Consider the following 56,600-nt stretch of genomic DNA (forward strand, 5'->3'; position numbering starts at 1 on the left):
TCCAGCAGGTCGAGGATGCCGCGCCGGACCACCTCGTGGTCGTCCAGCAGGAAGACCCGGATCGGCCTCTCCCGCGAGAACTCCACTCCTTGATCCACGCCGACTCCCGTTTCACCGTCGCAGTGACGCGTCCTTCGATCATGACTCGTCCGGCACCCGAGGACCATGGGCCGAACGGCCCCATGGGATGCCCGGCGGCGCACCGGTCGGCGGGGCCGGCCCGCGCCGCTCGATACGGGTCGGCCCCCCCTTGCCCCCGTGTCCGGCTCCCCACAGCCGCGCCCTCCAGCTTGCCGACCCCGGGCACCGCGGTCACAGTGCCGAAGAGGGCACCCCTGGGGCCGTTCGGCCCCTGCCGGGGGAGACTGCGGCGGGTCCCCGGGGCCCGACGCCGGGACCCGGCAAGGGACCTGCGGGCCCCGCCCGGGTCCGAGGGCCCATGGCCCCCGGTGCCGGCCGGTGGCACGGTTCGGCTGAGGGCCCCGGCGGTCCGAGGGAGCAGGCGGTCCGAGAGAGGTGGTGAGGCCGTGGACCTGCCGCTGGTGGTCGGTGTCGACGGATCGGAGTCGAGCCTGGCGGCGCTGGACTGGGCGGTCGACGAGGCGGCCCGCCACGGGCTGCCCCTGCGGCTGGTGCAGGCTTCGCTGTGGGAGCGCTACGAGGGCCTGACCTCCGGCCCTCCCGAGCCGTCCGAGCAGGAGATGGCCGAGCGCGTCGTCTCCTGCGCCGTGGAGCGGGCGCGGCTGCGCAATGCGGAGGTCGAGGTCTTCGGGGAGGTCCTGGCCGAGGACCCCGCCGAGGCCCTGGTCCACGAGAGCAGGCACGCCTTCGCGGTCGTCGTGGGCTCCCTCGGCCACGGGCGGCTGGCGGGGATGCTCCTGGGATCGGTGGGCCTCGCGGTCGCGGGCAGGGGCCACTGCCCGGTCGTGGTGGTCCGCGGTCCGCGGATCAACAGGGAGGGCCGGTTCCGGCGGGTGGTCCTCGGGGCCGCCGACGACACCCCGCCCTCCTCCCCGGCGGTCGCCTTCGCCGTGCGCGAGGCGAGGGCGCGCGGCGGTGAACTGCTCGCCCTGCACATCCGCCGCCCCTTCGGGAACGAGCCCGGGCTCAACGACCTCGAACGCGCCCTCGGTGAACGGCTCGGCGACGACACGGCGGCCCACGCGCGCCTGGAGACCGCCGAGGGCTGCGCGCGCAAGGTGCTGCTCGACACGGCGAGCACCGCCGACCTCCTCGTCGTGGGTGCCCGCAGGCGCCATGGCTCCGCCGGGCTCCAGCTCGGCCGCGTCAACCACGCCGTCCTGCACCACGCACCGTGCCCGGTGGCCGTGGTGCCCGAGGAGTGACAGCAGTCACATCCCGCGGACGACGGGCCACGGGGGAGGCTGGGCAGGAGACGGTCGCCGCCCTTCAGCGGTGCGGCGACGCAACGACGGGGAGGTGCGCACGATGGTGCGACCGGTCATCGCGGGTGTCGACGGCTCGCCCGAGAGCCTGGCCGCCGCCGAATGGGCGGGAAGGGAGGCGGCGCGGGACGGTCTGCCGCTGCGCCTGCTGTGCGCGGGGGAGCCCCCGGAGGCGGAAGCCCCGTCCCCCCGCGGCGCCGAGGCCCGGCGGCGCTGGGCCGAGGACCGCCTGCTCGCCGTGCGTGAGCACCTGGCCGAGCACCACCCCGGCCTCGAGACGGAGGTCGAGCAGGTCCGCGACCTCCCCGCCCCGGCGCTCCTGAACGCCGCACGGGACGCGCGGATGGTGGTCCTCGGGTCGCGCGGGCTGAGCGGGTTCACCGGCTTCCTGCTCGGCTCCGTGGGCCTCGCGGTCGTCGCCGGCTCCCCGGCGCCCGTCGTCCTCGTGCGCGCCGGCGAGGACGCCCACGTGGTCGAGCGGGGCATCGTCGTCCTCGGCCTCGACCTGCGGCACGACGGCGGTGCCCGGATCGACTTCGCCTTCCGGGCGGCGGCCGCCAGGGGAGCCGTGCTGCGCGTGGTGCACGGATGGAATCCGCGGCTCGCGTACGGATACGCCGCGGAGCCGCTGCCCCGCGAGCTCGAGGCCGAGCTGGAGGCGCGGGAGGTGCGCTCCGTCGCCGAGGCGGTGCGGCCGGGGCGGGCCGCGTTCCCCGACGTCCCGGTGGTCGAGCAGGTGGCGCCCGACAACCCGGCGCAGCTCCTGGTAGCCGCGGCCGCCGCGGCCGACCTGCTGGTGGTCGGGCGGCGGGAGCACCGCTCCGCGCTCGGACCCCGGATGGGCCATGTCACCCACGCCGTCCTGCACCACGCGGCCTGCCCCGTGGCCGTCGTCCCGCACGACTGACGCCGAGCACGCGCGCGCAGAGCACGCCCGCACAGCACGCCCGCAGAGCACGCGCGCAGAGCACGCGCGCCGGGCGCACTCGCCGATGCCCCTGCCACCGAAGGGTTCTGACTAGGCTCCAGCCATGGCGCGAACCCGGCTCTACCGCGACGGCACCCTGGTCCTGGAGGACTTCCCGGTCGCCGACATCTCCGACCACCTCGCCGACCCCTCGTCCGTCGTGTGGCTGGACCTCTGCATGCCCGGGCCCGAGGACTTCGCCATGGTCGGCGAGGAGTTCGGGCTCCACGAGCTGGCCCTGGAGAGCGCCCGGAACCAGGGCCAGCGGTCCAAACTCGACCACTACCGCACCCATGAGTTCCTCAGCGCCTACGCCCTCTTCGTCGACCCGAGGAGCGGAAGGCTGTCCACCAGCGAGATCGCGGCCTTCATCACCCCCCGGGCGCTGATCACCGTCCGGAAGGACGACAGATTCGACCTCGAGGCACTGGTCGCCCGATGGGACGAGTCACCCGACCTGACCCGGTACGGAGTCGGCTTCCTGCTGTACGGCCTCCTGGACCACCTCGTCGACGGGCACTTCGAGGCGGTGCACGCCATGGACGACTCCATCGAGCAACTGGAGGACCTGCTCTTCCAGGAGGGGCGCCGCCAGATCCACGCCGTGCAGCGCCGCTCGTTCGTGCTGCGCAAGTCACTGGTCGGGCTGCGCCGCGTCGTCCTGCCCATGCGCGAAGTGGTCAACTCCCTGATGCGCCCCGGGACGCACCTGGTCCCCGAGCCTCTTCTGCCCTACTTCCAGGACGTCTACGACCAGGTTCTGCGCGCCACCGAGTGGACCGAGTCCCTGCGGGACCTGGTGACGTCGGTCATGGAGACCAATCTGTCGGTCCAGGCCAACCGCATGAACCTGATCATGAAGAAGGTGACGAGCTGGGCGGCCATCATCGCCGTCCCCACCGCGATCACCGGCTTCTACGGGCAGAACGTGCCCTACCCCGGCTTCGGCAAGGAGCCGGGGTTCATCGCCTCCAGCGCCGTGATCGCGGTGTCGTCCGTCCTGCTCTACCTCGCCTTCAAGCGCAAGGACTGGGTCTGAGCGCCCGTGTCCGGGCGGCGGTGTGAGCGACGGGGTGTGAGCACGGGGCTCACTCCGTCACCCGCACCGGCCGCATCATCTCGTTGTCCTCGTGCTCGAGGATGTGGCAGTGCCACACGAACAGACCCGGCTTGTCGAACCGGAGGCTGATCCGCGTGGCCTCGAGCGGATGGGCGATGACGGTGTCCTTCAGACCCGTCTCCCATGCCTCGGGCGGCCTCAGGTCGCCGCCGCTGAGGCGTCGGCGGCCCAGGACCTCGAACTGCGCCTGATGGATGTGGACCGGGTGCGCGTCCTCGGTGAAGTTGCGCAGTTCCCACACCTCGACCGTGCCCCGGACCGGGGTCTCCGTGATCGTGTGGTGCCACTCCAGGGGCCCACCGGAGCCGTCGGCGTTCACGGCGCCGAGCAGGGCGGCTCTCGGCCCGACGCCGCTGAGGACGGCGGAGTCGGCCTGGTACATCGCCAGTGTGCGGGTCACCGTGGCCGTACCGGGCTTGGCCGGAGAGGGCAGCTTCAGCTGATCGGGCGGGGTGCTGATGTCCTCGTCGACGAGGGGCACGACCCGGAACCGCATGACCTGGCCGGTGGTCGCGACGTCGGCGGGGGTGAAGTCGGTGCCGGGAGTGCCGCCGCCGTAGGCTCCGTCCGGGCCCTCGTTGACCAGGTGGAGCAGGGTGCCGGGCGTCATGCCGGTGAAGTCGACCAGCACGTCCGCCCGCTCCGAGGGCGCCATCAGCAACTGGTCCAGCCGGGCCGGCGCCGGGAGGAAGCCCCCGTCGGCGCCGATCTGCCAGAACGGCAGCGCGGGGGAGACGGGCCTGGGGGCGGTCGCGTCCGCGGCCAGTTTCAGGACGAGGAAGCGGGCGTTGGCCGCGTTGAGGAACCTGAACCGGTAGCGGCGCGGCTCGACCTCGAGCTCCGGCCAGGTGCGGCCGTTGACCACCATCGTGTTGCCGTAGAACTCCGGATTGGCGATCGGGGAGATGTCGCTGGAGGGGATGTACGGGCCCCCGAAACCGTCGAAGAAGTTCCGGCCGGACGGGTAGAACAGCGACCCGTCCGCGTTGAAGGACCGGTCCTGGATCATGACCGGGACCTCGCGGTAGCGGACCCCCGGAGGGTCGCCCTCGCGCGGCGCGGGCGTGGGCAGCACGTCCGTCGGGAGGTCGTGGGCTCCGCTGCGCAGGTTGTAGAAGCCGGCCAGTCCCGCGTACACGTTGAGCCGGGTCATCCCGATGGTGTGGTCGTGGAACCACAAGGTGGCGGCCGGCTGGTCGTTGCCGTACTGGCAGACGGCGGTGCCCGGCGCCCAGTTCTGCTGGAACTTCTCCTCGAAGGTGGTCCTGAACCCCTCGTGGTACGTCCCCGCGGCGGCGCACCCGGCGGGGATGTCGTTCGCGGCGGGCAGGTACCACGCCTCGGGGTATCCGTCGCTCTCCTGTTCGGTGTGCCCGCCGTGCAGATGGGTGACCAGGGGAACGGGGCCCCGGTACGCCTGCGGTGTCTGCGCGAACGCGGGGCGGCTGTCCCGGCCCTGGTCTCCGCCGGCCGGGTTGGCCCAGTGCAGGGTGGGGTCGACCGGCAGCAGGTGCGGAAGGAACCCGCCCCGGCTGTCCACCAGGTCGTTGACCCAGGTGATCCGCACCGGCCGCATCACCTGCGCCTCGATGGTGGGCCCCGGGTAGGCGAAGGTGTCCGGCGACGAGGGGGAGCCGTATCCCCACACGGTGGTCTCAGGCAGGCCCGCGGGCAGGATCTGCTGGGTGAACTGCCGCACCGCGACCGTGTAGTGGTCGACCGTGCCGCTGCCCGGAGCGGAGGGCACGGGGCCGCGCGGCATGACCCGAGGGATCAGGAGCGGTGAGGTGTATTTCGGGATCGTCGTCGGATCGAGTGTTCCGCCCGGCAGTGGGGCGGCGGCGGCCGCCCGGCTGCTCGGGGCGAGCACGAGGGACGTCGGCAGCATCGCGGACAGCCCTGCGGCGGAGCCGAGCAGCAGGAGGGTCCTTCGGTTGAGTTCGGGCATCGCTTCCCCTCGCCGGTGAACGGATCGACCCAGGTGATGGCACCACCGACGCAGTCCGGGAGCGAACACATCCAGGCGCCCCTCGGCTTTTGGGGGCCAACAATCCCCCCGACAGCGCAATGGACGAGCTCCGGCGAGGAGTGTCACAAGCGTTGACGCCGACCGTGCCGGGTCAGCAGAATCCCCCTATGAGAGCGCTCTCATAACCGCCCCGTGTGCTCCGAACCGCCCGTGTGCCCCGAACCGAAGGGAAGCTCCGCCATGACCAGCGAGGCCCGACATGAGAGTGATCCGCGTGCCGTCCGACGCCAGTGCCCGCCCATGAGCCGCCGAAGACTCGTCGGCACCGCTGCCGCCGTGACGGTCGCCGCCACGCTGGGCACGCTCCCGGTGCCCGCGTTCGCGGCGGGCGACCGGCGGACGACGACCCCGCCGCCCGAGCGGCGCGGCTACGCCTTCCTCGGCGCGGCCATGGACGGCTACCCGGACAAGGGCCCGATCACCCTGGCCCAGAGCTACACCGACCAGGCCGGCCTGTTCAGCACCGCGTTCACCTACGACAACGCGATAGCGGTCCTCGCCCTGCTCGCCGACGGCGGCGAGGCCTCGCGCAGAAGGGCCGTGGCCCTCGGCGACGCGCTCTTGCACGCCCAGGCGCACGACCCGGACCACGACGACGGGCGTCTGCGCCAGGCCTACAACGTCGGGCCGTACACCTTCTACGACGGCTCCGCCCAGCCCGACGGGTTCGTCCGACCGGACGGCACCGTGAACGTCGGCACCCAGTTCGGCTTCACCGGTACGGCGGTCGGCGACATGGCCTGGGCGGCCATTTCGCTGGCGGCGCTGACCCGGCGGACCGGGGCGCGCCGCTTCCTCGCCGGAGCGATCCGGATAGCGGAGTGGGTGGAGCGCAACGCCCGCACCGACGAGCCGCTCGGCGGCTACAAGTTCGGCGTCGACGGGGCGAACGCCAAGCTGCCGTTCACCTCGACCGAGCACAACATCGACCTGGTGGGACTGTTCGGGCAGCTCGCCCGGCTGACCGGTGACCCGGTGTGGCGCGGCAGGCGGCGGCGCGCCGAGGCCTTCGTCGAGCGGATGTGGGAGCCGTCCGGCGGGTTCTTCTACACCGGGACCAACGACGGGGTCACGATCAACACGTCCCCCGTCCCGGAGGACACCCAGACCTGGAGCCACCTGGCGCTCGGCTCGCGCTCCCACGCCCGTTCGCTCGACTGGGCAGCAACGCATCTGCACGTCCTGGACAACGCCGACCGCAGGAACAGCACCGTCCCCGCGGGGCAGTCGTACGAGGGGGTCACCTTCAGCTCGGCCGCGCTGGTCGCCAACGAGGACGCGCCCATCGCGCCGTTCCAGCCCAAGCCCGACCGCAACGGGGTCTGGTTCGAGGGCACCGCCCATCTCGCGCTGGCGCTGCGCAAGCGGCACAGCCACGGCGACGAGGGGCTCGCCGCACGGTTGATCGCCTCCATCGAGCGGGCACAGGACCGGCTGGGCGGCGGGCAGACCATCGGGGCCAAGGCGCTCCCCGAGCGGGCGGGTGTGGTCTCGGCCAGCAGTCCGCTCGACACCGGCTTCGGGTTCGGCTACTACCCCTACCGGCACACGGGAGCGACCGCCTGGTACCTGCTGGCGGCCGAGCGCGTCAACCCGCTGAGCGTCTGAGGGCGGCGCCGCCCCGGAGGACGGGCACGGCGGTCGGGCCGAGGCGCTCAGGCCGGCGCCCGGGTCGGCGCGCCCGGGTCAGGTGGCCTCATGTGCCCACGGACTGCCGTGCGCCCTCCTCCCGCCGGACCGTCCTCACCGGGATGACGGCGGCCACCCGCCAGCCACCGCGGCCGCCGGGCCCCGCACTGAAGGTGCCGCCCAGCAGCTCGACCCGCTCCCGCATGCCGACCAGCCCGAATCCGCCGCCGATGCGGGGCTCGGCGGCCAGGGCCGGTCGGCCGTCGTCGGTGACGGCCACCTCCAGGTGCTCTCCGGTGCCACGGACGGTGACCGTCACGGCGGTCGCCGCGTGGGCGTAGCGCCGGGCGTTGGTCAGCGCCTCCTGCACCACCCGGACGACAGCGTTGACCAGCGGCGCGGGAAGACACGGCGGCAGCGGGTCCGGTATCTCGATCCGGACCGGCAGCGCGGCGGCGTGACCGCTCTCCGCGAGCTGCCGCAGGGCCTGTTCCAGGTGGGCCGGGGCCTGCGCCGCGTCGGGCCCGCGCAGGGTCTCCACGAGGCGCCGCATCGCCGCCAGGGCGTCCGCCCCGGCGTTCTGGATGTCCCGCAGATGCCGGGCCAGCAGCTCGGGGTCGCGCGCGATCACCTCCCGCACGTGCTGCAGGGCCTGGGTCTGCACCACGATGCCCGTGACCTGGTGGGCCAGCGTGTCGTGCAGGTCGCGGGCCAGCGCCAGACGCTCCAGATGGCGCACGCTCTCCTCGTGCCGGGCGCGGGCGGACTCCCACAGCCGCACACACCCGCCGAGCGCCATCGCCATGCCCAGCAGGGGCAGCACGACGGGGACCAGCCCGGTGCTCCCCTCCCGTACGGCGGCCGAGGCCACCAGGGCGGCGGCGACGCCCGCCGCGGCGCGCACCACCTGGGCCGTGCTGCCGTTGCGCACCGCCACCCCCGCCAGGGTGACGAGCGCGACGCACTCCGCGGTGCTGGACTCGCTGGTGAGCATCGCGGGAGGCAGCACCGTGACGAAGCCGATCGTGGCGGCCAGGCTGGCCGCGGCGGCGATCGCGGTCGCCGTCCGCCACGCCGACGGGTGGCGGCGGATCAGCACGGCCGACGCCGCGGCGACGGCGATCACCCCGGCCGCGACCGGCAGCCAGTCGCCGTACGTCGGGACGGCGTCGTAGGGGGCCAGCGGCAGGCGTTCCTCGACGTCGCCGGCGATGCAGCCCCCGAACACCGCCAGCAGGAGGAAACGCCCCGCGCCGCTCAGCACAAGCGCGGGGCGCGGGCGGGGGAGTCCGGGCAGGGCGGAAGTGAAGCGTGCCATCCCGGCACGGTAGTGCGCGCGGCCCGCTCGCGCCTCCCCCGGACGGACGAAGCGCCGCCGGGAGGCACCTCACTCGCACCCCGTCCCAGTCGAATCAGCCCCAGTCGGACCAGCTCAGCTTCCACCGGTCGACGCAGCCGGCGTCCTGGGCGTGCTCGGCATCGGCCGGGAGTGGCCGGCCTGATGTACGGCGGCCGGACAGCCGGGTACCGGTGGCGGCGGTTGCGGTCCGCCGGTGGGACCCCCGGTCGCGGGGTCCCACCGCCGACGTGGGGTCAGCCGCAACGGCGACCGCTGTTGATGCAGGTCACCGCCTTCTTCATCAGGCCGTCCGAGATCACATTGACGAAGTCGCCGTGGTCGGTCCCCGGCTTGTGGAGCTGCTCGGGGAAGCTGTCGACCGCGATCCGGCGGTTCTCCGGGTCGACGTCGTAGGTGATGCGCTGCACGAGCTGCGGGATGGCCCTGAAGCCCCTGGGGCAGACACCGTTGGCCTGGGCGAAGGCCACATGGGTGCGGTGGTTGGCGCTGTCGATGTTCTGGCCGTCCCAGCAGCTCTGGAAGTTGAACGTCCGGACCACCCTGCTGTCCTCGGGGCAGAGCGGGTACTTGTCCTTGAGCCGGCGGTTCTCGAAGCCGGTGCAGCTCCACGAGGCATTGGCGTTGGCCGGGCCGTTGGTGAAGGACTTGGCGTCACCGGTGATGATCCGCAGGAAGCGCGGCATGGCCGTCACCTTGCTCCTGGGGCTGCCCCTGAAGAAGATCGAGACGGTCGCCGGGCGCAGGATCTTGCCCACGTTGGCGTCCTTGCCGCCGCCGGGCGCGTTGGCGTCGCCCTCCTGGCGGCCGTCGCGCAGGCGCAGGACCGGCCAGTAGTAGGCGGACTGGTCGCCGTTGCTGCACGTGGTGTCGGCGGCGGCGAGGCTGTCATTGGTGGAGAAGCCGTCGGCGGAGGCGTTGCCCACGTAGTCGTGCATGTGGTGGGCGCCATTGCTGACGCCGGGCGCGACGATGACGTTGTCGGGGTTCAGATGACGGGTCTCGTTGCGGCCGCAGCGGGAGATGAACAGGCCCTTGGAGGCATTGCGCCCGGGGCGGGGCTTTTGGACGTTGGGCCGGACCCTGGTGATGTCCACGAAGTCGTCGGGGGAGGGGCCCTGCTGCTGTCCCTGCCCCTGCTGTCCCTGCCCCTGCGACTGGCCGTCCTGGTTCTGGCCGTTCTGGTTCTGGCCGTTCTGGTTCTGATCGGCGCCGGTGGTGTCGGCGACCGGCTTGATGGTGCACGGCGCCGAGGCCTCGAGACCGCTCGGGCGCTGCCCGGACCGGCCGATGGCCGTGGCGATGCGGTCGATCGTGGCCGTGCGCCTGCTCTCCAGCGGGCCCAGGATCGAGTTCCGCACGAAGTCCTCGCCGCCCTGGCCGCGTGAGGCGATCAGGCGCTGGTACGCGTCCGCGACCTGGCTGTCGAGCCGGGAGAGGTTGCGGTCCACCTCGGTGCGCGCCTGTCGCGGGACGGCGGGGAGCTTGAGCCCGACGTCGGGGCAGTCGACCGTACCGGCGGTCCACTTCTGCTGCTGACCGGACCGCGGCGCGGTGTCCTGCGACGAGTCACCGGCGTTGGCGTTGGCGGTGACGACGGCTATTCCGCCGCCCCCCAGCGTCAGAGCGGCAACCCAAGCGGCGGTCTTGGTCATGAACGGTGAACGCCGGTGACCTCGTTGTCTCATGATCGCCCTTCACTTCGGTCGTTCGGAACGCACGTATGCGCCCGGGCGGGATGGGGGAGCACCGCCCGAGCGCTTGATGCACCCACTGGATACGGATCCGGCGCCCCTCGTGCTCAACCGTCCGGCACATTCGTTTGAACGGGGCTCCCACCTGCGCCGACCGCGGGGACGGTGGACCGTCCGGAGGGCGGGCCGCGTAGCATCGCGGCCCTGGAACGGCCGTCCCCGCGGGCACCCGGTGGTGAGCGCGGCGGCGGGTGAGCGGAGGTGCGCATGGCCGGTGAGGGCGGTCGGGTGCTGGTGGTGGACGACGACGCGGCCATCCGGCGCTCGCTCGAGCGGGGGCTGCGGCTGAACGGCTTCTCGGTGACCTCGGCCGACGGCGGCCGCCGGGCGCTCGCCGGGATTCGCGACCAGCCGCCGGACGTGGTGGTCCTGGACATCTCCATGCCGGACCTGAGCGGCATCGAGGTGTGCCGGACCCTGCGTGAGGACGGCAACGAGGTGCCCGTCCTCATGCTCTCCGCCCTCGACGAGCTCTCCGACCGCGTCGCCGGACTGCAGGCGGGCGGCGACGACTACCTCGTCAAGCCGTTCGCCCTCCAGGAACTCGTGCTGCGGCTGCACGCCCTGCTGCGCCGCCGCCCGCCCGCCGCCATGGACCGGGTGTGCGTCGGCCCCCTGGTGATCGACCCGGGGGCCCGCGAGGTACGCCTGGACGGCACGGAGCTGGCGCTCACCCGCCGGGAGTTCGCCCTGCTGGAGGTCCTCGCGCGCAACGCCGGGATCGTGCTCACCCGCGATCAGCTTCTCGACCGGGTGTGGGGCTACGACTTCGACGTCCGCACCGACGCCGTGGACACCTTCGTCAGCTACCTGCGGCGCAAGCTGGAGGCGGGCGGGCGGCCCAGGATCCTGCACACCGTGCGAGGGGTCGGCTTCGTCCTGCGGGACAGCCGGGACGGGGACACGTCATGAGGCTGTCGACGCGGATGGCGCTGGCGGTGGGCGCCGTCGTCCCCCTGCTGGTCCTCGCGTCGGGTGCGCTCCTGCTGCGCCTGGTCGCCGGCGACCTGCACGCCCAGCAGGACGCCCATCTGCGCGAGCGCGCCGCCGTCGTCGCCAAGGACGCCAAGGCCCTGCTGCGCGCCACGGCGGCCGGGCGCCCCGCCGCCGCGCAGGTCCGCGAACGCAGGCTCTACGCCTCCGCCCTCGACGTCGGCATCCGGCTCGTCGGCCCCGGGGGAACGGTCTCGGGCGGCCCGCAGCCCGGCTCCTCCGCGCCGCTGCCGGCCGAGGCCCCGGTGCCCGTCACCGTGCGGGACGGTGGAGCCGGCTGGCGGGTGCTGTCCGTGCCCGTCGCCGGGGTCCGGCCGGGTGTGAGGGGAACGCTCTGGCTGTTCTCCCCCGACACGGCGGCCGACAGCCAGCTGCGCCTGGTGCGCCGGCGTGTGGTCGCCGTGGCGCTGCTCGCGGCACCGCCGGCGGGCGCCCTCGCATGGGCGGTCGCGGCGAGGGCGACCCTGCCGCTGCGCAGGCTCCAGCGGCGAACCAGCGGCTTGGACCCCAGGACCAGCGGTACCCGCCTGGACCACACCCCGACCCGGATCGCGGAGGTCGACGACCTTGCGCACACCCTCGGGACGGTGCTCGCCCGCTACGACGAGCAGGCCGCCAGGACCGCGGAGGCCCTGGCCACGGCCCGCTCGTTCTCGGCCACGGCGTCGCACGAGCTGCGCACACCGCTGATGAGCATGCGCACCAACCTCGACATCCTCGCGGAGCATCCCGGCCTCGATCCGGTGGACCGGGCCGAGGTCGTGGACGATCTTCGGCGTGAGCACGCCAGACTGCTGGACCTTCTGGTGATGCTGCGCGCCCTGGCCCGTGGCGACCTGGTGGAGGCGGACGCGTTCGCCCCGCTGGACCTGGCGGAGGTGGTCGACGCCGCGGTCGGCGACCTGCGGCGCAGGCACACCGAAGTGGAGGTGACCGTCCGCACGGCGCCGGGGCTGGTGGTGCACGGCTGGGAGCAGGGTCTGCGGTCGGTGGTGGACAACCTGCTCGCCAACGCGCTGGCCCATGGGCGCCGCGACGGCGGGCCGCCCCGGGTCGAGGTGACGCTGCGGCCGGGCCGGGAGGAGTCCGGCGCCCCGGTCGTCGTGCTCACCGTGGACGACGAGGGACCGGGCATACCGCCGCAGCTGCGGGCGGCGGTCTTCCAGCGGTTCCACCGCCGCCCCGACAGCCCGGGGTCCGGGCTCGGGCTGACGCTGGTGGCCCAGCAGATCGCGCTGCACCGCGGGTGGATCCGCGTCCTGGACCGGCCCGAGGGACGCGGCGCGCGCTTCGAGACAAGGCTCCCGCCGGCCGGGCCGGGGGCGGTGGAGACCTCGCTGGCGCCGCTGCGCCGGGACTGGCTGGCGGTACCCGCCGGGAAGTCACAGGAATTCCACAAGGACGGTCCCTAACGTCTCGCCGTGACGGGCAAGGAGCCGCGTCCGGAAAGCATGGGGAAGGACGACAGCATGCAGCGCAGCAGGACCGCCGCCATCGCCCTGGCGGCCACCGCTTTGGTCGCGACGGCCGGCACGGCCGCGGCGGACGCGGGCGACCCGGCACCGGGCAAGGGCGCGGACCGGGTGTCCGCCGGGGGGAAGAAGCCGGCCGGGGACGGCGCCCGGGCGCTGTGCCGGCGGGCCCCGAGGATCGACAGGCGGATCGACCGCGCTCTCGAGCGCCTCCGGGGCCCGGCGTCGGAGCGGGGCTCCATCGCCCGCCTGGAGAAGCGGGTCGACCGGGCGAAGGCGGCGGGGCACGACGCCGTCGAGACGTTCCTCAACGACAAGCTGACCTTCCGCAAGTCCCTGGTCACCACGCTCAAGGAGCGCAAGAAGGATCTCGCCGAGGTCAAGGACTGGTGCGAGTCCCACAACAACGGAGCGACGGCGTGAACCGCAGGACCGCGGCCTCCTCCGTGACCGCCGCGATGCTGTGCGCCGCCCTGGCCACGGCTTGCGGCAGCGGTGGCGGCAACGGCGGCGGCAAGGAGTCCACCCCGGACCGCCCGGCCGCGAACCGCACCGCCCCGACCACGTCCGGCTCCGAACTCCAGCGCCTGACGCAGCTGGTGGACAAGGCGGAGACGGCGGCCCGGTCCTCGGAGAAGGACGCCGCCACCGACAATTGAGGGCGGCGGTGGCGTCAAGGGCTCCCGGCGTCCAGCGGGCGGCCGCAGCGGAGGTTCCATCTGCCGCCCCCGCCCGTGACTTCGGTCAGGGACAGCGGGGGGACGTCCAGGCGCCAGAATGCCGCCGGAGGCAGCCCCAGGGCATGCACCAGGGCCGCGCGGACCACACCTGGTTCCACCACGGCCAGCACGCGGCCGCTGCCCGACGGGACGGTGTCCAGCCACGCGCCCACGCGGGAGCACAGGTCCAGCAGGGACTCGCCGCCATGCGGGGCCGCGGCCGGGTCGGACAGCCAGGCCGCCACCCCCTCGGGCTCGGCGGCCGACAGTTCGTCCAGCCGCCGCCCCCGCCAGCGGCCCATGGCGCAGTCGCGCAAACCCGGTTCGGGGGCGGCCTCCACCCCCAACGCGGCGGCCGTCTCCCGGCACCGTGCCGACGGGGAGGAGAAGCGGCGTGAGGCCATGGGCAGGGCCGCCGCGGCGGCGACCGCGCGGCGCCGCCCGACCGCGGACAGGGGGCCGTCGTCGTCGACCCGCGCCTCGCGCAGTGCCCCGCTCTCGGCCGGTGAGACAAACATCACCCGCGCCGCCATACCGGTCCCTCCCTGTCCGCCGTGCCCGCCCGCGCCGCCGCGCCCGCACATCATGCACGTCCATGCGCCCTTGGCCGAGACCTCCGCCACGCGGTACGGTCCCCCGGACAAGACAAGGCGACGGTGGGACGGAAGTCCGGTGAGATCCCGGCACGGTCGCGCCACTGTATGTCCGGCACAGCGAAGCCCTTCCTCGAAGCGGCGGATGCCGGTGAGTCAGACCCGACTCCGTCGTCAACGGCTCCATCGAGCGGGACGCGTGTTCCCGAGGAGGTTGTGCCATGGCCCAGTCCGCTGCCCCCGCAGTCTTCCCCCAGTCCTCTGCCGCACCGGCACCGATCACCCTGCCCGTCCGAGCGATCGTGCCCTGGGCCGTCTTCCTCGGTGTGCTCATGCTCGCCCTGCTCTACTTCGTCGGCGCCGAACAGGGCGCCACCGCACTGGTCTCCGGTGAGAACGTGCACGAGTGGCTGCACGACGGCCGCCACCTGCTCGGCTTCCCCTGCCACTGATTCGGAGTGGGCACGTGAACTCTCCGACTGTGAGAGCCCTGCTCGTGCGCGGCATGCTCGCCGGTCTCGCGGCGGGCCTCCTGGCCCTGGTCGTCGCCTATCTGCTCGGTGAGCCCCGGGTGGACACCGCGATCGCCTACGAGGAGTCGCACGCGCACGAGCACGGAGTGGAACTGGTGAGCCGGTCGATGCAGTCGACCGCCGGCCTCGCCACCGGAATGCTGATGTTCGGCGTCGCCGTCGGCGGCGTCGCCGGCCTGGTGTTCTGCTTCGCGCTGGGCAGGATCGGCGGCTTCAGCCCTCGGGCCACGGCCGTCCTCGTCTCGGGCGCCGCGCTCGTCACCGTGTATGCGGTGCCGTTCCTGAAGTACCCGGCCAACCCGCCGTCCGTCGGCGAACCGGACACGATCGGCAAGCGCACGACGCTGTACTTCCTGATGATCGCGCTCAGTGTCCTGCTGGGGCTGGCCGCGGTCGTCCTCGGGCGGCGCCTCGCGCCCCGACTGGGCAACTGGTACGCCACCGTCGTGGCAGGAGCCGCCTTCGTCCTCGCCGTGGGTCTGGCGTACGCGTTCCTGCCGTCGGTCAACGAGGTCCCCAAGGACTTCTCCGCCACGCTGCTGTGGCAGTTCCGACTCGCCGCACTCGCCATCCAGCTCACCCTGTGGGCGGCCTTCGGCCTGCTGTTCGGCCACCTCGCCGAGCGGCTTCTCGCGCCGAAGCCCGCCACCGCGGTCGACGAGAGCGCGGCAGCGCCCCCGGTGGCCGCATCGACGGGCTGACATACCGCGGAGAGCTGACATACCGCGGAAAAGCAGCGGAAGAACAGAACAAGCGTGACCAAGGACCCGTCGGACGAGCCCGGCGGGTCCTTCGCCTTCCGGTCCGCGGCGAACGCTCCGGGTGGGCTGGTGGGCGCGCGCCCCTTCTGGTTGTTCCGGCCCTCTGGTTGTTCCGGCCTTCTGGTCGGCGCCGCCGGCGCGGTCCCACAGATGGGTGGGCGAGCCGTCGACCGCGCTGCCGGCGGGTCCGTCGAAGTCGTCGGCGAGATGGTGCGCGCCTGGCGGCGGCGGTGCTCTCCCGGCTGAGGGAGGAGGCCGCGGCCCGCCGGCGGTACGCGGGGCCCACCGGCGTGCGGCGGCGCGTGGCGGAGGAGATCCGCCACGCGCCGCCCTAAGCGCNCCCTAAGCGCCCTCATCCAGAGCCGGTTGCTTCATGAGGTGACCTCTTCGGGGCCCTGGGGGAAGCGAGCCTCGCAGGGGACGCCTCAGTTGCACCTGCGACCGCTGTTGATGCAGTCCACGGCCTTGTTCATGAGGTCGTCCGACATCACATTGATGAAGTCGCCGTGGTCGGTCACCGGCTTGTGGAGCTGTTCGGGGAAGCTGTCCACAGCGATGTTCGTGCTGCCCGGCTCGACGTCGTAGACGATCCGCTGGACCAGCTTCGGGATCGCCTTGAAGCCGTTCGCACACGAACCGTCCGCCTGGGCGAAGGCCACGTGGGTGCGGTGGTTGGCGCTGTCGATGTTCTGGCCGTCCCAGCAGCTCTGGAAGTTGAACGTCCGGACCACCTTGCTGCCGTCGGGGCAGATCGGGTACTTGTCCTTGAGCTGGCGGTTCTCGAAGCCGGTGCAGCTCCACGACGCGTTGGCGTTGCCGGTGCCGTTGGTGAACGACTTGGCGTCACCGGTGATGATCCGCAGGAAGCGCGGCATCGCGGTCACCTCGCTCACCGGGCTGCCCTTGAACCGGATCGAGACCGCGGCGGGGCGAAGGATCTTGCCCACGTTGGCGTCCTGGCCACCGCCGGGCTGGTCGGCGTCCCGCTCCTGGCCGCCGTCCTGCACACGCAGCACCGGCCAGTAGTAGGTCGACTGGTCGCCGTTGCCGCACGTGGTGTCCGCGGCGGCGAGGCTGTCGTTCGTCGAGAAGCCGTCGGTGGACTCGTTGCCCACGTAGTCGTGCATGTGGTGGGCGCCGTTGCTCACGCCGGGGGCCACGATCACATTGTCGGGGTTGAAGTGCTCGTTCTCGTTGCGGCCGCACTTCGAGCTGAACGAACCGGTCGAGGAGTTCTGCTGGTTGTCGACCCTCTGGACATTCGGCTGGACGGTCTTGATGTCGACGAAGTCGTCGGGCGAGGGGCCGCCCTGTTGCTGGTTGCCGTCGTCCTGGCCGCCGTCCTGACCCTGGTCCTGGCCGCCGTCCTGGTCCTGGTCGTCGTCCTGGTCCTGGCCCTGGTCCTGACCTTGATCCTGATCCTGGTCGTCGTCCTGGTCCTGTCCTTGGTCCTGGTCGCCGTCCTGGTCCTGTCCCTGGTCCTGGTCGTCCTGGTCCTCGTCGTCGTCCTGGTCCTCGTCCCGATCGCTCGTCGTGCTCGCCTGCTTGACCGTGCAGGGTGCCATCGCCTCGAGCCCGGTCGGCCGGTCGGCCCCGCGCTCGATGGCGCTCGCGATACGGTTGATGGTGGCCGTGCGGCTGATCTTGAGCGGCTTCAGGATGGAGTCGTCCACGAAGCTCTGGCCACCTTGGCCCCGGGCCGCCGCCAGGCGTTTGTAGGCGTCCGCGACCCCGCTGTCGAGGAGCGCGAGCTCCTGGTCGACCTCGGCACGGGACTGCTGCGGGACCTCGGGGAGCTTGTCGCCCACGTCGGGGCAATCGACCGTCCAGACGCCGGACGCCTGCTGTTGCTGGTCCGAGCCCCGGTCCGAGTTGCCTGCGTTGGCGTTTGCGGTGATGACCGCGATACCGCCGCCTCCCAGCGCCAGGGCGGCGACCAGCGCGACTGTCCTGCTCACGGCTGGTGAGCGTTTGTGAGCCTGTTGTCTCATCGGAGCCCTTCACTTTTTGTCGTTCGGGAGCACACTCCCGATGGAGTACGGATCCCGGGCTTCCGGTGCTCAATCACACGCCACATTCGTCTCAGGCGCCGCACGAGTGGCGTGCGTCAGGGCTCAGCCGGAGTGCTGATGCGACTGGTCGGAGCCATGGGAGGCACCCGCCTCGATGGTTCCGCCGAGCTTGTGGCGCAGGCCGTCAAGTGTGGCCGTGGGCTGGGCCGTTATCGCCCAGCGCTTGCCCACGAGATAGGTGCCGCCGTACGCCTGCGCCTCCTCCAGCCAGGCGTGCTGTCCGGTGTCGGTGGCGAAGGTGACCATCCGGTACCTCGTGCGCCGCGACTCGCAGGCGGCCTGGCGCAGTTCCTTGGCGTCCACCGTGATGTCGGCCTTGCAGCCGATGGTGGAGGCGATCTTCTCGATGCTGGACGGCTTCGCGGGCACCGGCTTGTCCCCGGCCGTCTTCTCCCCGGTCCCCCCGGCGGACTTGTCCGCCGTCGTTCCGGGGGCCGACGTCTTGCCGCCGAGGGTGGCCACCAGGAGCGCGGCCACCGCGAGGACGGCGACGGCGGCGGCAGCCACGAGGAGGGCACGCGGACTGTTCTTCATCGGATCTTCTCCCATACATACGCGGATGCGAGAACGCCCCCCGGTCCGGGCAGGTTAGACCGGTCGGCGGCGCCCGTGTCGGCGGATCACGGGTTTCAACCGGTCGCCATCGGGTTATCGGCAAACGTGCCGGTTCGCGGTGACAAGGGACGGATGTCGGAGGGAGAGGTGCGGTCATGGGCGCGCTGGGCCACGCGACGGCGGTCACCCTGCATGTCAACGGAACCACGCGGGAACTGACGCTGGACAACCGCACCACCCTCCTGGACGCCCTGCGCGAACACCTCGGCCTGATCGGCGCCAAGAAGGGCTGCGACCACGGCCAGTGCGGCACCTGCACGGTGCTCGTCAACGGAAGGCGGATGAACAGCTGCCTTCTGCTGGCGGTGAGTCAGGACGGCGCCCGCGTCAGCACCGTCGAATCGCTGAGCGAGCTCACGGAGGACGAGGCGCTGCACCCCGTCCAGGCGGCGTTTCTCGCCCGGGACGCCTTCCAGTGCGGCTACTGCACTCCGGGGCAGATCTGCTCGGCCCTCGGCGTACTCGACGAGATGGCCGCCGGGCGCCCCAGCGCGGTCACCGCGCCGGATCGGGGGAACGGCAGCCCCTCCGAGGAGCCCCTCGACGTCACCGACGACGAGATCCGTGAGCGCATGAGCGGCAATCTGTGCCGCTGCGGCGCCTACGCCAACATCGTCCGGGCCGTGGCGGACGCCGCCCGAGAGATCACGGCACGATGAGGGCCGTCCGGTACGAGCGGGCCGCCGACGCCTCGGCCGCCGTGGCGGCCCTGGCCGGATCGCCGCACGGACGGTATCTGGCGGGCGGCACCAACCTCGTGGACCTGATGAAGCTCGGCGTGGAGACACCCGACCTCCTCGTGGACATCACCCGGCTGCCGCACGACAGCATCGAGACCGTGGAGGACGGCGCGCTGCGCATCGGTGCCGCGGTCCGCAACAGCGACCTGGCCGCCGACCCCGTCGTCCGCGCCCGCTGGCCGGTGCTGTCGCAGTCCCTGCTGGCCGGCGCGTCGGGGCAGCTGCGCAACGCGGCCACCGTCGGCGGCAACCTCCTCCAGCGCACCCGCTGCCTGTACTTCCAGGACGTCGGCAAGCCCTGCAACAAGCGCGAGCCCGGATCGGGGTGCCCCGCGCGCGAGGGCGTCCACCGGGATCTGGCCGTCCTCGGCGCCTCCCCGGCGTGCATCGCCACCAACCCCTCCGACATGGCGGTCGCCCTGGCCGCCCTCGACGCGCAGATCCACGTCCACGGCCCGACCGGCCGCCGGACCGTGCCGCTGGACGAGCTGTACCGGCTCCCCGGCGGCCACCCCGAACGCGACACGGTCCTCGAGCCCGGCGACCTCATCACCCATGTCGAGCTCCCCGCGCTCCCCGAAGCCGTGAACTCCGCCTACCGCAAGGCCCGGGACCGGGCCTCGTACTCCTTCGCCCTCGCCTCCGCGGCCGCCGCGCTGGAGGTGCGCGAGGGAACCGTCCACCGCGTGCGCCTCGCCTTCGGAGCGGTCGCGGCCAAGCCCTGGCGGGCGTACACCGCCGAGCAGCGGCTGACCGCAGGCCCGGCCACGGCGGAGTCGTTCGCCCGGGCGGTGGACGCCGAACTCGCCGCCGCCGTGCCGCTGCGGGACAACGGGTACAAAGTGCCCCTGGTGCGCAACCTGGCGGTACGGGTGCTCACCGACCTCGCCGAGCGTAGCCGGGAGCCACGATGAGCGGCGCCACGAGCGCCGGGGCGTCCGGCCCGACGTCGGGCCCGACGCCAGGCGGGGCCTCGGGCGCCCCCGCGCTGGGCGCGCCGCTCCAGCGCCTGGAGGGCCGGGAGAAGGTGACCGGGGCGGCCAGGTACGCCGCCGAGTACTTCCCGCCCCGCTGTGTCCACGCCTGGCCGGTCCCCGCGACCGAGGCCAAGGGCCGGATCAGCGCTCTCCACGTCGACCGGGCGCTCGCCGAGCCCGGGGTGCTCGCCGTGCTCACCCACGACAACGCCCCCCGCCTCGCGGAGACCGAGGACCGCACCCTCGCCGTGCTGCAGTCCCCGCGTGTCCTCCACCGCGGCCAGCACATCGCCCTGGTCGTGGCCGAGACCCTGGAGGCCGCCAGGGAGGGGGCCGCCGCGGTCCGTGCCGAGTACACGGTGGAGCCGCACGACGTCGAACTGCGCGCCGACCACCCCGGCCTGTACGTGCCCGACGAGGACAACGGAGGCTTCGACGGGGCCCGGTCCATCGGCGACTTCGACACCGCCTGGGCCTCGGCGCCGGTCACGGTGGACGCCGTCTACCGCATCCCCGCCCTCCACAACCACCCGATGGAGCCGCACGCCGCCACGGCCGTGTGGGACGGCGGCCGCCTCACCGTCCACGACTCCAACCAGGGCACGACAGCCGTTCAGCGCACCCTCGCCGAACTGTTCGGCATCGAGGCCGAGCAGGTCACGGTCATCGCCGAGCACGTCGGCGGCGGCTTCGGGTCGAAAGGCACACCGCGTCCCCATGTGGTCCTCGCCGCCATGGCCGCGCGCGAGGTCGGCCGACCGGTCAAACTCTCCCTCCCCAGGGCGCAGATGGCCGCCGTCGTGGGGCACCGTGCCGCCACCGAGCAGCGGGTCCGCCTCGGCGCCCGCCCCGACGGGCGGCTGACCGCCCTGGCCCATGAGGTGGTCACCTACCGCTCCACCCTGCGCGCCTTCGTGGAGCAGGCCGCCACCGCGACCCTGTCGATGTACGCGGTCCCGCACGCCCGTACCGTCCACCGGGTCGTCCACCTCGATGTGCCGAGCCCCTCGTGGATGCGCGCGCCCGGCGAGTGCTCCGGGATGTTCGCCCTGGAGTCGGCGATGGACGAACTCGCCGCCGCCTGCGGCGTGGACCCCGTCGCGCTGCGGGTGCGCAACGAGCCGGACACCGACCCCGACACGGGACGCCCGTTCAGCAGCCGCCATCTCGTCGAGTGCCTGCACGAAGGGGCGCGCCGCTTCGGCTGGGGCGGCCGGGATCCGCGGCCGGGAGTCCGCCGCGAGGGGCGGCTCCTGGTCGGTACGGGCGTGGCCGCCTCCATCTACCCGGTCTTCGTCATGCCCTGCCGGGCGCAAGCCGTGGCCGAACCCTCCGGGCGCTACCGCGTCCGAGTCAACGCCACCGACATCGGGACGGGGGCCAGGACCGTCCTCACGCAGATCGCGGCCCGTGCGCTGCGGGTGCCGCCGGAGCGCGTGTCGGTCGAACTCGGGTGCAGCGACCTGCCCCCGGCCTCGGTCGCCGGCGGCTCGTCCGGCACCGCCTCGTGGGGCTGGGCCGCCGAACTGGCCTGCCGCACCCTGCTGCGCCGCTTCGAGGAGCACGAGGGCCCGCTGCCCGGCGACGGGCTGACCGTGAGCGTGGACACGTCCGAGGAGGTCGAGGCGACGGGCAAGGAGCACGCCAGGCACGCCTTCGGGGCGCAGTTCGCCGAGGTGACCGTGGACGTCGACACCGGGGAGACCGCGGTGCGCAGGCTGCTCGGCGTGTTCGCCGCCGGACGCGTCATCAACTCCCGTACCGCCCACTCCCAGTTCATCGGCGCCATGACCATGGGGCTGTCCATGGCGCTGATGGAGGGCAGCACGATGGACCCCGCCTTCGGCGACCACGCCGAGCGGGACCTGGCCTCCTATCACATCGCCGCCTGCGCCGACGTGCGCGACATCCAGGCCCACTGGCTGGAGGAGGAGGACCGCCATCTGAATCCGATGGGCGCCAAGGGCATCGGTGAGATCGGGATCGTCGGTACGGCGGCGGCGATCGCCAACGCGGTCCACCACGCGACCGGTGTCCGGGTGCGCACGCTCCCGATCCACCCGGACAAGGTGCTCTCCGCCCTGGAGGAAGCGGCGCGCCGGGGAGGGTGACAGCGTGGGAGCGCGTGGGCGAAGGCGGGGGCGGTACGGGCGCGCGGAACCCCTCACGGCCCGTCACCATCCGCTGGTCGGCGGTCACTCGCGACGGCCGCCGCCCGTCCGCCAACGATGTCTTTGTCCGGCTATGTCCATGGGTAGGGTCGGGGGCGCGCTCGCTGTCTCGTTCATGCCTATACGCTTGCCACGCGGCAACGGTCCGGGACAGCTCGGCCGTCGCCGTAGCGGCGTCCCGAGGCGGGGCCGCTCCGAAGGCGGCCCGCACGGCGCCGACTGGAGGCCGGGGCGAGTGTGGGGCGAGGGATGGACGCAGGGATGGACACAGTAGGCGCACCGCAGAGAGGTACCCCGCAGAGAGGTGCCCCGCAGAGAGGTGCCCCGCAGGCTCTGGGGGATCTGCGGATCCTCCTGGTCGAGGACGACGCGGGTGACGCGCTGCTGGTGGAGGAGCTGCTCGCCGACAGCGACCTGGCCGCCCGTCTGACCTGGGCCACGTCGCTGGCCGAGGCGCTCGTCGCCCTGCCGGCCGCCGCGCCCCAGTGCGTTCTGCTGGACCTGCACCTCCCCGACGCGCTCGGACTCCAGGCGCTCGCGGCGCTGCTCCGGGCGGCGCCCACCGCCGCCGTCGTCGTGCTCACCGGGCTCGCCGAGGAGGGAGCCGGGCTCAGCGCGGTCACCGCGGGCGCCCAGGACTACCTGGTCAAGGGCAGGGTCGAGCCCGAGCTGTTCGGCCGGGCGATCCGCTACGCCGTCCACCGCAAGCAGGCCGAGCACGCCGCGGCCGCCCTCCAGGCCGAACGGATGCGGGCCCAGGAGAACGCCCGGCTCGAACGCGGCCTGCTGCCCTCCCCGCTCCTGAACGGCGCCGACGTCGACGTGGTGGCCCGCTACCAGCCGGGACGCTCCCAGGCACTGCTCGGCGGTGACTTCTACGACGTCGTGCAGGCCGACGACGGCATGGTGCACGCGGTGATCGGCGACGTGTCCGGCCACGGCCCCGACGAGGCCGCGCTCGGGGTGTGCCTGCGCATAGCGTGGCGCACCCTGGTGCTGTCGGGGGTGACCGGCACCCGGCTCCTTCGGCAGCTCGAGCGGATCATGACCGCGGAGCGCTCGTCCCCCGAACTCTTCGCCACCGTGTGCGGCATCGCCCTGCACCCCGACTCGCGCAAGGTGCGGGTCCTGCGCGCCGGCCACCCCGGCCTGCTCCTGCGCCGACCGCCGGCCGCCGACGGCACCGAGCCGGAGGTGGAGCTCCTCGAACCCGCCTTCGGTCCCGCCCTGGGCCTGCTGCCCGGCCTCGCCGCCTGGCCCGAGGACGAGATCCGGATCCCCGACGGCGGGTCGCTGGTGATGTTCACCGACGGGCTCTTCGAGGGGCGCACCTCGGCGTCCGGTCCCGAGCGCCTCGGTGAGGACGGCCTGATCGCCTTGGCCCGGCGCCACGCCCGGCTGCCCGGCCCCCGCTTCGTCGACGCGCTGATCCACGGCGCCGAGGAGGCCGCCGCGGTGGGCGGCGGCCTCGCCGACGACGTCGCCGTCGTGCACATGGAATGGAAAGTGACCCCGTGACCCCGCCAGACGCCACCGCCCCCACCCGGCCCGGCGGCGACCGGAACGCCGGCCGAGGCCTGACCGTCCAGGCGTGGTTCCATGTCGTCATAGCCGTGATGGCGGTCATGGTGATGGCGTGTGCCGGGATCGGCGCCATGCTGCTGTCCCGCACCGACGACGTGACCCGTGACCTGGCCTACCGGGCCTCGCCCGCCCGTTCCGAGGCTCTCGGCCTCCAGGCGGCGCTCATCGACCAGGAGACCGGTGTGCGGGGCTACCTGCTCACCCGGGACCCGCGGTTCCTGAGCCCCTACGAGGAGGGCAGGAAGGCCGAAGGCGACGCCGCCCGAAGGATCGCGCCCCTGCTCGAGGGCGACAGAAGGCTCGTCGACGACCTCGCCGCCGTCCGCGACGCCGGGCGCCGGTGGCGCCGCGACTACGCCGAGCCCCTCATCAAGGCCGCCCAGGGCAAGCAGGCTCCCGACACGACCGCGATCGACCGCAGCAAGCGGGCCTTCGACCGCATCAGAGGCCTCATCGACGTCCAGAACCGGCATCTGCGCGAGGCCCGCGACCACACCCGCCATGAGCTGAGGCGGACCGAGCGCGTCAGGGATCTGGCCCTCACCGCGATGCTCGCCGTGTTCCTGCTCTCCGGCGTGGTGCTGGCCGTCCTGCTCCACACCGCCGTCGGCAGACCCCTGGCGGTGCTGCGCGCCGCCTCGCGCCGGGTGGCGGGCGGAGAGTTCGAGCACCGCATCCCGGCCCAGGGCCCCCGTGACATCCACGAGGTGGCCGAGGTGGTCGAGGAGATGCGCACGCGCATCGTCGCCGAGCTGGCGACCTCCCGGGAACAGCAGGGGCTGCTGAGCCGGCAGGCCGCCGACCTGGACGCGCAGACTGCCGAGCTGCGCCGCTCCAACGCCGAGCTCGAGCAGTTCGCCTACGTCGCCTCGCACGACCTCCAGGAACCGCTGCGCAAGGTCGCCTCCTTCTGCCAACTGCTGGAAAAGCGCTACGGCGACAAGCTCGACGAGCGGGGAGCCCAGTACATCGACTTCGCCGTCGACGGGGCGAAGCGGATGCAGGTCCTCATCAACGACCTGCTCACCTTCTCCCGCGTCGGCCGGCTGAACGACACCAGCGAGGCCGTCCCCCTCGGCCGTGTCCTCGACAAGGCCATCGTCAACCTGGCCGCGGCCGTCGAGGAGTCCGAGGCGCGCATCGAGCGGCCCGGCGAACTGCCGGAGGTGCTGGGTGATCCCACCCTGCTGACGATGCTGTGGCAGAACCTCGTCGGGAACGCCGTGAAGTTCCGCCACCCCGACCGGCCCCCGGTCCTGCGCATCACCGCCGAACCCGAGGAGTCCGGTACGAGCTGGCGCTTCTCCGTGACCGACAACGGCATCGGGATCGGCGAGGAGTTCGCCGAGAAGGTCTTCGTCATCTTCCAGCGCCTGCACGGCCGCGACGTCTACAGCGGAACGGGCATCGGGCTCGCGCTGTGCAAGAAGATCGTGGAGCACCACGGCGGAAGCATCTGGATCGACACCGGCCACACCGAGGGGGCCCGGGTCCGCTTCACCCTGCCCACCGCCCCGGCCGCCGAGGCCCCCGAAACCACCGACGCCGCCCCGGCCGCCGGGGCAGACGCCACCGAGGCCCCGGCCGCCGGGGCCCGGAGCGCCGCCATGGAAGGAAAGCCCGTATGACAGACCCCGCCGCTCAGCCCATCGAGGTCCTTCTCGTCGAGGACGACCCCGGGGACGAGCTGATGACCCGTGAGGCCTTCGAGGACAACACGGTCGGCAACACCCTCCACGTGGTCCGCGACGGCCTGGAGGCCCTGGACTTCCTCTACCGGCGCGGCGAGCACACCGGGGCCCCGCGCCCCGACCTGGTCCTGCTGGACCTCAACCTGCCCAAGTACGACGGGCGGCAGGTCCTGGAGCGGATCAAGTCCGACCCCGACCTCAGCCACATCCCCGTCGTGGTCCTGACCACCTCCTCCGCCGAGGAGGACATCCTGCGCAGCTACAAGCTGCACGCGAACGCCTATGTCACCAAGCCCGTGGACCTCGACCAGTTCGTCGGCGCCATCCGCCAGATCGACGAGTTCTTCGTGACCGTCGTCAAGCTTCCCCGTCGCTGACCCGGCGTCGCCGACCCCGGCGTCGCTGACCCGGCGTTGCCGACCCCGGCGTCGCTGACCCGGCGTCGCCGATTCGGCGTCCCGACTGGATAGTTGCCGTCCGGCAAGTGTATTCTCCTGCCGGCAGTCTTCGCCCGGTGAGCCCTTCAGCGCACCCGGGCGGGCCGTGACCGGGGGACGGGAGGACACCGATGGGCTAGGCGGTACGTGCCGGTTCGTCGACGGCGCCGGGCGCCCCGCCGCTTGTCGCGGCCGCGGCCTCGTCGGCCGCGGCGGTGGCCGCGGCCCGGAAGGACTCCAGCCCCTCGACCAGTGCCGCCCGCCGGTTGGACGGCATGGCCGCGATCACGGAGCGCAGCTCCGTCTCGCGGCGCCTGCGCAGATCGCGCAGGAAGGTCCGGCCGCGGTCGTTGAGCCGGAGCTCCAGCTCACGGCGGCTGCTGGCACTGGGTGCCCGCTCTATGTAGCCGACCGCCTGGAGCCGGTCGCAGAGCCGGCTCACGGAGGGGGGAGTGGAGCCGAGGGCTTCGGCCAGGGCCCGCAGATTGATGCCTTCCTTGTCCTCGAGCACGAACATGGCGCGCAGCTGCGAGGCCGACACCGGCTTGCTGTCCACGTCACGGCCGCGCTCCCACAGCACCTCCAGCAGCTCCACGACCGAGCCGACCGCACGGGCGGCCTCGTCGGCTCGGGGGCTGGGCGCGGAGGGGGACATGTTCACCACTGTGACATTTTCGCACTGCCGCTGTCAGCCTGATGCCGCCCGTAACCCGCGGGCCCGCACGGGACCGGCACACGATCCGTACCGCGCCGCCGTACGGGCGCATTCCTCGGAAAAGGCGTAGAAAACCCACGTGAACAGATTTCTGACGGTCGACCGGGCCCTGCGCTCGGCCGCTCCCCACGCGCTCCTCGACGTGGCGGGCTCAGCACTCGCGCAGCACTACGCCGCCTCCTCGGTGGACCTGCTGATGGCCGACTACAGCAGGAAGGCGCTGCAGCCGGTGACGCCGATTCCCCGCAGCGCGCGCCCGCTGCCGCTGCACTCCACCCCGCAGGGCAGGGCGTTCGGCGCCCAGGAACCGTGCACGGCGGCCGACAGCGCAGGCGGGACCGTCGCGGTCCATGTGCCCGTCAGTGTGCACGGCGACCGCCTCGGGGTGCTCTCGGTGACGCTGCCCGGTACCTCCTGCCCGCCCGAGGTCGCCGAGGAACTCACCGAGATCGCGCAGGTGCTCGGACGCGAGATCCTCGTGGCCGACCGCAGCTGCGACCTCTTCCTCCTGGCGCGGCGCAAGGAGCGGCTGACCCTGGCCGCGGAGATGCAGTGGCAGCTCCTGCCCGGCGGCTCGTGCGCGCAGCGGGAGTACGCCATGGGCGCCCAGCTGGAGCCCGCCTACTCCATCCACGGCGACGCCTTCGACTGGGCCGTGTCCGCCGACCGGCTGAGCCTCACGGTGGTCAACGGCATGGGCGAGGGCACCGACGCCTCCCTGCTGACCACCCTGGGGGTCAACGCGCTGCGCAACGCCCGGCGGGCCGGGGTGCCGATCGCCGACCAGGCGGCCCTGGCCGACCAGGCCGTCTACGCCCAGCACCGGGGAGCCCTGCATCTGTCGGCCCTCCTGCTGTGCGTCGACCTTGCCTCGGGCCGGATGCAGGTGGTGGACGCCGGGTCGCCCAGGATGCTGAGGATGCGCCGCGGCGCGGTGGTGGAGACCGTCGACTTCGAGGCCCAACTGCCCCTGGGGATGTTCGAGGAGACCGTCTATCTGGCGCAGGAGTTCCATGTCGAGCCCGGAGACCGCCTGGTGATCGTCAGCGACGGTGTGTACACGGTGGCCGACGCCGGGGGAGAGCCCTACGGCGACACCGCCCTGGCGAGGGCCATCGCCACGACCCGCCTCCTGCCGGCCGCCGAGGTCCCGAGCGCCGTGCTGCGCGAGCTGACCTCCTACCGGGGCGCCCCGGAGCTGGACGACGACGCGCTGGTGGTCTGCCTGGACTGGTTCGGCCGTTCGCCCGCTGCGACCGGCCCGGCAGGCTGAGCTTCCAGCCCGCGTCGATCGTCGGCGGTTAGCCTGCCGGAGTCAGTCGGTACTCAGGCGGTTCGGAGGCCAGAAATGAGCAATCACGTTTACCGGGTTACCGAGATTGTTGGAACGTCGCCCAACGGTGTTGACGATGCCATCAAGGTCGGCCTCGCCCGCGCGTCGTCCACCCTGCGCGAGCTGGACTGGTTCGAGGTGACGCAGATCCGCGGATACATCCGCGAGGGTGAAGTGAACCATTTCCAGGTCGGCCTGAAGATCGGTTTCCGCCTCGAGGAAGCGGACGGCGAGGGCTGAGCGCCGCCGGGACCGGCCGCGGTCCAGATGATCGCGGCCGGTCCGCAGCGGATGCGTCAGCGCACATCCACGTAGTCGGAGGGGCCGGTCACGCTGAAGTGCGTGGCATCCCCGACGTGGACGGCGCGCCAGTATCCGTCCCGAGCCGCCGTCACCGTGCCGGCGAAGCGGCCCCTCGCGTCCGACGCCACGGTGGAGATCCTCTGCCAGGTGCCGGAACCGCTGGGCCTGAACCAGATCTGGACCGCCCGCCCGCCGTACCCGGCCCAGCCCCCGCCGGACGGCTTGTGCTGGAGCACGCCCTCGACAAGCAGTTTCCCGCCCTCGTCCACCGGTTCGGGCGAGGCGTCGAAGTCCCGCACCCTCGTCTCCACCCGCCGCAGCGGCTTGGCGTACCCGATGTCCCCGGCGCAGGAGTCGGTCTCGGCGTGGTGCCAGCGGTAGTACCCGTTGGCCGACCCGGGGACCTTGACGGAGGCCTTCCCGTGCTCGTCGGTGCGGACCTCGGCCACCTTCTTCCACCCCGTGCGCCCGTCGGCCGACCACTGCAGGGCCGCGCGCTGACCGCCCGCGTCGCAGTCGCCCCTGCCCACCAGCGCGACCGAGGCCGACACCACCCGGTCGCGGTCGAGGCCGTACGGGCCCGACCGCAGCTCCAGCGGATCGGGGATGCCGACCGGCACGCCCTGGGTCTGCTCACCGGTGATGTCCAGGTACACGTCCTCCCACCAGTGCACCGCGGCGAGGACGCTGCCGTCCTCACGCACGGGGACCTCGGCGGAGAACGCCCCGTCGCCGTCGGTGCGCACCTTGATCCGGCGCGGTTCGTGCGACGGGTCCTCGGGCTCGAAGGTGACGGTGGTCGTGAACCCCTTCAGCGGCCGCCACAGCGGGCCGTCCTTGCGGGTGAACGTGCCCTCCACCGTGACCTCGCGTGCGCCGTCGCGGACCGGGCCCTTGACGAAGTCCGCGGTCATCCTGGCCTGGGAGGTGTCGGCGTCCATGTCGCCCCAGGTGTCCAGGGCGTCCCAGTTGGCGGGCGCTGAGGGGCCGCGGGGGTCGACACGGCGGGCCGCGTAGGCGCGGACGGGGAAGCTGCCGTGGTAGATGACGGGGCCTCCCGCCTCGAGGTCGCGGTGGGTGACCCGTACCTTGTCGAGTTCGAAACGGCCCTTGGCGTCCGTCCTCACCACGCCGAACGACGCGTAGCCCCACTCGTCGGGCACCGGGTCGCCGAACTCGTCGTTGAGGTACTTCTGGACGACGTCCACGGTCTCGTTCGCGGCGGGGACGTCAGGGCCGCCGTCCGGGTCGTGCTTCATCAGCCGGCCGACGAACGTGATGTCTCGCAGGCCGTAGGAGGTCCCCCAGGTGCTCGCGGAGAAGTCGGTGAAGAAGAACGGTGTCGCCTCGGCCGCGGCCCGAGCGCCGGCGGGCGGGGCCGTGGCCGACGAGGGCCGCGGGGCGGTGGAGCGCGGCGCGGTGGGACGGCCGGAGCTGGAGTGGTGCTGGGCGGCGGGGTGCGCGGTGGGAGCCGCGTAGGCGGTGGTGGGCACCCCCGCGGCCAGGGCCACCGTGATCACCGCGGTCCGCAGGGTGCGGTGGTGGCGTCTGCGCGCGGCCGGGCGGCAGCGGTCGGGCGAGTGTGCGGGCATCGAATCCCCCAGAAGGCAGGTGCCGCGGGCCTGTGGGGCACGGTCGGTCACGCCCCGTGGGGCGGCGCCCCTGCCCGATCGCCTTGTTCGACCGGCGGCCGGGCGGGCGCGTTGTGCGGGCGCGGAGGAAGCTTGGCCGCCCGTGGGCTGAACTCCAGGTGAACGAGGGCGAGTTGACGCAGGGGAAGGGCGGCGGGGGCCCGTCAGTCAGACTCGCCGTACGCCGCCTGGGCCGTCTCGACGGCGGAGTGCAGATCGACGACGGATTCCACGCAGGCCCCGATGCCGAGCGCGAGCAGCCCGGCGACGACCACCGCCACCGCACGCGAGGTGTGGGTGTTGGGCATCCTCGCCGGCGGCGGTGCCAGCAGCGCCGCGACGCGCTGCGGGACCGGGCCGGTCCCCGCGTGGAGGGCGGCGGGGTGGGGGCCCCCGCCCGCGTGCGCGGCCAGGGCGGCGCGGGCCACCGCGTGGGCGGCCTTGGTGCGGTCGCCCACTTCGGCTGCCGCGGCCTCGTCGGCGCTGCGCTCGACCGCGTACGACAGGACGGGAAGGAGCCGGTGCAGCAGGGGATTGGCCGCGGCAGCGAGTTCGGCGGCGATGAGCAGGACATGGTGGTGACCGGCGAGATGGGCCCGCTCATGGGCCAGCAGCGCCCGTCGCTCGGCCGGGTCGAGGGCGTGCAGCATCCCGGAGGAGACCACTATCCGGCCCGGGCGGCCGGGCAGGGCGTAGGCCAGCGGTGACCGGTCCGGGAGCACCACGAGCTCGCGGTCGTCGGCCAGCCCCCTGCCGTAGGAGAGCGCGTCGCTCAGCCCCCGGCTGTGGAGGGCGGCGCGACGGACGGTCCGGGACAGCCCCACCGCCAGCGCGGCGACGGCGGCGCACGCGGTGAGCGGGGCGGTGCCGGGAACCCCCGGCAGCCCACCGGGTGTGTAGTGCCCGAGGACGGCGAGCAGGGGAACCTCGGACACGCCCATCGCCACCAGGACCAGCAGCGCCAGCGTGCTGATGGCCGCCAGCAGCACGGCCGCCCCGGCGAGCATCCAGGCCGCCCGGTGCGGAGCGAGGTGCGGGGCCAGCGCCCTCAGAGCCGGAACGGCGGCGAGCGGCAGCAGGAGCGGCAGGTGGACGGCGAAGTACATTCGGGTCTCCGGTGGGCTCAGTCCGCTCGCGGATGCTCGCCGAGCAGGCGCAGCAGCGCCTGTTCGTCGTCGTCCGACAGGTCCGAGACAAAGCGTGCCAGAACAATGTGCCGATCGGCCTCGGCGTCGAGGAGTTGGCGCATCCGGCGGGCGGCCAGGCCCGGTTCGTCGGCGACCGGCGCGTAGGCGTAGGCGCGGCCGCTGCGCACCCGGGTGAGCGTGCCCTTCTCGAACAGGCGGGACAGCGCGGTCACCACCGTGCTGTAGGCGGGGTCGCCCGATATTCGCCGCTGCACCTCGCCGGGGGTGAGCGGGCCGCCGGCCGCCCAGAGGGCGCCGAGGACCTCGGACTCCAGCTCACCGCGGCCGCGCCGGGACGCGGGATCGTCCGAACCGTCTCGAGCCATCGCGTGCCGCCTCCCACCGTCATCCACTATCCTGCAGAACTTCTACGGCTCTGTAGAAGCTCTCATTTTCCGGCAAGTCTGCCACAGCGGCCCCCGGCGGCCGTCGGCGTCGCCGACCTCGGCCGGATCGGAAGTCACCACCCGGAAAGGGGCGCTGGATGTTCCTGTTCAGCCACGTGGGGGATCTCGCGTCGAACCGCGTCGCACAGGCGGCGCACGGCGCACTGGCGGTCAACCCGCTCGACCCGACCTCCCTGCTGTCCGCCTTCGGGACATTCGGGATCTTCGTCGTCCTCTTCGCCGAGACCGGCCTGCTCGTGGGCTTCTTCCTGCCCGGGGACTCACTGCTGTTCACCGCGGGGCTGCTGACCGCGACCGGGGCGGACGCGCGGCTGCATCTGCCCCTGCCGTACGTGCTGGTGGCGGCCGCGGCGGGAGCGCTGCTCGGAGCGCAGACCGGTTACGCCATCGGCAGGCGCACCGGCCCCGCCCTGCTGGCCCGCTCGAGCAACCAGCGGCTGCACCACGCCGCCGAGCGCTCCTCGGAACTGCTCGCCAAGTACGGCTACGGCAAGGCGATCGTGCTGGCCAGGTTCATCCCCCTGGTGCGTACGGTGCTCAATCCCATCGCCGGGGCTCTCGGCGTCCCCGCCCGCCCGTTCACTCTCTGGCAGGTGATCGGCGGACTCGGGTGGACCATCGGCCTGATCGTCGCCGGGCACGTGCTCGGTGCCTCGATCCCGGGCGTCGACCGCTATCTGCTACCGGCCGTCGCCGTCATCGTGGTCCTGTCCGTGATCCCCGTGGCGCTGGAGCTGCGCCGGGGCCGCAGGGCTGCGGCCGAGCGCGCGTGAGACCCGGCCGACCGGGTCGGGCTGTGCCGGCTCCGGCTTGATCGGAGCTGCCCGGTCCGGAACGGGCGCGGGGTGGACCAGCGGGGCCACCAGAGCCACCCAGACCACGGCGAGCAGCCACCCGGCGAGGACGTCGGTCGGCCAGTGCATCCCCAGATGGACCCGGGTGGCGCCGACCGCGAAGGCCCACAGGACGGCGACCGGGATCAGCGCGGCGCGGGCCCGGCCGCGCAGCCGGTGGAGCGCCGCGACCACGAAGAGCCCCGCGACCATCGCCGAGGTGGTGGTGTGGCCGGAGGGCAGCGCCGGTCCGCTCGCGTGCCAGGCCCAGTCGGCGGCCGGGGGCCGGGCACGGTCGATGGACAAGGCGACGGCGGTGCGGAGCAGTTGCCCCGCCGCGAGGTGGGCGAGCCCGGCCACGGCCCCCACGAGCAGGGCGCGCCGTCCCCTGCGGCCCACCGCCCCGCCGAGCGCGGCGAGCGCGTACGCGGTGATCCCGGTGCCGCTGGAGGTCACCGCGATGGACAGGCCGCGCCAGGGGCCGCCCCGGTGGCGCGCACCCCAGCGGTGCAGGGAGCCGTCCAGCGGGAACGGCGCGCCGTGCCGCGCGGTGACCGCGACGGCCAGCGCGCAGAACAGCACGGCGGCGACGGCGGCCACGGCCGCAGGGCCCCGGCGCGGCGGCGCCATGGAGTTACACCGGACCCATCGGAGGGGGAGGGGGCATGCGAGGGCGCCTTTCGTCGTGGGGTCCGTCGTCGGATCCGTCGTGGGGTCCCTCGGGGCTCGCCGTGGGTCCCTCGGGGGGCTCGTCGTGGGGTCCGCCGTGGCGTTCGCCGTCGGGTGCGCCGCCGCGGGCGGGGACGCTCGTTCCGCGACTTCGTGTGCGGCAGCGCGAAGTCCGGACACGCCCAGGCGTGCGGACCCTCAGATTCCCTCCAGCGACTCCGCCTTCACCGACAGGCCGTTGGCCTGTGTGTAGTACGGGCGGATGCGAAGGGGGCCGCGGCCCGGGGCCCAGACGTGGGTGTCGGGGAAGGAGTAGACGTCCTTCTTGTCGGGGATGTCGTCGAGTAGGCGCGCCACGCGCACCGCCTCCGTGGCGCCGTACGGGAGCGCGTACAGGTCCCACACCTCGCCCTCCGACGCGATCTCCGCGAGGTCGGTCCATAAGAGCGAGGACCGGAACCCCTGCCCCGTCCCCTCCCAGGCGGGGCTCGGCGCCGGACGCGCCGAGACCACCGTCGGCAGTGCCCGGTCGCAGCCGCGGCGGCAGCGCAGTTCGACGGCCGGCGGCGCCGGACGCCCCTGCCCCAGCAGCCAGCCCTCGACCGCGAACTCGTCGCGGGAGACGTGCACCGACTGGACCTCCGCGTGCCCGTACCGCTCCCACGTGCGCAGGGCCAGCCAGCCCCCGGACGTGCGGTACGGCACCCAGGAGACCACCGGCAGCCGCGGCGGCGCGGCGAGCGGCGGCAGCAGGGCCCGCAGATCGCGCAGACCGGCGCGCAGCCGCCGCAGCACGGGGCCGGTCTCACTGCCGTACTCGGCGTAGAGGTCCCACCGGCCCTCCGGCAGCAGTCCGGGTTCGCGGACCAGCAGCGCCCGCGCCTGTGCCCCCGAGGTGTCGAAGGGCACCCGCACCTCCGCCCCCGTGCCGCGCTCCCTGGCGAGCAGCCCGGAGGAGTCCTCGTACCCCGTGCCCAGGGGAGGCAGCGGGACGCGCACCCGTACCTCCCCCGACCGTTCGACCCAGCAGTCCGCGACCAGCAGGTCCGTCGTCCTCTGGGAGATCACCGCACCGACCCTTCGTGGCTGGATGCCTGACGCAGTGCCGCGGCCGCCCGCGTACCGGTGCGCCGCAGCCTCCGCAGTACGGTACAGCCCTGCTGGGCGCGCAGGAGACGGGCGAACAGCTCCTCGTACCGGGCCGCGACGCACTGGGGGTCGAAGCGCGCGGCGGCCTCACGGCCCCTGCGCCCCATCCGGGCCCGCATCTCCTCGTTCCCCACCAGGTCCAGCAGCGCGGCGGCGAACCCGTCCACGCTCCCCGGCTCGACCAGCCGGCCGTCCACCCCGTCGCGGATGATCTCCGGCGGGCCGCAGGGGCACGCGGTGCTCACCACCGGCAGCCCGCAGCGCATCGCCTCGATGATGGACACCCCGAACGACTCCAGGTTCGAGGACGAGGCGGCGATGGAGCCCTTGACCCACTCGGCCTCCATGGGCGCGGCCGGGCCCATCAGGAGGACGTTGTTGTGCAGCCCGAGCCGACGGATCCGCTCCTGGAGGGTGGCGCGCAGCCCTCCCTCGCCGTAGATGCGCAAGGTCCAGTCCGGGTGCAGCCGCACCACCTGCTCGAACGCGTCGATCAGCAGGTCGTAGCGCTTGACCGGGGCGAGCCGGCCGGCCGCCACCACCACCTTCGCGCTTCCGTCGGCCGGGCGCAGCACGGGCTCCGGAACGGAGTCGGGGACCGCGAGCACCGGCACCCCCGGCAGGGGCAGGCGCCGGCGGTACGCCGCCGCGTCCTCGTCCGTCACCGTGGTGAGGGCGTCGAGGCGCCGGTACTCCGTCCGTAGGCGCGTACGCAGCGCGGGGCTGTGGGAGTCGTGGGTGAGGTGCTCCTGGGCGATCTTGACGGCCCCGCCCGGGGCGTACCGGGCCAGGAGCACATTGAGGCCGGGGCGGGTGCCGACGAGCACATCCGCGCGCGAACTCTCCAGCCAGGAGCGCACCCTGGAGTCGGTGAGGGCGCTGTACTGCCGGTAGCGGGACTCCTCTCTGGGGAAGGCCTTCGCGGGCACGCCGGAGAGCGGATGGCCCAGATCGCTTCGCGGCACCCCGGGCCGTAGGTCCACGAGCGGTACCAGGCGTATGCGCGGGTCGATCGAAAACGTCGGTGCGGCCCGGTGACGGAAAACCGACGCGATCTCCACCTCGTGCCGATCGGCCAGCGCCTGCGCCAGGTTGACCGTGGTCCGGATCGTGCCGCCGATCCCGTATGCGTTGTGGATGAGGAAGGAGATCCTCATGGGCGCCCCCGCGAGCGCATGCTCTCCGCAGCCATGGCGGAAATTCTACGATTCTGTAGAAGTTTACGCCTGCACTTCTTACATGACAGCCCATGTTTCCTCACGGCACCAAGGGCTGCCCGTCGTCGAAAAGCCGCTGCCCCCGCGGGCCTCGGGCCCGCGGGGGCAGCGGTGGTGCCGCGCAAGCGGCTCCGGAGGGTGAATCAGTCCTGCTGGGCGCCCTGGGGCAACTGGCGCAGGTTCATCGTCTTCGCGGTGCTCGAGTGGAACGCGTAGTCGAGCATCTTGGCCGCGTCCGAGTACCGGCTGGTCTTGCTCGACGCGTGGAGCACGACACCGGCGACGGTGCGGCCGTTGCGGGTCGCGGCGAAGACCAGGCAGGGTCCGGCGTCCGAGCCGGTGCCGGTCTTGATGCCGATGGCCCCGTTGTACGAGCCGAGCAGCTTGTTGGTGTTGTACCAGGTGTAGGTGCGGCCGTTCGTCGCCTTCTGGACGGTCGACTGCTTCTTCACGATGGTGCGCAGGGTCTTGCTCTTGAGCGCCCGCTGCGCCAGCTTCGCCATGTCGCGCGGCGAGGTGTAGTTCTTGCCGCCGTGCGATATGCCGTCGAAGGCGTCGTAGTGCGTCTTCTTCAGGCCGAGGGAGACGGCCTTCTTGTTCATCTTGGAGATGAACGACGCGGTGCGCGCCTTGATGGTTGAGCCGGTGCCGAAGTTGTCGGCCAGCGCCATGGCGGCGTCGCAGCCCGAGGGCAGCAGCATCGCGTGCAGGACCTGCTCGACGGTGAGCTTGTCACCGGTCTTGAGGTCGGCGGTGCTGGCGCCCTCCTTGACCACGTAGTCGCGGTATGCCTGCTTGACCGTGATCTTGCGCTTGAGGTCCAGGTTGGCGGACTCGAGAACGGTAACGGCGGTCATCAGCTTGGTGGTGCTGGCCATCGGGCGGGAGGTGTCCGCGCTCTTGCTCCAAAGGGTCTTGCTGGAGCCGGTGTCGAGGAGGAACGCCCCCTTCGCGGTGATACCGCTGGGGCCCGAGGCAGTGTGGGCCGAAGCCGCCGGAATCACGACCAGCATCACGCTGGAGGTGAGAGCCACCGCGGCCAAGCCGCCGATTCCCGCGAGTCGGGATCTCAATGAATGCTCCGATTGGTTCAGGGATGCGAACAGAAGTCCATATCCTGTCAGTAGTGCGGCAGGACAGGTAGCCGAGCTTACGAAATCCTGTTCGTCCGCAACACGCAGCCCCTGGAAAGAGCCAAAGCTCTTTCCAGGGGCGGGTGTTCGGAACCGGTCTCCCCGGGACCGCCGCTCGCGCCGGGCGGCCGCCGGCCCAGCGTTTCGGCAGTTCAGCGTTTCGGCAGTTCAGCGGTTGGGCAGTTCAGCGTTTCGGCGGCTCAGCGGCGGTGGTCGTGGATGTGATCGGTGGCCCTGATCTGCTTCCAGGACTTCGGCTGCTGGGGGCGGGAGGCGCCGAGCCGGAGCGCGGCCGCCGCCGGGGCGGACGGCTTGGCCGGCGTGAACAGCCAGGTGTCGAAGAACTCCGCGAGCGGCCGGCCGGACTCGTGCTCGGCGAACCTCACGAAGTCCCGCACGCTCGCGTTGCCGCCCCGGTTCCGCGTCGGCCAGTCCTCCAGGATCGCGAAGAAGGCCTTGTCCCCCACCTTGTTGCGCAGGGCCTGGAGCGCGAGGGCGCCCCGGTCGTAGACGGCGAGCGCGAACTGGTTGTCCGGACCCGGGTCGCCGGGCTCGACCTTCCAGAACGGGTCGTCGGCCGGGTGGAGGGCGTAGACGTAGTCGGCGAGTTCCTGCCCGGTGCCCTCGCCCTCCTTCTCCGACCACAGCCACTGGGCGTAGCGGGCGAAGCCCTCGTTGATCCAGATGTCGCTCCAGCGCTTGAGCGAGACGCTGTCGCCGTACCACTGGTGGGCCAGTTCGTGCACGACCACCGACACATTGGAGCCGTTGGCGAACTGGCGCGGGCTGTAGAACGGGCGGGTCTGGGTCTCCAGCGCGTACCCCGTGGGGACATTGGGCACGTAGCCGCCCAGCGCGTTGAACGGGTAGGGGCCGAAGATCCCGCTCAGCCAGTCGGCGACCTCGGCGGTGCGCTCCACACTGGCGCGGGCCGCTCCGGCGTTGTCGCCGAGGTCCTTGCTGTAGGCGTTGATGACCGGCAGGCCGCTCTCGGTGGTGTTGTCGGTGATGTCGAACCTCCCCACGGCGAGAGTGGCCAGATATGTCGCCTGGGGTTTGCTGGAGCGCCAGTTGAAACGGGTCCAGCCGAGCCGGGAGCTCTGCGAGACCAGGACGCCGTTGCTCACCGCCTGCGTGCCGTCGGGGACCGAGACGGAGATGTCGTAGGTGGCCTTGTCCGTGGGGTGGTCGTTGCTGGGGAACCACCACCAGGCCGACTCGGGCTCGTTGGCCGCCACACCGCCGTCGGGGGTGCGCAGCCACGAGGTGAAGCCGGAGGCGACGACCTTGGAGGGCGTGCCCGAGTAGCGCACCACCACGCTGATGGAACGGCCCTTGTCCAGCGGCGCGGACGGGGTGATCTCCAGTTCGTGGTCGCCGGACCTGGCGAACGCGGCCTTCCTGCCGTTGACCCTCACCTCGCTCACGTCAAGGGCGAAGTCGAGGTTGAACCGGGACAGCGCCTGCGTCGTGTCGGCGAGCAGCGTCGCCGTTCCCTCCAGGCGGTCGGTCGAGGGCCGGTACTTCAGACGCAGATCGTAGTGCGAGACGTCGTACCCGCCGTTGCCGTAGTCGGGGTAGTAGGGGTCGCCCACGCCCGGGGCTCCGGGGGTGGCGTCGGCCGCGGATGCCGGGATCGCCAGCAGGGCGCAGAGGGCGGCCACACCCGGGGCGATCAGTCTTGTGCGCACAGGTGCTCCAACTCGTTTCGGAGAACGATCACTTGGACGGTTGGGACCCTAGGAGCCGCCGGGGTGTCCGGCAACCATGCCCTTACTGGACAAAAACGCTCAAAACTCGCCCTCTTTCGAGCAGTTGCCGTTTTTGCGGCGCAAGTGTGTTTCGGCCACCCGAGTCAAAATGTAGAGTTTTCGCACGGTGGCATCCGGGGGGTTCGATCATGGGTGGAAAAGGCGCGGGCAGGAAAAGCACGCTCGCCGGTCTCATGGTGGCGGCCCTCATGCTCACGCTGAGCGGCCTGGGGGGAGTGAGCCGGGCGGACTCCGCGACACTGGGAAGCACGCAGATCGGGGACCACTCGGATTTCGGGGACTCGGGCTACATGAATTCCGTCCGGGTCACGACGGGCGCGATGGGCGGCACCGTCACCAGTGTGAGCGTCTACGTCGGAAGTGTCGGCCCGGCACCCGGAAACAAGTTCGAGGTCGCCGTCTACAGCGACAGTGACGGCTCTCCCGACGAACTGCTGGGAAAAAGCGGAACCGGGACGCTGACGGCCAACAGCTGGAACACCATTGCGGTATCCGCTGCGCTGACTCCCGACACCGCGTACTGGCTCGCTTACAACACCAATGGCGCGGACGTCGAGAGCAACAATCTGCGCTACACCTCCGGCGGCCGAAGCGCCTACAGCACATCCGGAACCCCATTCGGAACGTGGCCGCAGGTATTCGGGCCGGCGACGTTCCAGACGCTGGACTTCTCGATGTACGCCACGTACACCCCCGAGACCCCGGTGCCGCCCGCCCCCGACAACGGGCCCGGCGGCCCCATCCTGCTCATCACCGATCCGGCCGATCCCTTCACGCGCTACTACGCGGAGATCCTCAAGGCCGAGGGCCTCAACGAGTACCGCGTCAGCGACCTCTCCGACGTGACCGCCTCGGCCCTCGGGGACTACGACATCGCCGTCCTCGGCCGGATGCCGCTCACCGACGCCCAGGCGTCGATGCTCGGCGGCTGGGTCGGCGGCGGCGGAAAGCTCGTCGCGATGCGCCCCGACAAGAAGCTCGCCCCCCTGCTGGGGCTCAACGACACGGGGAGCACCCTGGCCGAGGGCTATCTGAAGGTGAACACCTCCGCCGCCCCCGGCGCGGGCATCACCGGCGACACCATGCAGTACCACGGCACCGCGGACCGGTACTCCCTGGGCAGCGCCACCGCCGTGGCCACGCTCTACAGCAGTGCCACGACCGCGACGACCAGTCCCGCCGTCACCGTCCGCTCCGTCGGCTCCAACGGCGGCCGGGCGGCGGCGTTCACCTACGACCTGGCCAGGTCGGTCGTCCTGACCCGCCAGGGCAATGCCGCCTGGGCGGGCCAGCAGCGCGACAGCACCGACGGCTACGAGGCCAGTGAGATGTTCTACGGGACGGGCGGCCAGCCGGACTGGAACAACCTCGACAAGGCCCTGATCCCGATCGCGGACGAACAGCAGCGCCTGCTCGTCAACACCATCACGCATCTGACGGCGCCCGTGAAACCGCTGCCGCGCCTGTGGTACTTCCCCCGCGACCTGAAGGCCGTCGTCATCATGAGCGGCGACGACCACGCCAACGGGGGCACCGCCGGACGCTGGGACCACTACATCGCCCAGAGCCCCGCCGGTTGCAGCGTCGCCGACTGGGAGTGCGTCAGGGCCTCCTCGTACGTCTACAACGGCTCACCGCTGACCTCCGCCCAGGCCAAGGGCTACACCGACCAGGGCTTCGAGGTGGGGCTGCACGTGACGACGCTCTGCCGGCCCTGGGGCGCCACCCCGCTGGACACCTACTACGGCGACCAGTTGAGCGTGTGGAAGTCGAAGTACTCCACCATTCCCAAGCCTTCCAGTTCCCGCACCCACTGCGTGGAATGGGACGACTGGTCGACCCAGGCGAGGATGAAGAAGAAGTACGGAATGCGCCTGGACCAGGACTACTACTACTACCCGGCGTCGTTCACGAAGAACCGTCCCGGATACTTCAACGGCACGGGCGAGATCATGCGCTTCGCCGAGCAGGACGGCCAGGTCATCGACACCTACCAGGCGACGACGCAGCTCACCGACGAGTCCGGCCAGAGCTACCCCTACACCATCGACACCCTGCTCGACGCCGCCTACGGCGCGCAGGGCTACTACGCCGCGCTCGGCGCCAATATGCACACCGACAGCGTCGCCTCCTCCGGCTCGGACGCCATCGTGGCATCGGCGCAGGCGAGGGGAGTGCCGATCGTGTCGGGCCGTCAGATGCTCACCTGGCTGGACGACCGCAACAGCTCCGCCTTCGCCGATCTCCAGTGGAGCGGCGACGTGCTGAGCTTCAAGGTGACCGGCGGGGCCCGGGGGCTGCGGGCGATGGTTCCGCTGAACTCCAGCGGCGGGGTGCTCTCCGGCGTCACCTTCAACGGCAGCGCGGTGCCGGTGAGGACCGACACCGTCAAGGGTGTGCCGTACGCCTTCTTCGACGCCGGACCCGGCTCCTTCCGGGCGACGTACGCGCCGGACACCACCGCGCCCACCGTCACCTCGACCTCTCCGGCCGACAACGCCACCGATGTGAAGGTGACCGACCCCGTCAAGGTCACCTTCAGCGAACCCATGGACTCCTCGACCATCACCTCCGCGAATCTGGTGCTGCGGGATTCCGCGGGCCATTCGGTGCAGACGACGGTCACGTACGACCCGGCCACGAAGGCGGCCACGCTCGCGCCGACGCTGCCGCTCGCCACGAGCAATCGCCATACGGTCACGGTGGACCATGTCGGCGATGCCGCGGGAAACGAACTGGCGGCTCCCTACTCATTCTCGTTCACCACCAGTGCCTCGGCCACGAGCAGCCTCGGCAACACCCAGGTGGGAAACCATCTGGACGACGGCGACTCCAACCACATGAACGGCAGCAGGGTCACCACGGGCAGTGCGCAAGCGGTCCTCAAGACCGCCTCGGTGCACGTCGGTTCGGTCTCCGCCTCGCCCAACAACAAGTTCCAGCTGGCGGTCTACACCGACAGCAATGGAAAACCGGGAACCCTGGTCGCCGCCACGGCAAGTGGAACCCTTACGGCGAATGCGTGGAACTCCTTGCCGATCACTGCCACGTTGAACCCCAACACGTCCTACTGGCTGATGTACAACACCAATGGGACCACCATCGCGGCCAACAATATGCACTACTCCGACGGCGGCAGCGGGCAGGGCGCGTACAGCACGGGCGCAACGACATTCGGTACCTGGCCGGCGAATTTCGGGAACGCCACGCAGAGCACGGCGCTGTACTCGATCTACGTCACGTATTAACAGTTCGTGAAGCCCGCGGGCGGGGTCGGGATCGAGCCACACCGGGTCACCGGCCCCGCCGTCCGGGCGCCGGGATGCTCAGCAGGTCCAGGACCGGGGGCAGCGGCGCCGGTCCGCTGCCCGGCCCGCGGGCCGGGGCGGTGGCGAGTCCGCTGATCCAGGAGCACAGGTCGGCCACGTCCGCGCGGTCGTGAAGAAAGCCGAACCACCGGGGACCGCCCGGTCCCACCCCGCGTCCACGCACCACGACGACGTTCGCCCGGCCGCACGGACCGAGGCAGTCACTCGTCACCAGCCGCGTCCCCTCCGTGGCGGCCACCAGTTCCTCGAACTGCCGCACCTGGCCCTCGTGGTCCGTGCCGGGGTGCTTGTCGGGACTGCCGCAGCAGCAGCCTCGGCACACGACGACATCGATCGGCGGCATGGAGTTCCTTCGGGAGGTTCGGGAGGGCGGTGGCGGGACACCGGGAGGGCGGCGGCGGGAGCGGGCGGCGGCGGGAGCGGGCCGTTACGGTGGTGAAAGGGCCTCGACGACCCTATGCCTCCCACGGACCCGTGGCCATTTTTGTCGTGGGCATAACAATATGGCCGCTACATCCATGGGTGTGCCGACCAGGTCCGCCCGGACCGCGTGGGCGTACACGCACCGTTCTTCCCCCCTTCACTCGGCACCACCGGAGCCCGCCACCGCCCGCCCCTAGCCTGGCGCCGCCCAAGCCTCATCCTCCGGAGGACTGACGTGCCCACAGCCAAGCCGCGCTCCCGCCGTACGCTCACCGCCCTGGCATCCGCGTTCGGAACGGCCGCCGCCTCGATCGGCCTCTGGGCCGGATTCGGCGCCCCGTCGGACGCGCACGCGGCGGCCACCGTCCCCACCCCCGCCCACGTGGTCGTGGTGGTGTTCGAGAATCACGCCTACTCGCAGGTCATCGGAAGCTCCAGCGCGCCCTACATCAACTCCCTCAAGAGCGGCGGCGCCAACCTCACCGCCGGCTACGCCGAGACGCACCCGAGCCAGCCCAACTACTTCGCACTCTTCTCGGGCGGCACCCAGGGCATCACCGACGACAGCTGCTACACCCCCGGCTTCAGCTCCAAGGCGAACCTCGCCTCCGAGCTGATCGCCGCCGGAAAGAGCTGGGCGAGCTACAACGAGACCCTGCCCAGCCAGGGCTCCACCGTCTGCAGCAGCGGCAAGTACGCCCGCAAGCACAACCCCTGGTTCGGCTTCAGCAATGTGCCGACCTCCACGGCCCACACCTTCGGGCAGTTCCCCAGCGACTACACCAAGCTGCCCGACGTCTCGTTCGTCGTCCCCAACCTCTGCAGCGACATGCACGACTGCTCGGTCTCCACCGGTGACACCTGGCTGAAGAACAACCTCGGCGCCTACGCCGCCTGGGCCAAGACCCACAACAGCCTGCTGGTCGTCACCTTCGACGAGGACAACCGCCTCAGCGGCAACCGCATCGCCACCGTCCTCTACGGACAGCAGGTGACGGCGGGCAGCTCCTCCTCCACCACCTGCAACCACTACAACCTGCTGCGCACCCTCGAGGACATGCACGGCACCGCGCACGCGGGCAACGCCGCGAACGCCGCCCCCATCACCGGCATCTGGAACCAGTGACCGTGTACCTCGCGGACAGCCGCGGCCGGACACCCGGCGCGGCCGAGCCGCAGCCCACCGCCGCCCGAGGCACCGGCCCCGGGCGGCGGCACGCCGCGGCGGTACCCGGCACCGTGCTCGCCCTCGGCACGGTCAGCCTCATCACGGACGTCTCGGCGGAGATGGTCACCGCCGTACTCCCGCTCTACCTCGTCACGGGGCTCGGCCTGTCCCCGCTGGGCTTCGGCCTGCTCGACGGCGTCTACAACGGCGTCGGCGCGCTGGTGCGTCTCCTGGGCGGCCACCTCGCAGACCGCGGCGCCGACGGCGGACGCCACAAGGCCGTCGCCGTCGTGGGCTACGGCCTGTCCGCGCTGTGCAAGCCCGCCCTGCTGGCCGCGCACACGCTGCCCCTCATCGGCGCGGTGCTCGCCGCCGACCGCACCGGCAAGGGCCTGCGCACCGCCCCGCGCGACGCCCTGATCTCGCTGTCCACCCCGGCGCGGACCCGGGGCCGGGCCTTCGGGGTGCACCGCGCCATGGACACCGCGGGCGCGCTGCTCGGCCCGATCATCGCCTTCCTCGTCCTGCGGATCGCCGTCGACGGCTACGACGCGGTCTTCGCCGTCAGCTCCTGCGTCGCCGCGCTGGGTGTGCTCGTCCTCGTCCTCTTCGTGCCGGCACGTGCCCCCCGGGCCGACACGGGGGCCGGTGGGCCGGGTGCCGCCGCCCCCCTGGCCCATCAGCCGCGCGGGCGCGAGGAGCGCGAGTCCGGGGGCCGGGTGACCGGGGCGCGCAACCCCGAGGCGCGCAGGCCCGCGGCGCGCGAGCCCGCCGCGGTCACCGGCCGCGCGGCCCTGGACCTGCTGCGCCAGCCCGAGCTGCGCAGGCTCATCGTCTGCGCGGTACTGCTCGGCCTCACCACGGTCAGCGACTCCTTTCTCCATCTGCTGCTGCAACGCCGACTCGATCTGCCCGTGCGGTGGTTCCCTCTCCTTCCGCTCGGCACCGCGGCGTGCTTCCTCCTGCTCGCCGTTCCGCTGGGCGCCGTCGCCGACCGCGTCGGACGCCGTCAGGTCTTCCTCGCCGGGCACCTCGGCCTGCTCGCCGCCTACGGCCTGCTGATCTTCACACCGACCGCGGGCACGGCGCCGACCGTGGCCGTCCTGGCCCTGCACGGAGCCTTCTACGCCGCCACGGACGGGGTGCTCATGGCCGCCGCGGCGGGCGCCGTGCCACCGCGGCTGCGCGGCAGCGGACTGGCGCTGGTCGGCACCGGACAGGCCCTGGCCCGTTTCGCCTGCTCGCTCGCCCTCGGCGCCGTCTGGACGGCCTGGGGCGGCCGCACCGCCCTGGCGTCGGCCGCCGTGGGCCTGGCCGTGTGCGCCGCCGCGTCGGCCTTCCTGCTGAGTGACGACGGTGACGGAAGGACCGCCCGATGAGCCGCACCGCACGGGTGCTCACCCTGGTCGCCGCCGTGGTGGTCCTCGCCGGGATCGCCGTCGGCTACACCCTGCACGCCGTCGACCGGGCCGCGCGCCGCGACCGCCCCCGGGCCGGCGGCCCCCGGGTGAGCTCCGGCGCGGTCCAACTGGCCGCAGCGCCCGGCGACCGGCGCATGGTCTTCCGCAATACGGCGTGGGGGCCGCACCGCGACGAACTCGCCTCCGTCCCCGCCGACCACCCCGGCGGCCCCAGGACCGCGTCGGGCGTCACGTGCCTGCGCTTCCACGCGGCGGCCGGCACCGGCATCTGCCTGCGCGCGGTCCATGGCGCGCTCCAGGACAGCTACCGCGCGGTCGTCCTCGACAGCCGCCTGCGCGAGCGCCGCCACTACGCGCTGTCCGGCATCCCCACGCGGGCCAGGGTCTCCCCGGACGGGCGCATGGCCGCGTGGACCGTCTTCGTCAGCGGCGACTCGTACGCGGGCACCGACTTCTCCACCCGCACCTCCGTCCTGGACACCCGCACCTGGACCCTCCAGGACAGCCTGGAGAAGTACCGGATCATCAAGGACGGCCACGCCTACCGCGCGGTGGACGCCAACTTCTGGGGCGTCACCTTCGCCGACGACGACCACTTCTACGCCACCCTCGCCACCCGGGGCAGGACCCATCTGGTGCGCGGCGACGTCCGGGCCCGCACCGTGCGAACGCTGCGCGAGAACGTCGAGTGCCCCTCGCTGTCTCCCGGCGGCACCCGGATCGCGTTCAAGAAGCGGGTGCCGGGACTGCCCGCCGACGCGCCCTGGCGGCTGTACACGCTGGATCTGGGCACCCTGCGCGAGACCGCGCTCGCCGAGCGGCGGAATGTGGACGACCAGGCGGTGTGGGTGGACGGGAACACGGTCGCCTACTCCCTGCCCGGCGACTACGGGGCGAACCTGTGGAGCGTGCCGGCCGACGGCGGCGGAAGGCCGAGGCGGCTGCTCGACGCCGGTCTCGCCCCGGCGTTCATCGGCGCGGGTCCAACTCGAAGCCGGTGAACTCCACGAGGCCCCGCGCACCGCTGCCGCCGTTGGACGCCGACATGAACAGCCCGGCGTCCCGGGCTCCTTGGGCTCCCGGCACGGTGACCGTGGCCACGGCCTGCCAGGTCGTCCCCCCGTCGGTGGAGTACTCACCGGTGAACAAGGCGCCCTCGCGGGTCAGGCGAAGGCCCACCGGGGCGCCGAGGCCGGCGACCTTGCGGTAGGTGTCCAGCGTTCCGTCGCCGTTGGAGTCGAACGACAGGACGACGCCGTTGCCGGGGGTGACGGCGAGGCAGACGAACCCCGGTGCGTCCTCGGCCGCCAGGCTGTCCCGGACGACGATGCCGGCCCGCGCCCAGGGCCCCGTGGCCGTCTGGCTGTCGACGCGGGTCGTCACCCGCGCCGCGTACGCCATGGCGGCCTCCCGGAAGACGGCGCCGAACTGCGCGACGCCCTTCCACAGGTCGTCGCCCGCGCCCTCGATGCCGAAGCGGTCGCCCGATCGGCCGAAGACGGCCGCGTTGGTCGTCGCCGTCCTCAGATCCGGGCCGAGCGGTCCGGCCACGTAGAGGTTCCCCGGGTGGACCGCGCGGACCCGGGCCTGTCCCCGGGGCCCGTACCGAGCGGACAGGACATAGGGAAGGGGCTCGAGCGGCCGGGTCAGTGGTGCGTCCGGGGCGGTCGTCCTCCAGGCGACCGAGGCCCGGCCGCCCGCCGGGACACGCGGCACCCAGGTGGGCCCCTGCGGCTGGGCGTCGAGGCCGGTGAGCTCGAAGTCGGCCCGGCCGGTGGGTGAGAGCCCGTTGCCATTGGCCAGGACCGCGGTGACCTCGGCGGTTCCACCGGGGGAGAGCGCAGGTGGCACCGCCGTGACGGAGAGGGTGCCCTGGTAGGGGGCGCGCGCCAGCACCTCGCGCACCCTCCGGGCGGTGCGGAAGGCGTCGGCGGTGGGCCGCTGCGGATACTCCTTGCGCTCGCGCGTCCACGGCTCCTCGACCGCGTACCAGTCGACGGGCTCCGGGGGGCGGCCCGAGGCCAGCGCGTCCGCCAGGCCGTCCAGGTAGCGGCGCCAGCGCGGCAGGTAGAAGTCCCGCGTCAGGCCCGACCAGTCGCGGTCGGCGTACTCGTGCAGATTCCCGGCGTCGGAAGTGGCCCTGCCGCCCCAGGTCGTCAGCAGGACCCGGGCCGTCCGCTCCAGCTCCGCGGCCTCCGCGGCGTCGGCCGCCGCCCTCCTGGCCGCCTCCAGCCACGGTCCCAGCATGAAGGCCGGGTCGGTGCCGGTGATGTCGTCGCTGAGCCGCATCAGCCGCAGCCACAGCGAGGACAGCGCCCGGAAGGTGTCCGCGTCCGCGCGCTCGTACGCGGCCCTCAACTGCGGCAGGAGCCGCCACCCGCGGTTGGCGACGGCCTGCCGAGCCACGTCCACCAGGTCGTACCGGTAGGCGGTCGAGCGGCGCAGGGGCCCGTCGACCCTCAGCAGGCCCGCCAGCGCTCGGTCGAACACCGCCGGGTCGTACGCCAGGGCGTGCGGGGCGTACTCGGCGGCGGAGTGTGCCGCCAGTGTCGGCCGGGCGGCGAACAGGCTGTCGTGGGTGTCGGCGCGCTCGTTCGCGACGTGCCCGTACGCGCTCTCGCGCAGCGCCGACCAGGCCGCCCGCGCGCTCTCGTCCGGGCCCCCGTAGCGCAGCCGCGCGTACCGGTCGAACCAGGACGGCAGGTCCACCGGCCGTTCCCGCCAGGCCAGTTCGCTGAACAGCTCGAACGCGGCGGGGTCGCGCAGCGCCGACTCCGGCATGTAGGCGGTGCCGACGAGCGCGCTGCCGGCCTTGTCCCGCCAGGTGAAGAACTTCTCGATCCAGATCCGCGCCTTGGCGCCGATGGTCGTGCGCCCGCCGTAATTGGGGATCGAGCCGAAGGCATAGGGGGTGCCGCCCCAGTCCCGCTCGCGGTCGGTCACCGCCCTGAAGCGGTCGCAGACCCCGTCCACGACGAGCATGCGCTCCTTGTCCACCGCGTCCAGCAGGTCGCGGCGGGGGTTGTCCTGCCAGCCCAGGATGACCCAGGTCGCCTCCGGGTGGGCGGTGCGCAGGGCGGACTCCACCGCGCGGGCCGCGTCCGGCACCGGCACGTCCCCGGGGGTTCCTCCCTCGTGCAGCAGGTCCATCTTGAAGTGGGCGGCCGCGCCGAAGAGTTCGCGCTGGTGCCCGTAGAACGACGTGGCGACGTCCCGGAAGGCGGAGGTGCGCGGGTCGAGCCAGTCGGGACGCGCGAAACCGTGCCAGGTGCCCTGGGGGACGGCCCGGGCGCCGGGATTGCGGCGGACGAAGCCGTCGGGAACGGTCCCGAACCAGCCGGGCAGCACGGGTGCCATGCCGAGGGCGCGCAGGCGCTCGACGATGCGCACGCCCAGCCGGGTGCGCGTGTCCAGCAGCTCGCGGCCGATGGGGCCCCCGTAGGCGCTGAGGTTCTGCAGGAGCCACCACGGCTGGTGGGAGGGAGCGGGGATCCAGGAGCGGGCCTCGGCCTCGGTGTAGCCGAAGTCCTGGAGGACGCGGTGGTACACGGCCTCCTGACCGGTGGTCACCAGCACCTCGTTGCAGCCGTGCAGCGCGAGGACGTCGATGAGCCGTTCCCAGAAGGCCCAGTCGGCGTAGGGGGCGGTGTAGCCGTCGTTGGTGTCGTTGAGGACGAAGCGGTGGCGCACGGCCGCGGTGTGCTCGATGGGGGAGCCAGGGGCGGGCAGGCGCTCCGGCAGGTCGAGGCGGCTGCCGGACCAGGTGATGCCCGTGTCGCAGACGTCCTTCAGATACCAGTGCACTCCCGCGAGCAGGGTCGCGGGAGTGGTGGCGTGGACCTCGATCCGCCCGGCGGACCCCTCGACGCGGAAGCGGTCCTGCCCGGCCGCCGGGGCGGTCGGGACAAGGTGGAACTGCCCGGCGTGCCGGCCGAGGAGGCGCACCAGTGCCTCATGGGCGGGGGACGGGTCGAAGGTCGGGGCGGGGCCGAGGGTCCGGGCGGGGTCGAAGGGCGCCGCGGCGGCAGCGGGGGAGTGCGGGGTGAGTGTGCTCACGGCGCCGAGGGCCGCGGCGGCCCCGAGCACCGCCCTCCTGGAGACGTCGGTCACGGTCGGCTCCCAACTGCGTCCTGCGGCACGGCGCCGCGGTCCGCGCACGGCGCCGCGGCGTCCGGCACGGCGAGGGGGTCCGCGGGACGGCGCCCCGGCGGTGGCGGACAGTGACGGGATGTGCGCGGACAAGCACGTTAACCATGGTCGCCCGAAGGGGCAATGAAGTCTGTGGGGCGTTTGGTGTGAATGCCCCGTGTGGCGGGACGGCTCCCCGGCGCGCGGGACAGCTCATGGGCATGCGGACGTGTGTGCGGGGTACGGTCTCGGTGTCCCGTCAGAAGCCCGCCGTCAGCGGACTGTCACCCTTCGACAGCAAAGCGCCTCGCTGTGCTAAAAAGGTTAATATGGTCAAATACTTTGACCGATTCCGGAGCCTGCCGGTTCGGTCACTGACCAAGAAGCGCCCCCGGAGCCTCGCAGGGCAGGTCTTCGCCCTGCAAGTGGCAGTGGTGGTGCTGCTTGTCGCCTGTGCGGTCATCGCGCTCGTCCTGCAGTCCCGGCACGACAGCGGCGCTGAGGCCAAACGGCGGTCCGTCGCCGTCGCCCAGACGTTCGCGCACTCCCCGGGCGTCCTCGCAAGCCTGAATTCCCCCGATCCGTCCAAGATCCTCCAGCCGCTCACGGAGGCCGGGCGGAGGGCGGCGGGCGTCGACTTCATCGTCGTGATGGACACCAAGGGGATCCGCTACACCCACCCCAAACCGGACCGGATCGGGAAGAGGTTCGTCGGCACCATCGAGCCCTCGCTGGCCGGCCGTGTCTACACCGAGAGCGTCTACGGCCCGCTCGGCCACGAGGTACAGGCGACCGTCCCCATCTACAACCAGAAGGGCAAGGTCACGGCCCTGGTCTCCGCGGGGCTGCGGGTGAAGAACGTGACCAGTGTGGTCGGCCGGCAGCTGCCGCTCATCTTCGGCGCCGGAGCGGCCGCCCTCGTCCTCGCCACGGGCGGGACGGCGCTGGTGGCCCGGCGGCTGAGGCGGCAGACCCACAGCCTCGGACCGGCCGAGATGACCCGCATGTACGAGCACCACGACGCGGTCCTGCACTCGGTCCGCGAAGGCGTGCTCATCGTCGACCACGGCGGTCGGCTGATGCTCGCGAACGACGAGGCCAAGCGGCTGCTGGAGCTGCCCGCGGACGCCGAGGGGCGGAACATCTCGGAGCTGCCCGGACTTGATCCGACCACCATGGAGATGCTGTCCACCGGGCGCGTGGCCACGGACGAGGTGCATCCGGCGGGGGAGCGGCTGCTCGCGGTGAACCAGCGGCTCACGGACCGCCACGGCGGCCCCAAGGGAACGGTCACGACCCTGCGCGACTCCACCGAGCTGCGGGCCCTCTACGGCAGGGCCGAGGTGGCCCGAGAGCGGCTGAAGCTGCTGTACGACGCGAGCCTGGGCATCGGCACCACCCTCGACGTGGTGGCCACGGCGGACGAACTGGCGAAGGTCGCCGTCCCCCGGTTCGCCGACTTCGTCACCGTCGACCTGGCCGACCCCGTCCTGCGCGGGGAGGAGCCCACGGGCACCGCCTCCGACATGCGGCGCACGGCCGTCAACGGCATCCGCGACGACCACCCCCTCTACCCGCGCGGCAAGCTCATCGACTTCCTGCCCTCCACACCGCAGGCACGCGGCTTCGGCAGCGGCCGCGCCGAGCTAGCCCCCGACCTCGCCGCCGCGCCGGGCTGGCAGGCACAGGACAGGGAGCGGGCCCGGCAGATCGTCGACTACGGCATCCACTCCCTCATCGCGGTGCCCCTCCAGGCACGTGGCGTCATCCTGGGCGTCGCCAACTTCTGGCGCTCGGAGAAGCCGCAGCCGTTCGAGGAGGACGACCTGTCGCTGGCCGAGGAACTCGTCGCGCGCGCCGCCGTCTGCATCGACAACGCCCGCCGCTACACGCGTGAGCACGCCATGGCGGTCACCCTGCAGCAGAGCCTGCTGCCGAGGGCCCTTCCCGAGCAGACCGGCGTCGAGGTGGCCCACCGCTACCTGCCCGCGCAGTCCGGGGTGAGCGGCGACTGGTTCGATGTGATCCCGCTTCCCGGCAGCCGGGTCGCGCTGGTCGTCGGCGACGTCGTCGGCCACGGCCTGCACGCGGCCGCCACCATGGGCCGGCTGCGCACGGCGGTGCACAACTTCTCCACGCTCGACCTGCCCCCCGACGAGATCCTCAGCCACCTCGACGACCTGGTCGGGCGCATCGACCAGGAGGAGGTGGGGGCCGACGGCGGCGCGGGTGTCACCGGTGCCACCTGCCTGTACGCGGTCTACGACCCCGTCTCCCGACGCTGCGCCATGGCCCGGGCCGGGCACCTGCTGCCCGCCCTCGTCCACCTCGACGGCGGTGTCACCTTCCCCGACCTGCCGACCGGCCCGCCCCTGGGCCTGGGCGGCATGCCGTTCCAGACGGCCGAGCTGGAACTGGAGGAGGGCACACAGATCGTCCTCTACACCGACGGCCTCGTCGAGGACCGCACCCGGGACATCGACGTCGGTATCGAGATGCTGCGCGAGGCCCTGGCCTCCCACCCCGACCGGCCCCCGGAGAAGAGCTGCCAGGCGGTGCTGGACGCGCTCCTGACCGAGCGTCCGAAGGACGACGTGGCCCTGCTCATCGCCCGCACCCGGGCGATCCCGCCCGACCACGTCGCCGACTGGGAGGTGCCCTTCGACCCCTCCGCCGTGTCGGGCATGCGCGCCGCCGTGGCGCAGAAGCTGGACGAATGGGGGCTGCGCGAGCTCGCGTTCGGGATGGAACTCGTCCTCAGCGAGCTGATCACCAACGCCATCCGCTACGCCTCCGCGCCGATCACGATGCGGCTGATCCGCGACCGGACCCTGACGTGCGAAGTGGCGGACGCCAGCAGCACCTCACCCCACCTGCGGATCGCGACCACCATGGACGAGGGCGGCCGCGGACTGTTCCTCGTCGCGCAGATGGCAGAACGCTGGGGCACCCGCTACACCCCCCAGGGAAAGGTCATCTGGGCGGAACTGGCCCTGCCGGGACCCGAGGAGGGCCAGGAGGAGACGAGGTGGCTCGACGTCCTCGACGCGGAGGTCTAGCGCGTCCCGCGCGGGGCGCGAGCCGGACTCCATCGCCGCGCGGGAGGCCTTCGAGGCGATGGCGCCAGGCTCCTGTCCCCGTATCGACCCCCGCATCTGTCTCGGAGGCAGCGTGTCGCCAGGCGCCAACGACGCATCGGAAGTCCGCGGGACCCGCGAGACAGTCGAGACCTTCCTGCGCCTGGTCGGCGAAGGCGACGCCGACCGCCTCGCGGACGCCTTCGCCGAGGAGATCGACTGGTCGGTGCCGGGCGACGGCAGCCTGCCCTGGACGGGCCGCCGCTCCCATCGGCACGAGGTCCCCGAGTACTTCAAGGTGATGTGGCCCACGTTCGTGGAGTCCGAGAGCGAGACCGCGATCGACAACATCCTCGTGGACGGCGCGGACGCGGTGGTCCTGGGCCGCTTCTCCCACACGGTGAAGGCCAACGGCCGCCGGTTCGGCACCCCGGTGGCCATCCATCTCACGGTGCGGCACGGAAGCATCACCCGCCTGCACCTGTACGAGGACACCTACACGGTCGCCAAGGCCGTCACGGCCGAAGCCTGACCCCCGAGCGGCACCCCCGAGCAGCACCCCCGAGCGGTGCAGGCGAGTTCAGCCCCTCCCACCACCCCGAGGCTCCAGCGGATCGGGCGGGAGGGCCGGGCCTCGAGTGGGGAAGCCTGCCCGCGGCCGGTACCGGAGCGTGCTCGGCCAGGTACTGCCCGGAGTGGGAGCTCGATGGCTCATGTCCGCGTGCCGCGACCCCGGAAGCGGCCCCGGAGCAGACCCGGGAGTGACCCCGGAAGTGGCCCCGGAAAGTGGCTCGGGAGTGACCCCAGAGCGCTGCAGATGCGAATGAGGCGGCATGGGCCGAACATAAAAAGAGGCCAAACGGGTGCAAACAATCACCAATGGTGCTCCGAATGCCTGATATGGAGTCCGAACGCGGCACCCCGGCGCACATGCCGGGAAAGGCCGCCCGGACCTCGCAGAAGGAGGTGCGAGTCATGGGGACACAGCGTGTGACGCGCTCGCTCGCGGTTGCCGCCGCAGGCGCACTGCTTGCCGGTGGAGCGGCCGCGACCGCGGCGGGTACGGCATCGGCCGCCCCCGCGACATCCGTCACCCAGCAGAAGTGCACCTGGCACAACGGCTGGTGGCAGAAGCATTGGCGCAAGGCCCACTGGGAGAAGCGCTGGGACAAGGGCCACTGGGAGAAGAAGTGGCATCCCGGCTGGTGGGACAGCCACCACAAGTGGCACAAGGGCCACTGGGAGAAGAAGTGGCACAAGGGCCACTGGAAGAACACCTGGCGTCCTGGCCACTGGGAGAAGAAGTGGCACAAGGGCTTCTGGGTCTGCCACAAGTAGCCGTCCACCCGCGAACGGTCCGAAAGGCGCGGCCCCCACGCGGGGCCGCGCCGTCCGTCCGGGAACGGGTCGGCGCGGGATTCGGGGGATGGCCGGAACGGCGCGGATCGCCGGTCCCGGACGGGGCGACCCCCTAGGGTCGTGCGGCATGACGTTCGACGAACTGGCCCGTGCGCCCTATGTCTCCCTCGCCACCTACCGCCGCACCGGCGCCGCCGTGCCGACGCCCGTGTGGGTGGCCTCGGACGGTGAGCGCCTGTACGTGTGGACGAGGACCGACTCCGGCAAGGTCAAGCGTCTGCGCAACAGCGACCGCGTCACGATGACCCCCTGCGACGCGCGCGGGCGCATCCTGGGGGGCGCTGCGACCCGCGAGGGGAGGGCCGAGCTCCTCGACCGGCCCGGTACCGACCGGGTCAGGGCGCTGATGCGCGACAAGTACCGGTGGCGGTTCCTCGCGGTCGACCTGTCCGGAGCGATGCTGCGCCTCGGAAGGCGTCCGCACGTCGGGATCGCCATCACGCTGTAGCGGCCATGGCGCCCCGACCGCGGGGCCGCGCCGCCCCGCCGCGCCGGTCCTTCCCCGACTCCGCCGCGCTCACCGGGCCGAGGAATGCCCCCACCGCCTCGCGCACGTCCTCGCGACCACTCCGGCACCCGGCGTCGCTCAGGGACCGGGTGTCGGACCACGTGCGACATACCGCCATATACGGGCGGGGCGGCGACAGGGGACCGGCAGGGCCGCCGGGGCGGATGCGAGTGGGTGTGTGCCCGGCGGGCTACGCCTGGCGCGGCATCCGCATGGGCCGCGAGCCCGGGCCGCCGACGTGGGAGAAGGGCTGCGTGCGCCAGTCGAGGCCGGCGGGCAGCGTCAGCAGTGCCGCCGCGACCTCGCGCTCGCCGCCGTCCAGCACGTCCTGCACGGGACCCGCGTCCTCGACCGACCGGCCGGAGCCGGCGCACACGCTCAGCCCGAACGGGTTCCACGGAGTGGCGCACAGAGCGTGCTCGGGCAGCACGTCCTCGTCCGCGAGCAGCGCGATCGGCTGGCGGCAGTCCGGGCAGTGGACCCGGAAGATCTCCCAGGTCTCCTCGTCCGTCGTCTCCGAGCCATCGAGGCCTGCCTCAAGACCGGTCAACTCCTGGACCTCCGAAGCATCCAACGATTCAGAACTGCGCATGATCTCCCCCTTGCATGGGCCCACAGGCATCGTGGCCTCGGCCATAGCGAGCACTTCCCGTCCCGTGACCCGGCTAATCCCACCAGGCCAGGCAACCGGCAGCACTCCGTGTGGCGTCGATCACACTACCCTCGTGCCGTGTGCTTTCCCGTGCCACTACACGCCGCTTGACGCGCCGTCGGTTCCCCCGCCCCTGCCTCCCCCTCCTCCGCCGCTTCGGCCGCCGCCTCCCGCACCGCCGTCCGGCTCGGGGTCGCGCTCTGCCTCCGTGCCGCCCTCCGCCTCCGTGCCGCCCTCCGGCTCGGCGTCCACCGCCCGGCGCAACTGCTCCAGCCGGTAGGGGAGAGGCTCCCACCCCGGCTCGCCCGCCATCTCGTCGTTCAGCCGCACCACGGTGCGGGTGTACGCCCGGGCCAGCCCCCGCGGCATCAGCGGCATCCCGGGGGGCCGCCGCAGCGCCCGGCCGCCCTCGTCCAGCACCCCCGCGTGGTTGCCGCGCACCGACACCCACAGGGCCGTCGCCGTTCCCCGCACCGGCGCCGTCAGATGCCTGCGCACCGGCAGCCAGCGCCGCAGGGCCGCCCGCGAGGACGCGGACAGGGGCAGGACCTCGGTGGTGGGCGGACTGACCGAACGGGCCTGGGGGTGCCGCACCACACGGAGCGTGGTCAGATCGGCGCCCAGGTCCCGCACGTGCATCGCGCACAGCTCACCCGCCCGCGCCCCGGTGTCCAGGACCACCCCGATGAGCGCCAGGAGCCGCACCCGCCCCGCGTCCGCCCCGGACCGCTCCGCCTGCTCGGCCAGGTGCCGCTGGAGGAGCGAGCGCTGCCTCGGGCCCACGGTCGGCCTCGGCTCGGGCACGGCGGGCCGCCGCGGTGCCTCGAACGGCAGCACGGCGGCCTTCGCCAGGATCTCCAGGCAGTCCAGCCGCACCCGCATGCTCGCGTCCGACGCCCTCGACGGATCCGCCACCTGCCGACTGCGCAGCTCGCCGGCCCGTGCCAGCGCCAGATACGCCTCCACCGTCTCGCCGGACAGCAGCGCGGGCAACGAGCGCCGGGCCCCGGCCGCGAATCCCTCCCGCCGCGCTGCCCGTCTCAGCTCGCGCGCCACCCATCGCAGCTGCCGGGCCCGCGCGGCGCTCACCTCGGGCCGCTCGACGACCTCCTCCACGATCCGGTCCAACCGGTCCAGAGCGGGCAGCGGCCTGCCGGGGACATCAGCCATGAGACAAAGATAACGGGCCCAAGCGGCGTTTGTGGTGCGCCGACCCCGTCCGGCGCAGTAGGTTGATCCGCTGTGGAGGACCTGGACCGCCAAATCGTGCAGCTGCTCGTCACCGACGGGCGGATGAGCTACACCGACCTGGGCAAGGCCACTGGCCTGTCCACGTCCGCTGTGCACCAGAGGGTGCGCCGCCTCGAACAGCGCGGGGTGATCCGCGGCTATGCCGCCATGGTCGACCCCGAGGCCGTCGGCCTGCCGCTGACCGCGTTCATCTCGGTGAAACCGTTCGACCCCAGTGCGCCGGACGACGTGCCGGACCGGCTCTCCGACATCAATGAGATCGAGGCCTGCCACAGCGTCGCGGGGGAGGAGAACTACATCCTCAAGGTCCGCGTGGGCACACCCGGAGAGCTGGAGCACCTGCTCTCCCGTATCCGCACCCTGGCCGGTGTCTCCACGCGTACGACGATCGTCCTGAGCACCCCCTACGAGGCGCGGCCGCCGCTCACGTAGCGTTTGTGCCCATGAGCGAGCGTGAGTCCCGGACCGTCCTGCTGCGGGGCGGCAGCGTCTACAGCCCCGCCGACCCCTTCGCGACCGCGATGGTCGTCCAGGACGGTCAGGTCGCCTGGATCGGCTCGGACGCCGCCGCGGTCTCGTACCTCGACGCCGTCGACGAGACCGTGGAACTGCGGGGCGCCCTGGTCACGCCCGCCTTCACCGACGCCCATGTGCACACCACCGCCACCGGGCTGGCACTGGGCGGACTCGACCTGACCGGCAGCCCCTCCCTCGCGGACGCGCTCGCCCGGCTGGCCGACCACGCCAGGGCCCACCCCGGCCACCGGGTGGTCCTCGGCCACGGCTGGGACAGCGCCCGCTGGCCGGAGCACCGGGCCCCCACCCGTGAGGAGATCGACGCCGCGGCACCCGGCCGCGCGGTCTACCTCACCCGCACCGACATGCACTCCGCGGCCGTCTCCGGCGCCCTGCTCGCCGAGGTGCCGGGTATCGGGGGACTGCCGGGCAACGAGGCCGACGGGACCCTCACCCGCGACGCCCACCACGCCGCACGCCGCGCCGCCCACGCCGCCGTCACCGCCCGGCAGCGGCTCGACGCCCAGCGGACCGCGCTGCGCCACGCCGCCTCCCTGGGCATCGCCGCCGTCCACGAGTGCGCCGGTCCCGACATCTCCTCCGAGGACGACTTCACCGGCCTGCTCGGCCTGGCCTCCCGGACCCCCGGCCCGCAGGTGCACGGCTACTGGGCCGAGGCGCTCGTCCCGGGCGATGCCAAGGCACTCGAGCGCCTCCGCGATCTCGGCGCGGCGGGCGC

48 protein-coding genes (1 of these 48 running past the window's edge) are annotated in these 56,600 nt (G+C 72.5%); 29 read left to right on the top strand and 19 right to left on the bottom strand.

From position 1 onward, the window contains the following. Positions 1-527: 527 nt before the first annotated feature. The 3 genes from IEY86_RS12825 (at position 528) to IEY86_RS12835 (ending at position 3,412) form a co-directional block, all read left to right on the top strand. Complete coding sequence (locus tag IEY86_RS12825) at positions 528-1,346, top strand: universal stress protein (RefSeq protein ID WP_189131761.1); 819 nt, start codon at positions 528-530, stop codon at positions 1,344-1,346. Positions 1,347-1,449: 103 nt separating this feature from the next. After that, positions 1,450-2,313: a universal stress protein gene (locus IEY86_RS12830; RefSeq protein WP_189131762.1), complete on the top strand. Its 864-nt coding sequence runs from the start codon at positions 1,450-1,452 to the stop codon at positions 2,311-2,313. A 124-nt stretch (positions 2,314-2,437) separates the two neighbouring features. Beyond that, complete coding sequence (locus IEY86_RS12835) at positions 2,438-3,412, top strand: magnesium transporter CorA family protein (RefSeq protein WP_189131763.1); 975 nt, start codon at positions 2,438-2,440, stop codon at positions 3,410-3,412. 49 nt (positions 3,413-3,461) lie between these two features. On the opposite strand, the gene IEY86_RS12840 is transcribed toward IEY86_RS12835, so the two are convergent. Then, complete coding sequence (locus IEY86_RS12840) at positions 3,462-5,441, bottom strand: multicopper oxidase family protein (protein ID WP_229698381.1); 1,980 nt, start codon at positions 5,439-5,441, stop codon at positions 3,462-3,464. A gap of 321 nt (positions 5,442-5,762) precedes the next feature. Here IEY86_RS12840 and IEY86_RS12845 point away from each other — a divergent pair, with 321 nt between their 5' ends. Beyond that, positions 5,763-7,130, top strand: coding sequence for a Tat pathway signal sequence domain protein (locus IEY86_RS12845; protein ID WP_229698382.1), 1,368 nt, complete (start codon positions 5,763-5,765; stop codon positions 7,128-7,130). 88 nt (positions 7,131-7,218) lie between these two features. Here the strand turns inward: IEY86_RS12845 and IEY86_RS12850 are convergent, their stop codons facing one another. Beyond that, entirely contained in the window at positions 7,219-8,469 is a 1,251-nt protein-coding gene (locus IEY86_RS12850) for a sensor histidine kinase (RefSeq protein WP_189131764.1), read from the bottom strand. Between the two features lie 275 nt (positions 8,470-8,744). Further along, entirely contained in the window at positions 8,745-10,196 is a 1,452-nt protein-coding gene (locus IEY86_RS12855) for a DUF1996 domain-containing protein (protein ID WP_189131765.1), read from the bottom strand. 273 nt (positions 10,197-10,469) lie between these two features. Between IEY86_RS12855 and IEY86_RS12860 the strand changes: the two genes are divergently transcribed. Genes IEY86_RS12860 through IEY86_RS12875 form a run of 4 tightly spaced genes read left to right on the top strand, consistent with a single transcriptional unit; the run spans position 10,470 to position 13,386 of the window. Continuing rightward, the gene (locus IEY86_RS12860) at positions 10,470-11,174 is read left to right on the top strand and encodes a response regulator transcription factor (protein ID WP_189131766.1); all 705 of its coding nucleotides are present in this window, start codon (positions 10,470-10,472) and stop codon (positions 11,172-11,174) included. Then, positions 11,171-12,667, top strand: coding sequence for a sensor histidine kinase (locus tag IEY86_RS12865; RefSeq protein ID WP_189131767.1), 1,497 nt, complete (start codon positions 11,171-11,173; stop codon positions 12,665-12,667). The genes IEY86_RS12860 and IEY86_RS12865 overlap by 4 nt, the downstream gene beginning before the upstream one ends. A 57-nt stretch (positions 12,668-12,724) precedes the next feature. Beyond that, complete coding sequence (locus IEY86_RS12870; protein WP_189131768.1) at positions 12,725-13,150, top strand: hypothetical protein; 426 nt, start codon at positions 12,725-12,727, stop codon at positions 13,148-13,150. Continuing rightward, positions 13,147-13,386: a hypothetical protein gene (locus tag IEY86_RS12875; RefSeq protein WP_189131769.1), complete on the top strand. Its 240-nt coding sequence runs from the start codon at positions 13,147-13,149 to the stop codon at positions 13,384-13,386. The genes IEY86_RS12870 and IEY86_RS12875 overlap by 4 nt, the downstream gene beginning before the upstream one ends. 14 nt (positions 13,387-13,400) lie before the next feature. On the opposite strand, the gene IEY86_RS12880 is transcribed toward IEY86_RS12875, so the two are convergent. After that, complete coding sequence (locus IEY86_RS12880) at positions 13,401-13,979, bottom strand: histidine phosphatase family protein (RefSeq protein WP_189131936.1); 579 nt, start codon at positions 13,977-13,979, stop codon at positions 13,401-13,403. 281 nt (positions 13,980-14,260) lie between these two features. Between IEY86_RS12880 and IEY86_RS12885 the strand changes: the two genes are divergently transcribed. Together IEY86_RS12885 and IEY86_RS12890 are read left to right on the top strand one after the other, a co-directional pair. Further along, complete coding sequence (locus IEY86_RS12885; protein ID WP_189131770.1) at positions 14,261-14,491, top strand: CbtB domain-containing protein; 231 nt, start codon at positions 14,261-14,263, stop codon at positions 14,489-14,491. Positions 14,492-14,505: 14 nt separating this feature from the next. Further along, a complete protein-coding gene (locus IEY86_RS12890; RefSeq protein ID WP_189131771.1) occupies positions 14,506-15,273 on the top strand; it encodes a CbtA family protein in 768 nt (255 codons plus the stop codon). 485 nt (positions 15,274-15,758) lie between these two features. On the opposite strand, the gene IEY86_RS12895 is transcribed toward IEY86_RS12890, so the two are convergent. Both IEY86_RS12895 and IEY86_RS12900 read right to left on the bottom strand, forming a co-directional pair. Further along, a complete protein-coding gene (locus tag IEY86_RS12895; protein WP_308425135.1) occupies positions 15,759-17,291 on the bottom strand; it encodes a DUF1996 domain-containing protein in 1,533 nt (510 codons plus the stop codon). Positions 17,292-17,447: 156 nt separating this feature from the next. After that, a complete protein-coding gene (locus IEY86_RS12900) occupies positions 17,448-17,939 on the bottom strand; it encodes a hypothetical protein (protein WP_189131773.1) in 492 nt (163 codons plus the stop codon). A gap of 176 nt (positions 17,940-18,115) precedes the next feature. Between IEY86_RS12900 and IEY86_RS12905 the strand changes: the two genes are divergently transcribed. The 6 genes from IEY86_RS12905 (at position 18,116) to IEY86_RS12930 (ending at position 25,560) form a co-directional block, all read left to right on the top strand. Further along, a complete protein-coding gene (locus tag IEY86_RS12905; protein ID WP_189131774.1) occupies positions 18,116-18,679 on the top strand; it encodes a 2Fe-2S iron-sulfur cluster-binding protein in 564 nt (187 codons plus the stop codon). Further along, positions 18,676-19,674, top strand: a complete 999-nt coding sequence (locus IEY86_RS12910; protein ID WP_189131775.1) for an FAD binding domain-containing protein — start codon at positions 18,676-18,678, stop codon at positions 19,672-19,674. The genes IEY86_RS12905 and IEY86_RS12910 overlap by 4 nt, the downstream gene beginning before the upstream one ends. Beyond that, a complete protein-coding gene (locus IEY86_RS12915; RefSeq protein ID WP_189131776.1) occupies positions 19,671-21,848 on the top strand; it encodes a xanthine dehydrogenase family protein molybdopterin-binding subunit in 2,178 nt (725 codons plus the stop codon). Before IEY86_RS12910 ends, IEY86_RS12915 begins: the two co-directional genes overlap by 4 nt. Positions 21,849-22,169: 321 nt before the next feature. Continuing rightward, a complete protein-coding gene (locus tag IEY86_RS12920) occupies positions 22,170-23,426 on the top strand; it encodes a PP2C family protein-serine/threonine phosphatase (RefSeq protein ID WP_189131777.1) in 1,257 nt (418 codons plus the stop codon). 98 nt (positions 23,427-23,524) lie between these two features. Continuing rightward, on the top strand, positions 23,525-25,120 hold the full coding sequence (locus IEY86_RS12925) for a sensor histidine kinase (protein ID WP_229698406.1): 1,596 nt from the start codon (positions 23,525-23,527) through the stop codon (positions 25,118-25,120). After that, positions 25,117-25,560: a response regulator gene (locus IEY86_RS12930; RefSeq protein WP_189131779.1), complete on the top strand. Its 444-nt coding sequence runs from the start codon at positions 25,117-25,119 to the stop codon at positions 25,558-25,560. The genes IEY86_RS12925 and IEY86_RS12930 overlap by 4 nt, the downstream gene beginning before the upstream one ends. A 196-nt stretch (positions 25,561-25,756) precedes the next feature. Here the strand turns inward: IEY86_RS12930 and IEY86_RS12935 are convergent, their stop codons facing one another. Then, positions 25,757-26,275: a MarR family winged helix-turn-helix transcriptional regulator gene (locus IEY86_RS12935; RefSeq protein WP_189131780.1), complete on the bottom strand. Its 519-nt coding sequence runs from the start codon at positions 26,273-26,275 to the stop codon at positions 25,757-25,759. Positions 26,276-26,414: 139 nt separating this feature from the next. Here IEY86_RS12935 and IEY86_RS12940 point away from each other — a divergent pair, with 139 nt between their 5' ends. Both IEY86_RS12940 and IEY86_RS12945 read left to right on the top strand, forming a co-directional pair. Then, the gene (locus IEY86_RS12940; RefSeq protein WP_229698383.1) at positions 26,415-27,608 is read left to right on the top strand and encodes a PP2C family protein-serine/threonine phosphatase; all 1,194 of its coding nucleotides are present in this window, start codon (positions 26,415-26,417) and stop codon (positions 27,606-27,608) included. A 75-nt stretch (positions 27,609-27,683) separates the two neighbouring features. Continuing rightward, a complete protein-coding gene (locus IEY86_RS12945; protein ID WP_189131781.1) occupies positions 27,684-27,908 on the top strand; it encodes a dodecin in 225 nt (74 codons plus the stop codon). A gap of 56 nt (positions 27,909-27,964) precedes the next feature. Here IEY86_RS12945 and IEY86_RS12950 read toward each other — a convergent pair whose 3' ends face one another. The 3 genes from IEY86_RS12950 to IEY86_RS12960 all read right to left on the bottom strand — a co-directional run bounded on the left by IEY86_RS12950 (position 27,965) and on the right by IEY86_RS12960 (position 31,115). Then, complete coding sequence (locus IEY86_RS12950; RefSeq protein ID WP_189131782.1) at positions 27,965-29,563, bottom strand: hypothetical protein; 1,599 nt, start codon at positions 29,561-29,563, stop codon at positions 27,965-27,967. Between the two features lie 203 nt (positions 29,564-29,766). Continuing rightward, positions 29,767-30,708 carry a M56 family metallopeptidase gene (locus IEY86_RS12955; RefSeq protein WP_189131783.1) on the bottom strand — a complete coding sequence of 314 codons (942 nt, stop codon included), beginning with the start codon at positions 30,706-30,708 and terminating at the stop codon, positions 29,767-29,769. A 17-nt stretch (positions 30,709-30,725) separates the two neighbouring features. Continuing rightward, positions 30,726-31,115: a BlaI/MecI/CopY family transcriptional regulator gene (locus IEY86_RS12960; protein ID WP_189131784.1), complete on the bottom strand. Its 390-nt coding sequence runs from the start codon at positions 31,113-31,115 to the stop codon at positions 30,726-30,728. Between the two features lie 158 nt (positions 31,116-31,273). Between IEY86_RS12960 and IEY86_RS12965 the strand changes: the two genes are divergently transcribed. Next, on the top strand, positions 31,274-31,969 hold the full coding sequence (locus IEY86_RS12965) for a DedA family protein (RefSeq protein ID WP_189131785.1): 696 nt from the start codon (positions 31,274-31,276) through the stop codon (positions 31,967-31,969). On the opposite strand, the gene IEY86_RS12970 is transcribed toward IEY86_RS12965, so the two are convergent. The 5 genes from IEY86_RS12970 to IEY86_RS12990 all read right to left on the bottom strand — a co-directional run bounded on the left by IEY86_RS12970 (position 31,877) and on the right by IEY86_RS12990 (position 37,888). Continuing rightward, positions 31,877-32,659 carry a phosphatase PAP2 family protein gene (locus IEY86_RS12970; RefSeq protein ID WP_189131786.1) on the bottom strand — a complete coding sequence of 261 codons (783 nt, stop codon included), beginning with the start codon at positions 32,657-32,659 and terminating at the stop codon, positions 31,877-31,879. The genes IEY86_RS12965 and IEY86_RS12970 overlap by 93 nt on opposite strands. 237 nt (positions 32,660-32,896) lie before the next feature. Beyond that, complete coding sequence (locus IEY86_RS12975; protein WP_189131787.1) at positions 32,897-33,766, bottom strand: hypothetical protein; 870 nt, start codon at positions 33,764-33,766, stop codon at positions 32,897-32,899. Next, positions 33,763-35,004: a glycosyltransferase family 4 protein gene (locus IEY86_RS12980; protein ID WP_189131788.1), complete on the bottom strand. Its 1,242-nt coding sequence runs from the start codon at positions 35,002-35,004 to the stop codon at positions 33,763-33,765. The genes IEY86_RS12975 and IEY86_RS12980 overlap by 4 nt, the downstream gene beginning before the upstream one ends. Positions 35,005-35,207: 203 nt before the next feature. After that, complete coding sequence (locus IEY86_RS12985) at positions 35,208-36,077, bottom strand: D-alanyl-D-alanine carboxypeptidase family protein (protein WP_189131938.1); 870 nt, start codon at positions 36,075-36,077, stop codon at positions 35,208-35,210. A gap of 320 nt (positions 36,078-36,397) precedes the next feature. After that, complete coding sequence (locus IEY86_RS12990) at positions 36,398-37,888, bottom strand: M1 family metallopeptidase (protein WP_189131789.1); 1,491 nt, start codon at positions 37,886-37,888, stop codon at positions 36,398-36,400. 269 nt (positions 37,889-38,157) lie between these two features. Here IEY86_RS12990 and IEY86_RS12995 point away from each other — a divergent pair, with 269 nt between their 5' ends. Further along, positions 38,158-41,217: an Ig-like domain-containing domain gene (locus tag IEY86_RS12995; protein ID WP_189131790.1), complete on the top strand. Its 3,060-nt coding sequence runs from the start codon at positions 38,158-38,160 to the stop codon at positions 41,215-41,217. Between the two features lie 46 nt (positions 41,218-41,263). Here IEY86_RS12995 and IEY86_RS13000 read toward each other — a convergent pair whose 3' ends face one another. After that, a complete protein-coding gene (locus IEY86_RS13000) occupies positions 41,264-41,641 on the bottom strand; it encodes a (2Fe-2S) ferredoxin domain-containing protein (protein WP_189131791.1) in 378 nt (125 codons plus the stop codon). A gap of 315 nt (positions 41,642-41,956) precedes the next feature. Here IEY86_RS13000 and IEY86_RS13005 point away from each other — a divergent pair, with 315 nt between their 5' ends. Genes IEY86_RS13005 through IEY86_RS13015 form a run of 3 tightly spaced genes read left to right on the top strand, consistent with a single transcriptional unit; the run spans position 41,957 to position 45,311 of the window. Then, positions 41,957-42,847, top strand: a complete 891-nt coding sequence (locus IEY86_RS13005) for an alkaline phosphatase family protein (RefSeq protein ID WP_229698384.1) — start codon at positions 41,957-41,959, stop codon at positions 42,845-42,847. Positions 42,848-42,849: 2 nt separating this feature from the next. Continuing rightward, entirely contained in the window at positions 42,850-44,268 is a 1,419-nt protein-coding gene (locus IEY86_RS13010) for an MFS transporter (protein ID WP_189131940.1), read from the top strand. Further along, entirely contained in the window at positions 44,265-45,311 is a 1,047-nt protein-coding gene (locus IEY86_RS13015; protein ID WP_189131792.1) for a TolB family protein, read from the top strand. The genes IEY86_RS13010 and IEY86_RS13015 overlap by 4 nt, the downstream gene beginning before the upstream one ends. On the opposite strand, the gene IEY86_RS13020 is transcribed toward IEY86_RS13015, so the two are convergent. Beyond that, on the bottom strand, positions 45,280-48,420 hold the full coding sequence (locus IEY86_RS13020; RefSeq protein WP_189131793.1) for an alpha-N-acetylglucosaminidase: 3,141 nt from the start codon (positions 48,418-48,420) through the stop codon (positions 45,280-45,282). The two genes, IEY86_RS13015 and IEY86_RS13020, sit on opposite strands and share 32 nt — an antisense overlap. A 347-nt stretch (positions 48,421-48,767) precedes the next feature. Between IEY86_RS13020 and IEY86_RS13025 the strand changes: the two genes are divergently transcribed. From IEY86_RS13025 to IEY86_RS13040, 4 genes are all read left to right on the top strand, one after another. Beyond that, the gene (locus tag IEY86_RS13025) at positions 48,768-51,497 is read left to right on the top strand and encodes a SpoIIE family protein phosphatase (protein WP_189131794.1); all 2,730 of its coding nucleotides are present in this window, start codon (positions 48,768-48,770) and stop codon (positions 51,495-51,497) included. Positions 51,498-51,609: 112 nt separating this feature from the next. Beyond that, positions 51,610-52,047: a nuclear transport factor 2 family protein gene (locus tag IEY86_RS13030; RefSeq protein WP_229698385.1), complete on the top strand. Its 438-nt coding sequence runs from the start codon at positions 51,610-51,612 to the stop codon at positions 52,045-52,047. A 443-nt stretch (positions 52,048-52,490) separates the two neighbouring features. Further along, positions 52,491-52,853, top strand: a complete 363-nt coding sequence (locus IEY86_RS13035) for a hypothetical protein (protein ID WP_189131796.1) — start codon at positions 52,491-52,493, stop codon at positions 52,851-52,853. A 148-nt stretch (positions 52,854-53,001) separates the two neighbouring features. Next, positions 53,002-53,382: a PPOX class F420-dependent oxidoreductase gene (locus IEY86_RS13040; RefSeq protein ID WP_189131797.1), complete on the top strand. Its 381-nt coding sequence runs from the start codon at positions 53,002-53,004 to the stop codon at positions 53,380-53,382. A gap of 250 nt (positions 53,383-53,632) precedes the next feature. Here the strand turns inward: IEY86_RS13040 and IEY86_RS13045 are convergent, their stop codons facing one another. Then, positions 53,633-54,034: a hypothetical protein gene (locus tag IEY86_RS13045; RefSeq protein ID WP_229698386.1), complete on the bottom strand. Its 402-nt coding sequence runs from the start codon at positions 54,032-54,034 to the stop codon at positions 53,633-53,635. Between the two features lie 156 nt (positions 54,035-54,190). Beyond that, on the bottom strand, positions 54,191-55,264 hold the full coding sequence (locus IEY86_RS13050) for a site-specific integrase (RefSeq protein ID WP_189131798.1): 1,074 nt from the start codon (positions 55,262-55,264) through the stop codon (positions 54,191-54,193). Between the two features lie 72 nt (positions 55,265-55,336). On the opposite strand from IEY86_RS13050, the gene IEY86_RS13055 reads away from it, so the two are divergent. Continuing rightward, on the top strand, positions 55,337-55,777 hold the full coding sequence (locus IEY86_RS13055) for an Lrp/AsnC family transcriptional regulator (protein ID WP_189131799.1): 441 nt from the start codon (positions 55,337-55,339) through the stop codon (positions 55,775-55,777). Positions 55,778-55,788: 11 nt separating this feature from the next. After that, positions 55,789-56,600: the beginning of an amidohydrolase gene (locus tag IEY86_RS13060; RefSeq protein ID WP_189131800.1), read on the top strand. The gene runs 823 nt beyond the window's last position; only the first 812 of its 1,635 coding nucleotides appear in the window; the start codon lies at positions 55,789-55,791; its stop codon lies off the right edge, out of view.

Origin of the sequence: Wenjunlia tyrosinilytica, from assembly GCF_014646055.1 — a bacterium.
GTDB lineage: Bacteria > Actinomycetota > Actinomycetes > Streptomycetales > Streptomycetaceae > Wenjunlia > Wenjunlia tyrosinilytica.

What these genes read in the sequence shown, in the direction of transcription:
- IEY86_RS12830 (WP_189131762.1), top strand. Translation starts at nt 1,450, where the DNA reads ATGGTGCGACCGGTCATCGCGGGTGTCGACGGCTCGCCCGAGAGCCTG.
- IEY86_RS12835 (WP_189131763.1), top strand. Translation starts at nt 2,438, where the DNA reads ATGGCGCGAACCCGGCTCTACCGCGACGGCACCCTGGTCCTGGAGGAC.
- IEY86_RS12840 (WP_229698381.1), bottom strand. Translation starts at nt 5,441, where the DNA reads ATGCCCGAACTCAACCGAAGGACCCTCCTGCTGCTCGGCTCCGCCGCA.
- IEY86_RS12845 (WP_229698382.1), top strand. Translation starts at nt 5,763, where the DNA reads ATGAGCCGCCGAAGACTCGTCGGCACCGCTGCCGCCGTGACGGTCGCC.
- IEY86_RS12850 (WP_189131764.1), bottom strand. Translation starts at nt 8,469, where the DNA reads ATGGCACGCTTCACTTCCGCCCTGCCCGGACTCCCCCGCCCGCGCCCC.
- IEY86_RS12855 (WP_189131765.1), bottom strand. Translation starts at nt 10,196, where the DNA reads ATGAGACAACGAGGTCACCGGCGTTCACCGTTCATGACCAAGACCGCC.
- IEY86_RS12860 (WP_189131766.1), top strand. Translation starts at nt 10,470, where the DNA reads ATGGCCGGTGAGGGCGGTCGGGTGCTGGTGGTGGACGACGACGCGGCC.
- IEY86_RS12865 (WP_189131767.1), top strand. Translation starts at nt 11,171, where the DNA reads ATGAGGCTGTCGACGCGGATGGCGCTGGCGGTGGGCGCCGTCGTCCCC.
- IEY86_RS12870 (WP_189131768.1), top strand. Translation starts at nt 12,725, where the DNA reads ATGCAGCGCAGCAGGACCGCCGCCATCGCCCTGGCGGCCACCGCTTTG.
- IEY86_RS12880 (WP_189131936.1), bottom strand. Translation starts at nt 13,979, where the DNA reads ATGGCGGCGCGGGTGATGTTTGTCTCACCGGCCGAGAGCGGGGCACTG.
- IEY86_RS12885 (WP_189131770.1), top strand. Translation starts at nt 14,261, where the DNA reads ATGGCCCAGTCCGCTGCCCCCGCAGTCTTCCCCCAGTCCTCTGCCGCA.
- IEY86_RS12900 (WP_189131773.1), bottom strand. Translation starts at nt 17,939, where the DNA reads ATGAAGAACAGTCCGCGTGCCCTCCTCGTGGCTGCCGCCGCCGTCGCC.
- IEY86_RS12905 (WP_189131774.1), top strand. Translation starts at nt 18,116, where the DNA reads ATGGGCGCGCTGGGCCACGCGACGGCGGTCACCCTGCATGTCAACGGA.
- IEY86_RS12910 (WP_189131775.1), top strand. Translation starts at nt 18,676, where the DNA reads ATGAGGGCCGTCCGGTACGAGCGGGCCGCCGACGCCTCGGCCGCCGTG.
- IEY86_RS12915 (WP_189131776.1), top strand. Translation starts at nt 19,671, where the DNA reads ATGAGCGGCGCCACGAGCGCCGGGGCGTCCGGCCCGACGTCGGGCCCG.
- IEY86_RS12920 (WP_189131777.1), top strand. Translation starts at nt 22,170, where the DNA reads ATGGACACAGTAGGCGCACCGCAGAGAGGTACCCCGCAGAGAGGTGCC.
- IEY86_RS12925 (WP_229698406.1), top strand. Translation starts at nt 23,525, where the DNA reads ATGGCGGTCATGGTGATGGCGTGTGCCGGGATCGGCGCCATGCTGCTG.
- IEY86_RS12930 (WP_189131779.1), top strand. Translation starts at nt 25,117, where the DNA reads ATGACAGACCCCGCCGCTCAGCCCATCGAGGTCCTTCTCGTCGAGGAC.
- IEY86_RS12935 (WP_189131780.1), bottom strand. Translation starts at nt 26,275, where the DNA reads ATGTCCCCCTCCGCGCCCAGCCCCCGAGCCGACGAGGCCGCCCGTGCG.
- IEY86_RS12945 (WP_189131781.1), top strand. Translation starts at nt 27,684, where the DNA reads ATGAGCAATCACGTTTACCGGGTTACCGAGATTGTTGGAACGTCGCCC.
- IEY86_RS12950 (WP_189131782.1), bottom strand. Translation starts at nt 29,563, where the DNA reads ATGCCCGCACACTCGCCCGACCGCTGCCGCCCGGCCGCGCGCAGACGC.
- IEY86_RS12955 (WP_189131783.1), bottom strand. Translation starts at nt 30,708, where the DNA reads ATGTACTTCGCCGTCCACCTGCCGCTCCTGCTGCCGCTCGCCGCCGTT.
- IEY86_RS12960 (WP_189131784.1), bottom strand. Translation starts at nt 31,115, where the DNA reads ATGGCTCGAGACGGTTCGGACGATCCCGCGTCCCGGCGCGGCCGCGGT.
- IEY86_RS12965 (WP_189131785.1), top strand. Translation starts at nt 31,274, where the DNA reads ATGTTCCTGTTCAGCCACGTGGGGGATCTCGCGTCGAACCGCGTCGCA.
- IEY86_RS12970 (WP_189131786.1), bottom strand. Translation starts at nt 32,659, where the DNA reads ATGGCGCCGCCGCGCCGGGGCCCTGCGGCCGTGGCCGCCGTCGCCGCC.
- IEY86_RS12980 (WP_189131788.1), bottom strand. Translation starts at nt 35,004, where the DNA reads ATGAGGATCTCCTTCCTCATCCACAACGCATACGGGATCGGCGGCACG.
- IEY86_RS12985 (WP_189131938.1), bottom strand. Translation starts at nt 36,077, where the DNA reads ATGCTGGTCGTGATTCCGGCGGCTTCGGCCCACACTGCCTCGGGCCCC.
- IEY86_RS12995 (WP_189131790.1), top strand. Translation starts at nt 38,158, where the DNA reads ATGCTCACGCTGAGCGGCCTGGGGGGAGTGAGCCGGGCGGACTCCGCG.
- IEY86_RS13000 (WP_189131791.1), bottom strand. Translation starts at nt 41,641, where the DNA reads ATGCCGCCGATCGATGTCGTCGTGTGCCGAGGCTGCTGCTGCGGCAGT.
- IEY86_RS13015 (WP_189131792.1), top strand. Translation starts at nt 44,265, where the DNA reads ATGAGCCGCACCGCACGGGTGCTCACCCTGGTCGCCGCCGTGGTGGTC.
- IEY86_RS13025 (WP_189131794.1), top strand. Translation starts at nt 48,768, where the DNA reads ATGGTCAAATACTTTGACCGATTCCGGAGCCTGCCGGTTCGGTCACTG.
- IEY86_RS13035 (WP_189131796.1), top strand. Translation starts at nt 52,491, where the DNA reads ATGGGGACACAGCGTGTGACGCGCTCGCTCGCGGTTGCCGCCGCAGGC.
- IEY86_RS13040 (WP_189131797.1), top strand. Translation starts at nt 53,002, where the DNA reads ATGACGTTCGACGAACTGGCCCGTGCGCCCTATGTCTCCCTCGCCACC.
- IEY86_RS13045 (WP_229698386.1), bottom strand. Translation starts at nt 54,034, where the DNA reads ATGCGCAGTTCTGAATCGTTGGATGCTTCGGAGGTCCAGGAGTTGACC.
- IEY86_RS13050 (WP_189131798.1), bottom strand. Translation starts at nt 55,264, where the DNA reads ATGGCTGATGTCCCCGGCAGGCCGCTGCCCGCTCTGGACCGGTTGGAC.